Genomic DNA, 55,120 nt, shown 5'->3' with positions numbered 1-55,120 from the left:
TCTACACCGGCCAGCTGTTCGCCGGCCGCGCCTACGGGCCGATTGCCATCGGCGGCGCGCCCTTCATGTTCCGCGACTACGATCACTGGGACAAGTATCGCAATTCCGACCTGTTCAAGGAACTGGCAGAGGGCTACCGTGAGGCCAGCGGCAATCACGTCGTCGCCACCACCTATTACGGCCAGCGGCACGTCACCTCGAACAAGCCGATCCTGAAACCCGAGGACATGGCCGGCATGAAGATCCGGGTGCCGAACGCACCGCTCTACATGATGTTCCCCAAGGCCGTCGGCGCCAACCCGACCCCGATCGCCTTCGCCGAGGTCTATCTCGCCCTTCAGCAGGGCACGGTCGACGGGCAGGAAAATCCCCTGCCGACGATCCAGGCGAAGAAGTTCTACGAGGTTCAGTCGGACATCAACCTGACGGCCCACATCAACGATGCGCTGTTGACGATCGTCGGCGGCCCGACCTGGGACCAGATGGAGGAAGCCGACCGGACCGCCCTCACCGAGGTGCTGACGGAAACCGCCGAATGCGCCACCTCGCAGGTCCGCGAGAAGGAAGCCGAGCTCGCGGCATGGTTCAAGGAGCAGGGCGTGACCGTCAACGAGGTCGATGTCACGCCGTTCCGCGAAGCCACGATGAAGCTTCACAATGGCGAGGACGCGACCTGGGAGCAGGAGACCTACGACAGGCTCCAGGCCATCAAGTAAATCCTGACAGTCAGGCAACACTGCCGGGCGGCCCCCGTGGTCGCCCGGTCTTCGTGTGATTTCCGGAGACCCCCATGGCCGCCATGCCCCCTGAGGACGACCCGAGCCCGGCCGTGCGCGCAGAAGCGCCGAGCCCGCTCACAGACCAGCCGATCGACCTGTCGGACATCCGCTGGAGCGACGGGCTCATCCTTTTCGTCTTCTGGCTGCTGGCCTTCGTCGTCTTCCTGCAGTTCTTCACGCGCTACGTGCTCAACGATTCCCTCGGCTGGACCGAGGAGATCGCACGGTTTCTGCTGATCGCCGTCACCTTCATCGGCTCGATCATGGCGGCGCGCAAGCAAAGTCACATCGCCGTCGAACTGATCTACCGCTATCTGCCGCGGCCGGTCCGCTTCGCGCTCCAGATCTTCGTCGATTGCGTCAGCCTCGCCTTCTATGTCGCGATGGGCTGGTTCTGCACGCAGCTCGCCCAGCGGACCCAGCAGATGATGGTCTCGATCGACGTGCCGAAGTCGCTTGTCTATTGGGGTGTTTCCATCTGCTTCGGCTTCATGGCGATCTATGCTCTCTTGGCGCTGATGGGCCACCTCAAGACCGGCACCAGCCGACTGATCGACCCGGAGCGCTTTGCTCCGACGACATCAGGCCTTTGACGCCGGTGCCCGGCGCGCGCGCCCTCCCCGTCCTTTCCGCGACCGCGACCGGCCTCACCCGCCGGCTGTGGATCACTCGCCTCGAAACCGGTCCGTCCCGATGCTGCTGATCTCGCTCTTCGTTCTCGTGCTCGTCCTGATCATCCTCGGCGTGCCGGTGGCTATCGCGCTCGCCGGTTCGTCGGCGGTGTTCATCCTGATCGAGGGCCGGGTCCCCGATGTGGTGGTCATCCACCGCATGATCAACGGCGTCGATTCCTTTCCGCTGCTCGCCATCCCCTTCTTCATCCTTGCCGGCAATCTGATGAACACCGCCGGCATCACCGAGCGGATCTTCGATTTCGCCAAGGCGATCTTCGGCTGGATGCGCGGCGGCCTCGGTCACGTCAATGTCGGCGCCTCGGTGATTTTCGCCGGCATGTCGGGCGCGGCCGTCGCCGACGCCGGCGGCCTCGGCGCGATCGAGATCAAGGCCATGCGCGATGCCAATTACGATCCCGGCTTCGCCGTCGGCATCACCGCCGCCTCCTCGACCATCGGGCCGATCATCCCGCCGTCGCTGCCGATGGTCATCTATGGCGTCGTCGCCGGCGCCTCGATCGGCCAGCTCTTCGCCGCCGGCTTCGTGCCCGGCCTGCTGATGGCCGTGTCCTTGATGGTCATGATCGCCCTCTATGCCCGCTGGCGGAAGTATCCGATCGACCAGCCTTTCCGGTTCGCGATCCTGGGCTCCACCTTCAAGCGCGCCTTCCTGTCGCTGCTGACCCCATTGATCATCGTCGGCGGCATCCTGTCGGGTGCCTTCACGCCGACGGAAGCCGCGATCGCCGCCTGTGCCTGGGCGTTGATCCTCGGCCTGTTCGTGTATCGCACGCTGACGCTGAAGCGATTCCTGCGGGTCTCCTTCGACACGATCGAGACGACGTCGGTGGTCCTGTTCATCGTCGCCGCGGCGTCTATCTTCGCCTGGATTCTCACATCCAACCGCGCGCCGGAGCAGTTCGCCGCGCTCATCCTGACCATCTCCGACAATCCCTGGATCGTGCTGCTTCTCATCAACCTGATCCTGCTGGTCGTGGGCTGTTTCCTGGAGACGGTGGCGGCGATCACCATCCTGACCCCGGTGCTGTTGCCGATCGCCATCAAGATGGGCATCGACCCGGTGCATTTCGGTGTGATCATGGTGCTCAATCTGATGATCGGCTTGCTGACGCCACCGATCGGCATGGTTCTCTATGTTCTTTCAAGGGTGTCCGGCGTTCCGTTCGAGCGTTGCGTGACCGCGACCGCACCCTTCCTCATACCGCTGTTCGCCGTCCTGCTTCTGATCACCTTCGTGCCGGCTCTGACCATGTGGCTGCCGACGCTGATCTATCGCTGAGGACGCGAAACGCCGGCCCTTCGCGTCCCCAGACGGCGCGGACGGTGTCGATGAAGGCCTGGGCGATGTCGCTGGTGCGCCGATTCTTCGGCGAAAGCAGCTCGAACGTGCAGACATAGCCGATCTCGCTCGGGCGGATGGCGCGCAGCTCGCCCGCCCCGACCTCCTGGCGGACATAGTGGTCCGGCAACAGGCCGATGTAACGGCCGGAGCGGATCAGGATCAGCTGCGGCTCGATCTGATACACCGTCGCCTCCACCCGCCAGTCGATCTGGCGCAGTGAGTCCTCGTCGCGCCAATAGCCCCGATGCACGAAAGGCAGAGCGGCGAGCCGCGCATCGGTCAGTTCGGCGTCGGACGTGCTGAAGGCGGGATGGCTTCGGCTGCAATAGAGGCTGTGCCGTTCCTCGTAGAGGCGATCATATTCGATCCCCTCGATGCGGTTGCGATAGCTGCCGATGGCGCAGTGATAGAGCCCATCCGCCACCTTCTGCTGCATGTCCTGTGGCCGCTCCTGGACGAGCACCAGCTTCACCTGGGGGGCGATCTGACCGAATTCGGCGACCACCTCGGCCAACCGATTGGCCGGGTCGCTGGCGATGGCGTCGAGGATTCCGATCCGCAGTTCACCCTTCAGTTCGCCCCGGACCGAAGCGACGTCGGCGGTGAAATCCTGCAGGGCCTTTTCCAGTTGGCGCGCCGATTCATAAGTCGCGCGTCCCTTTTCCGTCAGCCGGAAACCGCCCCTGCCGCGTTGGCACAGAGTGAAGCCGAGCCGCTGTTCGAGCGCCGTCATGTGATTGCTGATCGTCGACTGACTGATGTTGAGCTCGGTCTCGGCCGCGGCGAAACCGCCATTGCGCACGACCGCGTCGAAGACGGTCAAAAGTCGCAGGTCACTCCCAGAAACACGCATCGCCACCCGTCTCACATTGATGTTTGCCAATGTCAGGATTGATAGTGCGGTATGTCATGGCGCGTCCAGCCCCCCTCAAATGCCCGGGGAGAAGGCGGAGAGCCATAGTGAGCAAACTGTGGGCAAACTCGGGAGGGTTCAACGCTGGCTGAGAACGAAGGCGGCAGACCCACGCCACGCCGCAACCCGCTGCTAGCCGCCGTGACGGCACCGCCGATCGCGCGGGCCGGCCGCTGGATCGAATCCTATGACGGCGCCCACGGCGCCATGATCGATTGCAGCCAGGCGGTTCCAGACCACGCGCCACCAGCCGAATTCGCCGAACGCCTCGCCGTGACAGCAGCCTCTCAGGAGGCGGCCCGCTACGGCGACATTCTCGGCGACCAGGCATTGCGCGCGGCCTATGCCTCCCATGTTTCCAGCCTCTACCGCAGTGAGATCGCCGCATCACGCGTTGCCATCACCGCCGGCTGCAACCAGGCGTTTTTCGCCGCGATGCTGGGCGTCGCCCAAGCCGGCGACGCCGTGGTCCTGCCGGCGCCCTGGTACTTCAATCACAAGATGACGCTGGAGATGCTCGGCATCGAGGCGCGCGTGCTGCCGTTGCAAGCGGAAACCGGCTTCCTGCCGGTGCCGAGTGACGTGGAGGCGCTGATCGACGACCGCTGCCGGGCTCTCGTTCTCGTTTCCCCCAACAACCCGACCGGTGCCGTCTATCCGCCTGACCTCCTTGCCGAGTTGCTGGACGTGTGCGTCCGCCGCAGCCTCACCCTCGTGCTCGACGAGACTTATCGCGATTTCCTGGCCCCGGAGAGCGGCGCGCCGCATCGCCTGTTCGGCAGCGCCGCCGCGCGCGAGCATCTGGTCAGCCTCTATTCCTTCTCCAAATCCTACGCGATCCCCGGCCATCGCGTAGGGGCGATGATCGCCGGATCCGGGTTCATCGCGCAGATGGAGAAGGTCATTGACTGCGTGCAGATCTGCGCGCCGCGGCCGACGCAGGCCGCCCTGCCCTGGGCGATCCCCGCGCTCGCCGACTGGCGGGGCGACAACCGCCACGAGATCGCGAAACGCGCCGGTGTTTTCCGGGAGGAGACCGGCCGCCTCGATGGCTGGGCGCTCCAACAGATCGGCGCCTATTTCGCCTATGTCCGCCATCCCTGGCGCGGTCTGTCGGCTGAAGCGGTCGCCGAGGCGCTGATGCGCGATCTGGGCGTGCTGGTGCTGCCGGGCAGCTTCTTCGGCCCAAGCCAGGAAGACCATCTGCGGATCGCCTTCGCCAATGTCCCCGTGGACCGGATCCGCGAACTGGCGCGCCGGCTGGCGCTCGGCCTCGCCGGCGGCTTTCGGGCGGACGACCAACCCCATGCGACGAGGACAGCCCATGGATAGCGACAAACTCGACGCGCTGCGCCAGCGCTTTGCCGGCGACAACGAACGAACGATCCACGACGCCGGCTTCGCGGCTGTCGCGGCCAAGCTGTTCGACCCGAAAGGCACGCGCGTCGCGCCCTATGCCGGCCTGCCGACGCTGCTCGACATGCCGTTCCGCGCCGTCGACTGGTCGGCGCCGGATCTCGCCAACCTCGACGTCGCTCTGATCGGCGTGCCGATGGATCTCGGCGTCACCAACCGCAATGGCAGCCGCTTCGGCCCACGGGCCATGCGGGCGATGGAACGCGTTGGCCCCTACAATCACGTCCTCAAGACGATGCCGGGCGCCGACCTCAAGGTCGCCGACATCGGCGACGTGCCCTTCCGCAGCCGCTTCGATCTCGCCACATCGCACGAAGACATCGAGAAGACGATCGCCGCGATCGTCTCCGCCGGCGTCACGCCGCTCTCTGTCGGCGGCGATCATTCGATCACCCTGCCGATCCTGCGTGCCGTAGGCCGGGACCGTCCTGTCGGCATGATCCATGTCGACGCCCATTGCGACACGTCGGGGCCGTTCGACGGCTGCAAGTTCCACCATGGCGGGCCGTTCCGGCAAGCCGTCCTCGACGGCGTACTCGACCCCGAGCGCTGCATCCAGATCGGCATCAGGGGCTCGTCGGAATATCTGTGGGAGTTCTCCTTTGAATCCGGCATGACCGTCATCCACGCCGAGGAAATTCCGGCGATGGGCATCGACGCCGTGATCGCCAAGGCGCGCGCGGTCGCCGGCGACGGGCCGGTCTATGTTTCTTTCGACATTGACAGCCTCGACCCGGCCTTCGCGCCGGGAACCGGAACGCCGGAGATCGGCGGACTGACCACCCGCGAGGCGCAGGCGATCCTGCGCGGCCTCGCCGGGATCGACATGGTCGGCGGCGACGTGGTCGAGGTCGCGCCGCAATATGACGCGACGACGAACACCGCCCATGCCGGGGCGCAGATGCTGTTCGAGCTTCTGAGCCTGGTGCCCTTCACGCCTGGCCGCCGTTGACGGCCGCCGCCTCATGACCACTGACAGAACCAACCAAGGAGACTGGAAATGACGACGCGAACCCCGTTCCTCATCAACCGTCGCACGCTCCTCGCCGGAGCGACGATGGCCGGCGCGAGCCTGGCCATGCCCTCCATTCTGAGGGCGCAGGATAAGTCTTTGAAGATCGGCGTTTACGGCGGTTACTTCAAGGATTCTTTCGACAACAACATCTTCCCGGCCTTCACCGAGGCGTCAGGGATCGCCGTCGAAAGCGTCGCCGAACCGACCGGCGAGGCCTGGCTGGTCCAGCTCGAACAGGCCGCCCGCGCCGGCGCCGCTCCCGCCGACGTCTCGATGATGTCGCAGGTCGCCATGCGCAAGGGGCTATCGACCGAGCTCTGGGCGCCGCTCGATACGAGCAGGATCGCCAATTCCGGCGACGTGCTGCCGCCTTTCATCGTCGAATATCCCGACGGCCGGGTGGCGGGCATCGGCGCTGTGGCCTGGTACATCACCCTCGTCACCAACACCGACACCTATCCGGACGCGCCGGAGAGCTGGCAGGCGTTCTGGGACCCGGCCAACAAGGAAAAGCTCGGGCTGCTCGCGCTGGTCTCCAACTCGTTCCTGCTGGAAGTGACGGCGAAGACCTTCTTCGGCGGCACCGACATCCTCGACACCGAGGAGGGCATTCTCAAGGTCATGGACAAGCTCGCCGAGCTGAAGCCCAACGTCCAGCTCTGGTACCGCGACGAGGCGCAGTTCGAGCAGGCGCTGAAGTCGGGCGAAATCCCGATGGGCCAGTATTATCACGACGTCACCGGCCTTGCCGCCGCCGACGGTTTCCCGGTGCGCTCGACCTTCCCGAAGGAAGGCGGCATCTCGGATTCGGGCTGCTGGGCGGTGACCAAGGCTTCGGAGAAGCTCGATCTCGCCCATGAATTCATCGACTACATGACGCAGCCTGAAATCCAGGCGCTGCTCGCCCGCAAGGTCGGCACCGCCCCGGTGATCAAGCGCGCGTCGCTCGACCTCACCGACGAGGAGTTCGCGGCGGTCTCGTCCGAGATCGACCCGATCGTGCCGCGCTACGATCTCTATGTCGACAAGGCCGACTGGCTGAACCAGAAATGGACTGAGCTGATCGTCGGCTGAGCCCCGCCCTCGCGAAATCGGCCGGTCGTCCTTGCGATGACCGGCCTTAATTACCGGACACAAGCGATGAGCGGTCTCGAACTCGTCAACGTCACCAAGCGCTACGGTTCCGTCGTCGCGGTCGACGACGCCGTGCTGAACGTGCCGGCCGGCAGCTTCGTCTGTCTGCTCGGCCCGTCCGGCTGCGGCAAGACCACGCTGATGCGGATCGTCGCCGGGCTGGAAACGCCAAGCGCCGGCGACGTGCGCTTCGATGGCGCAGCGATCGGCGACCGTCCGGTGCACAAGCGCGACTTCGGGATGGTGTTCCAGTCGCTGGCGCTGTTTCCGCATCTGACCGTCGGCGAGAACATTGCCTATCCCCTCAAGATCCGCCGCCGGGGCAAGGCGGAACGCGAGGCGCGGGTCGCCGAACTGCTCGACATGGTGCGGCTTCCCGGCGTCGCCGACCGCGCGGTGTCGCAGCTTTCCGGCGGCCAGCGCCAGCGGGTGGCGATCGCCCGCGCGCTCGCGGTTTCGCCGAAGCTGTTCCTCCTCGACGAGCCCTTGTCGGCGCTCGACGCCAAGCTGCGCGAGGCGATGCAGGTGGAACTGCGCCAGCTTCAGCAACGCCTCGGCGTTACCACCATCGTCGTCACCCACGACCAGCGCGAGGCGATGACCATGGCCGACAAGATCGTCGTCATGAAGGGCGGACGCATCCTGCAGATGGACCGGCCGATCGACATCTATCGCCGGCCGGTCGACCCCTTCGTCGCCGACTTCCTCGGTCAGACCAATCTTTTGACCGCATCGCTCGATGGCGGGGCGGTCCATGTCGCCGGCGCACCGATTCCAGGCCTCGCGCTGCCGGCAGGGCGGCGCACGGCCGAAATCTCCCTGCGGCCCGAAGACGTGTCGGTGCGGCCGGAAGGCGAGGCACCGATCGCGGCGAGCGTCGAGTTCATCCGCGACATGGGCTCGGCGGTCGAGGTTTATCTCGACACAGCCGCCGGCCGCATCATCGCCCAAAGGCCGGCAGGCAGCGGTGGGCTCGCCGTCGGCGACAAGGTCTCACTCGGGCTCGATCCGGAAACCATCGTCGTCTTTCCCGACGGCGAGCACCGATGAGCGCGCCGGCCACCGCGGGCCAGCGTTCGGGCGGCCAACTGCCGCTCGTTTTTCCGGCGCTGATGCTGTTCGCTTTCTTCGTCGTGCCGTTCGGGCTGATGATCGCGGTGTCGTTCTTCGAGCGGGTGCAGGGCGGCTTCTACGTACCGATCTTCACCACCGCGAACTATGCCCGCTTCCTCAGCCTGTTCTTCGGTGAGGTGCTGCTGTTCTCGCTCGCCCTGTCGGCTGCCGTCTCGGCCATCTGCCTGACCGTCGGCGCGCCGTTCACCTATCTTCTCACGAGACTGTCGCGGCGGGCGCAGGTGCCGTGGTTGGTCGCGATGCTTGCCGTCCTGTCGCTGTCGGAGGTGATCATCGGCTTTGCCTGGTCGACGCTCTTGAGCCGTACCGCCGGCATCTCCAACCTTTTCGCGGCGATCGGGCTGATGGATGGCCCCGATTCCTGGAGCCCGAGTTTCGGCGCCGTCCTCGCCGGCATGGTCTATCAGGCGCTGCCCTATGCGGTGCTCGTGCTCTACCCGTCCTTCTCCCGTCTCGACCCGTCGCTGGCGGAAGCCGCGCGCACCCTCGGCGCCTCGCCGGTCCGCTCGTTCCTGACCGTCATCCTGCCGGCAATGCGCACGACGCTGATCGCCACCTTCATCATCGTCTTCGTCTTCGCCCTCGGCGCTTATCTCTTGCCGCAACTGCTCGGCCGGCCGCAGCACTGGACGCTGTCGGTGCTGATCACCGATCAGGCGATCTACCAGTCGAACATGCCCTTCGCGGCGGCAATGGCGGTCTTCCTCGTCATCGCCAGCCTGTTGCTCGTGCTGTTGACGACCGTGCTCGGCCACAAGGGGAAACCAGCATGAGCGAGCGGTTTTTTACCCGGTTCTTCCTCTTCCTCGTCGCGCTGTTCCTCGCCGGCCCGCTGGTCGTCATCGCCGGGGTCTCGGTCAACGAAAAGCGCAGCCTGACCTTTCCGCCCGAAGGCTTTTCGCTGGATTGGTACGCCCAGATCTTCACCGATGGTGACTGGCGCAGCGCCCTGACGACATCGGTCCTGATTGCCCTCGGCGCGGCGACGCTCTCCGTCCTCATCGCCCTGCCGATCGCCTATGCGCTGTGGAAACGCGTCAGCCTCGTCGGCCGGCTGATCCAGACCCTCGGCATCTCGCCCTTCGTGCTGCCGCCGGTGATCACCGCGCTGGGCGCGTTGAGCTTCTGGGCGACGGTCGGGTCCTACGGCGCCTGGTACAGCGTCGTCATCTCGCACGCGATCTTCTTCACCAGCCTGCCGCTGGTGACGCTGTCGCTCGGCTTTTCGACCATCGACCGGGAGGTGACCGAGGCGGCGCGGACCATGGGCGCCGACGAGCGCATCATCCTGTCGACGATCGTCTTGCCGATGATCGCCCCCTACATCGTCTCCGGCTTCGCCTTCGCCTTCGTGCTGTCGCTGAACGAATATATCGTCGCCTACATGACGGTGGGCTTCACCTTCGAGACGGTGCCGATCAAGATCTTCAACGCGCTGCGCTACGGCTACACGCCGACCATGGCCAGCGTCTCGATCCTGTTCGTCGGGGTCGCCGTGGTCGTCTTCGGCCTCGTCGCGCGCTTCGGCGATCTGCCGCGGCTGCTCGGCGCCTGGAGCGCGGGCGACGAGACATGAGGGTCGCTGCGTTCCAGCTTTCCGCCAGCGGCGAGGCCTCTTCCGCCCGACTCGCGGCGATCGAAGCCCATGTCGCCGAGGCGAAACAAGCGGGCGCAACGCTCGCGGTGTTTCCTGAACTCGCCCTGCCCGGCTACGGCGCCGGCGAAGCGATCAAGGACGAGGCGCGGGCGCGTGGCGACGACGATTTGGCGGCCCTCGCCCGTCTTGCCGCCCAGAGCGATGTCGCCATCGTCTCCGGCATCGCACTCCAACGCGACGGCGCGATCGTCAACGCCGCGGTACTTTTGCGTCCCGGCGAGGAACCGGTCGTCTACGCCAAGCGCCAGCTTTACGGCGCTTACGAAAAGACGCTGTTTCGCGCCGGCGATATCCCTCCCCCCATCGTCGACATCGGCGGGATGAAGGCCGGCCTGCTGGTCTGTTTCGACGTCGAGTTTCCCGAACATGTCCGCGATCTCGCCAGGCGCGGCGCCGAGATCGTGCTGGTGCCGACGGCACTGCCGAGGAGCCCGGCGGCACACTTCATCGCCCGCAACGTGATCCCGGTGCGAGCCTTCGAAAACCAGGTCTTCGTGGTCTATGCGGATTGGTGCGGCGCGGACGAGCGCTTTACCTATCAGGGCCTGTCCTCGATCGCCGCGCCCGACGGCAGCCGCCTCGCCGAGGCCGGCGAGAACGAGCCGGCGAGGCTGATCGCCGACATCGATCCCGGCGCCTTCACGGCTAGCAAGGAGCAGAATCCCTATCTCGACGAGCTGCGGGCGGTTTGAGGCGACTGGTTGCCGAACTGCCTACCAGGCGCAGATTTTCGTATTCGTCTCGGCGTTCGCCCAGCAGGCGGGATCGTCCCGCTCCCGCACATAGGTTCCGGCGAGCGGAATGTTGCGAGTGCCGAGATTGACGAAGCCGGAGGCGTAGCCGGGGCTGTCGACCAGGAGGATGTAGGTGACCGCCGGTCCTTCGATGGTGAAGCTGCCGGCCGAATCCGTCATCTTAAAATCGCAGCCGAAATAACCGTCGTCAGTGGCGAAGCACTTCGCCGGCTTGGCCTCGGCGCCCGTCGCGAAAACGACGAGGGCGAGCCCCGCAAGGCCGCCCGCCCTCTTCCATGCCTTGGTCGACACCATGATCGCCTCCCAGCGAACCGGCCACCTCATGTGGCCGTATCGTTGAGAGATTAGCACGGCACCGGTGCCGCAGGGAGAGGCCGGCAAGCAGATGCGCGCCTCCCGCGACGGCCGAAACCGGCCGCCTTGCCCTTTCCCGCGCCCTACCGCGTCAGGCGCTTGTAGGTCGGCCGCTTCGGGTTGACCGATTCCGGGCCGAGGCGGCGGATCTTGTCCTGCTCGTAATCCTCGAAATTGCCCTCGAACCACTCAACGTGGCTGTCGCCCTCGAAGGCCAGGATGTGCGTCGCCAGCCGGTCGAGGAACATGCGATCATGGCTGATCACCACGGCGCAGCCGGCATATTCCTCCAGCGCGTCCTCGAGCGCCGTGAGGGTCTCGGTGTCGAGATCGTTTGTCGGCTCGTCGAGCAGGATGACGTTGGCGCCGGATTTGAGCATCTTGGCGAGATGCACCCGGTTGCGCTGGCCGCCCGAGAGCGTCCCGACCTTCTGCTGCTGGTCGCCGCCCTTGAAGTTGAAGTTGCCGACATAGGCCCGGCTGTTCATCTCGTATTTGCCGAGCTTCATGATGTCGACGCCGCCCGACACCTCTTCCCAGACCGTCTTGTTGGGGGCGAGATCGTCGCGGCTCTGGTCGACATAGCCAAGATCCACCGTCTCGCCGACCTCGATCTTGCCGCTGTCGGGCTCTTCCTGGCCAGTGATCATCTTGAACAGGGTCGACTTGCCGGCGCCGTTCGGCCCGATGATTCCGACGATGCCGCCGGCCGGCAGCTTGAACGAAAGGTTTTCGATCAGCACCCGGTCGCCGTAGCTCTTGGTCAGGTTCTCGACCTCGATGACCCGGTTGCCGAGCCGCTCGCCGGTCGGGATGACGATCTTGCCGTCCGCCGGCTTGCGGTTTTCGGCGATCTCGACCAGCTCGTTATAGGCCTTGATCCGCGCCTTGGACTTCGACTGGCGGGCCTTGGCTCCCTGCTGGATCCATTCGCGCTCGCGGGTCAGCGCGCGCATGCGCGCGTCGTCCTCCCGGCCCTCCTGCTTCATCCGCTTGGCCTTCTTTTCCAGATAGACCGAATAGTTGCCCTCGTAAGGCATGCCGCGACCGCGATCGAGCTCGAGAATCCAGCCGGTGACGTTGTCGAGGAAGTAGCGGTCGTGGGTGACCATCAACACCGAGCCCTCGTATTCGCGCAGGTGCTTTTCCAGCCACAGGATGGTCTCGGCGTCGAGATGGTTGGTCGGCTCGTCGAGCAACAGGATGTCGGGCTTCGACAACAGCAGTTGGCAGAGCGCCACCCGGCGCTTCTCGCCGCCGGACAGCGGCGCGATCTCAGCGTCGGCCGGCGGACAGCGCAGCGCGTCCATCGCCATCTCGACCTGCGACTCCAGGTCCCACAGATTCTGGGCGTCGATCAGATCCTGGAGCTTCGCCCCCTCCTCCGCCGTCTCCTCGGAGTAGTTCATCATCAGTTCGTTGTAGCGATCGAGGATCGCCTGCTTTTCGGCGACGCCCTGCATGACGTTCTCGAAGACGGTCTTGGTCTCGTCGAGATGCGGCTCCTGCGGCAGATAGCCGACCTTGGCGCCTTCGGCCGCCCAGGCCTCGCCGGTGAACTCCTTGTCCTCGCCGGCCATGATTTTCAGAAGCGTCGATTTACCCGAACCATTCGGACCGAGAATGCCGATCTTGGCGTCGGGGTAGAAGGAAAGGTGGATGTTCTCCAGGACCTTCTTGTTGCCGTAGGCCTTGGTAAGTCCGGACATGTGATAGATGAACTGGCGTGCCATGGCGCGCTGCCGCTCCGTATGATGAGGGGAATGAGAAGTTGCGCCGTACCTAAGCCATCCCGCGCCTCGGGGCAACGGGCTGGGGCGGCCATCCGAGAGACGCCGGGTGAAACTGAGACACACCGTTCGCATGCCGACTTGGCCCTTCTTGACCAGCCGCGCTCGGTCTGGAGCGAGGACATCGCGATCAAGACATGGGCGGAAAATCTCTGACGGTTGAGCCAGGCATCATGTCTTAAATGTCGCGTCTCCGGTGGACTGTCGCTTCAGCCGTTCCGGCATCCTCCCCCCTGCGGCGCGCCGACCGAGGCCCCCAGCGGACGAGCCGAAGGAGTCGCCCGTCGATGGCCGCGAGGCCCACCCCGATCAGCCCCATGCCGAGGAAATGACGCGGGGCGAGGCGCTCGCCCAGCACCAGCCAACCCAGAAGGATGGCGCTGACCGGAATCAGGAATGTGACCAGCAGCAGATTGGTCGCGCCCGCCGTCGCCAGAATGCGAAAATAAAGAACATAGGCGAGTGCCGTCGACAGGGCCGCGATGCTAAGGATCGCGCCGACGGTCGGCAAGCTCGGCATCGCCAACGTCCAGGGCCGGTCCACGACGAGCGCCAGCGGCAGCAACAGGAGCGTCGACGCCGTCACCTGTCCGGTGGCCGTCGCCAGCGGCGCGACGCCCATGCGCTTGAACCGCCGGCCGAAGATGCCGGCCAGCGCATAGGAGAACGCCGCCGCCAGACAGGCCAATTGCGCTACAACCCCGAGGCCGAGACCTTCCAGCGCCGCCGGCCCGATCATCATCGCGACGCCGCCGAGACCGGCGACGACACCGGCCAATCGCTTGCCGGTCAGTTTCTCGTCATCGGTCAGGACATGCGCGACGAGGACGGTGAACAGCGGGGTGGTGGCGTTGAGGATGGCCGCGAGGCCCGACGCGATCTGGGTCTGGCCCCAGACGAACAGGCTGAACGGCACGGCGTTGTTGATCAGGCCCATGACCAAGAAGGCGGCCCAGACGCGCCGCTCCCTCGGCATCCTGACGCCGAGCAGCCGAAGCGCGGCGAACAGGATCACGCTGGCGAGGCCCACCCGCAGCACGACGATGGTGAAGGGCGGCAGCTCCTTCACCGCGACCTCGGTGAAGAAGAAGGAGCCGCCCCACAGCACAGAGAGGGTGAGCAACATGCCCCATTCGCCAAGGGTCATCGCGCAGCTGATCGTCGCGGCGGGCAACGAGCTGTCGGTCTGGCGGCGCATGGGCGAATCGGCTCCCGAGTGTCGAACCGGACCCTATGGAGACTTGCCGACGACCACGACCCGATTTCCGGACAGTCCCGCTATTGCCAGCCCGCCGCGTCGACGACGCCGCCGCGACAGCCGCCGCCTGCTGGATTCGCGGCGCGGATCAGATCGCCGAGATCGGTTTGCGGCGTGATCGTTCCGGCCAGATTGATACGCAGCTCCGCGATCAGCTGGCGCCCGCCGTCGCGGGCGCAGTCGATCAGCACGCGCTGTCCGGCGCCGTGCCCGAAGGCCTTGTCGAAGCCAGCGCGGATGACCGGCGCGTCGAGCTGCTGACCGAGGCTGTCGACGAATAGCCGTCGGACGGGCGATGCGTTGAGCTTGCCGATCAGCGCCACCGCATCGGCGAAATACTCCTCCGCGTCCGCCCCGTAGCAGCTGCCGTGCTTGACCCATTGGTGCCGGTCGAGAATCGCCTCGGCCCCCGGCATGACCGCATCGAGCGCCCGCCGCGTAGCGCGACTCAATTGCGGCTCCGGCAACGCGCTCCAGTCGCCGGCCCGATCCGCCGACACGATCTCGGCGGCGACGCCACAATACTCGTTGCCACGGGGCTGCGGCCAGAGCCCGTGCAGCACGAAGCCGCCATCCTCACCGCCGTTCCGGCAGTCCCTTGCTCTCGGCTTGGTCTCGCAAAACGCAGCGTGCCAACTGGCCGCGAGCACAGTGGCGCCTGAACCGGAACGCTGGTCGCCGGATGGCGGCGTTTCCCGATCATCTCTTCGGCCCTCGGCCCATCCCTGGCCCAACGCCTTCGCCAACGCCTCGGCGCCCCGTCTCGACGCGGCATCGCTTGTCGAATCCTCACCCGCTGCGGCCGAGACGCCGTCGGCCTCCACCCGGCCACAGCCGACGGCGACCCAGCGGCGCGGCGGCTCGGCATCTGGAATCACGACATAATAATGCGTCGCCGCCTCGGCGTTGCGGCCGACCAGCACATATTCGACGCCCGGCTCCGTCGCGATGCCGCCGGGGTTGGTCTGTTTGCGAATTGATTGCAGCGCCGGACAGCGCGCCTCGGCGACGAAGCGGCCGGTCATCGGCACCTGTGCGAATGCGGATGGGGCGACGAGCAGGAGCGCGGCAAGCAGGCAAAAGCGTTTCATGCGGTCATTCGATACGTCAGAGCGACGACGCGGGAAAGGCCGCCCGCCAGATGCGGCAACGGGCTGACCGCGCCAAGGGGACCGCCTCAGGGGGTTTGGGCCGGTGCCTCTTCGCGCTATACCGATTCGCGGCGAGCTTGAAAACACGGCACGCGGCTTGCGATCCCGCTGGCGGCCACGAACGAGGACGGGGGTGTTGTTCGATCTGCGAGAAACCATAGACAGCCGCTCCGGCGCGGCGGTTCACGTCTACAGCCGCAAGGCACAGGGACACGCGCGCGGCATCGTGCTGGTCCATCACGGCCTTGCCGAACATGCCGGCCGGTATGGCCGCCTCGCCGCCGAGCTTGCCGCCCTCGGTTTCCACGTCTTCGCTCATGACCATCGCGGCCACGGCTCGACCAGCGCCTCCGACGCGCCGTTCCGCCGCTTTGCCCGCCGCCACGGCGCCGACAAGGTGCTCACCGACTGCCGGGCGATTCATACCCATGCGCTCGGCCGTTATCCCGGCCTGCCCGTGGTGGTCTTCGGTCATTCGATGGGCGGGTTGATCGCCCTGAACTACGCGGAAAGCCACGGCCGGGACCTCGCCGGCGCCGCGGTATGGAACGCCAATTTCCAGACCGGGCTGCAGGAACGCGTCGGCCGGCTGGCGCTCAAGGCTGAAAAGGCGTTGAAGGGCTCCGACGTGCCGAGCGCGCTGTTGCAGCGCGCCACCTTCGAGGCCTGGGGCAAGGCGATCGAGCCGCGCCGCACGATGTTCGACTGGCTCTCGCACGATGACGCCGAGGTCGATGCCTATATCGCCGACCCGCTCTGCGGCTTCTCGCCGACCTTGTCGATGATGGAGGATGTGATGACGCTGATTTTCCAGGGCGGTTCGCAGGCCGGGCTCGACATGCTACCGCCCGCGCTGCCGATCCACTTCCTCGGCGGCACTGCCGATCCGGTGACTGACAAGGGTGAAGCGATCCACTGGTTGGCGGGCCAACTGCGCCTTGCCGGCGCGCGCGACGTGACGGTCGCGATCATCGACGGCGCGCGGCACGAAACGCTGCACGAGTTGCCGCCCTATCGCGAGCCAGCCATCGCGAGCCTCACCGCTTGGCTCCAGCGGATCGTCCCGGCGAATTAGGCGTTGACCACTTGCGGCCCACAAGCCCCGTCAAAGCGCCGGGATCGGCCGCACACCTTGCGCATCGTTCAAGATCGGAGTCAGTGAGGTCGGCATGGAGCAGTTCTTCGATCCAGAGATGCTCGGCGAAGCCACCCGGCAGGCCGGTCGGCTGATCGCCGCGGCTTTGTTCAGCGGCGTGATCGGCTTCGAGCGCGAAAGCAAGGACCACCCGGCCGGCTTGCGGACCCATATGCTGGTCGGCATTGGCGCCTGCCTTTTCACGCTGCTGATGACGCTGCTGATCGGGCGCTTCGACAGCGACGACGTGCGGGCCGACCCTGTGCGTGTGGTCGAGGCGATCACCAGCGGCGTCGCGTTTCTCGCGGCCGGCGTTATCATCCAGGCGCGCGGTCGCGTACATGGACTGACCACGGGTGCCTCGCTCTGGCTGGCCGGCGCCGTCGGGCTCGGTGCCGGGCTCGGCGAATATCTTCTGTCATTCATCGCCGTGGTGCTGACGCTTGTGGTGCTGCGCGTGATCAAGGCGTTCGAGTAAGGGCGGCGCCGGTCGGCAGCGGACGCATGGCTCCATGGCTGGATGAGCGGCCTGCTCCTTCGGGCCGCTTGGCACGGCCCTGCAATCGCCGGCATGATACGGCTGCCATGCACGGGAGGCATGGCTGACATGCCGAAACATCTATGGCTTTGCATACGATTACGACTATTTGAGGTCTAGGTCGCGGGCGGGCGAAACCTCCTCCCTTCGTTCCGCTTCGACTGTTTCCTCCCAGGATTTTCCAATGGAAGATCCTTCTTTCAGCCGGGTTCTCGCGAGCCCGGCTTTTTTCTTTCGCAGTCGGTGCCCGCAAGCGGAAACGGGCCCCTCCGCCCGGAACCGCGCGCCCAGGACTTTAGCGCTCCGTTTCGCCTTCAGCCGTCGAGGCTGGCACAAAACCGCTGGATGCGCGAACAGGCCTCTTCGAGCAGCGCGTCCGAGGTCGCGTAGGAAATCCGGAAATTCGGCCCGAGCCCGAACGCCGAACCCTGCACCACCGCGACGCCTTCAGCCTCCAGCAGTTCGGAGACGAAATCCTCGTCGCTCGCGATCACCTTGCCGGCGCCGGTCTTCCTGCCGATCAGCCCGGCGCAGGACGGGTAGACGTAGAAGGCGCCCTCCGGCGAGGGACATTCGATGCCGCTCGCCTGGTTCAGCATCGAGACGACGAGATCGCGACGGCCCTCGAAGATGGCGCGGTTCGTGGCAATGAAATCCTGTGGGCCATCCAGCGCCTCGAGCGCCGCCCATTGGGCGATGGAGCAGGCGCCCGAGGTCTGCTGACCCTGGATCATGTCCATCGCCTTGATCAGTTGCACCGGCCCGCCGGCATAGCCGATGCGCCAGCCGGTCATCGCATAGGCCTTGGAGACGCCGTTGATGGTCAGCGTGCGATCGTAAAGACCGGGTTCGACTTCCGCCGGCGTGGTGAAGGTGAAGTCGCCATAGACGAGATGCTCGTACATGTCGTCGGTCATCACCCAGACATGCGGATGACGCATCAACACGTCGGTCAGCGCCTTCAACTCGCCGCGCGTATAGGCCGCGCCCGACGGGTTCGACGGCGAGTTGAACAGGAACCATTTGGTCTGCGGCGTGATGGCCTTTTCGAGCGCGTCCGGCGTCAGCTTGAAGTTCGTCTCGATGCCGGCCTCGACGAAGACGGAGGTGCCGCCGCAGATCGCCACCATCTCCGGATAGCTCACCCAGTACGGCGCCGGGATGATCACCTCGTCGCCAGGATTCAGCGTCGCCATGAAGGCGTTGAACAGGATCTGCTTGCCGCCGGTGCCGACGATGGTCTGCTCCGGCTTGTAGTCGAGATTGTTCTCGCGCTTGAACTTCTTCGAGATCGCCTGGCGCAGTTCCGGAATGCCGGAAATCGGCGTGTATTTGGTCTCGCCGCGGTTGATCGCCTCGATCGCCGCGCGCTTGATGTTGTCGGGCGTGTCGAAGTCCGGCTCCCCTGCCCCCAATCCGATGACATCGCGGCCGGCCGCTTTCAACTCGCGCGCCTTCTGGGAGACGGCGATGGTGGCGGACGGCTTGACGCGATCGAGGGCGGCGGCGAGGAAAGCCATGGAAAAGGACTCCGGTCAGAACGTCGGAAAGGCTCCCGCAGGAGCGCGCGGACCCTAGTCCCAGACGTTTTGCATCGCAAGCCGGGATGCAAACCGCCACGTGCGGCCGGGCGTCCGTCCTGCCGCCGGCGTCTTTCGCCCCTGCCAGCCTCAGCGTTCGATCAGAATCTCGAAGCCGCCGAAGATCACGCGTTTGCCGTCGAACGGCATCGGGTTGGTCTCCGGGCTGAGGCGCGGATCCTCCATCAGCTTCGGCATCGCCTCGTTGCGGACCTCCTTGGAGGGCCAGAGTATCCAGGAAAAGATCACGGATTCGTCCGGCTTGCGCTGAACCGCCATGGAGAACGACGTCACCTTTCCCTCCGGCACGTCATCGCCCCAGCATTCCACGACCTTGAGCGCACCGTACTCCTTGAAGACCACCGCCGCGTCCTCGGCGTGTTTGCGGAACTTCTCCCGATTGGCGGTCGGAACGGCCGCCACGAATCCATCGACATAGGTCATTGCTTCCTCCTTCAGCCGGAATCACTGCTCTTCGCCCGGCCGCGCCGACCATCGGCGCGGCGCCTTCCTCATCGCCCGTCATAGGCCTCCTGCAAGGCACGGACGTCGATCTTCACCATCTGCATCATCGCTTCCATGACGCGGCGCGCCTTGTCCGGATCGTCGTCCCGCAACATTCGCGGCAAGACCTCCGGCACGATCTGCCAGGACAGGCCGAATTTGTCCCTGAGCCAGCCGCATTGGACCGGCGCGCCCCGTCGGCGGTCAACGCCGCCCAGTAGTGGTCGACTTCCGCCTGGTCCTCGCAGCTGACCGACAAGGAGATCGCGTCGTTGAAAGGCTCCCGCGGCCCGCCATTCAGCGCCTGAAACGACTGGCCGGCAAGGATGAAATCCACGAGGACCACCGAGCCTGCCTCGCCGCCGGGCCAGTCGACGCCCGAGCGCATGAGCCGGTCGATCCGCGAGCCGGGAAACACCAAAGGTAGAACGCGGCGGCCGTCACCGCCTGCCCGTCAAACCAGAGGCAACTGGAAATCTTCTGCATCCTGGTCATTGCGGCGTTCTCCTGTTCTGCCGTTCTGGTTCCGCTGCTAGCAAGCGAGCTTGGCCATCGCCGCCTCGATGCTGCACTATCGCGGCTGGCGGTAGTCGCGCGGCGAAGGACGAATTCATGATCACCATTCACGGGATGCAGGACTCCGGCAATTGCTACAAGCCGCGGCTGCTGATGGCGCTGCTCGGAAAACCGTTCCGCCACGTCGAGGTCAGTTCCCTCGACGGCTCGACACAGCAACCGGGCTTCCTTGCCCTCAATCCCATCGCCAAGGTGCCGGTGCTGGAACTAGAGGATGGCCGGACGCTGCCGGAATCCGATGCCATTCTCTGGTACCTCGGCGAAAACAGCCGCTTCGTTCCGAGCGACCCGTTCGAGCGCGCGACAATGCTGTCCTGGATGTTCTTCGAGCAATACAGTCACGAGCCCACCGTCGCTGTGCGGCGCTCGCTGCTGGTTTATCCGGAAATGGCGGAGGTCGCTACGCCGGAGCGGCTGGCGGCTACGCTCGCAGGCGGCAACAAGGCGCTTGCCGTCATGGAAGCGACCCTGTCCCGCGCCGATTGGCTCGTCGGCGACGCTCCCAGCCTGGCCGATATCGCGCTCTATGCCTATACTCATGTGGCGGACCAGGGCGGCTTCGATCTCGCGATCTATCCGGGCATCGGCGGCTGGCTCAAGCGCGTCGAGGCCCTGCCGGGCTACCGGCCGCTCGACTGGCTGCCGGCGGATTGATCCCGATCGCCCGCCGCCCTCTCGGCTTCGATCTCGCGTGCCGGCCGCGGCGGCTCGCCATCCACCGGCTTCGGCCAGCCCTCGCGCTGGCGGCCACGCACACCGTCGAGCTCTTCCGTCTGATCGTGAAACAACAGCACCTGGGTGTCGAACGGCATGTCGATCCCGGCCTTGTCGAGCGATGCCTTGATCGCCTCCAGCGCCGCCGCCTGGGTTTGAACCACGTCGGTGCGCACCGAGTTCGTCCACCAGCGCACGCGCAGATTCACCGTCGATGACGCCAGATCTGAGACCAGCACCTCGGATTTCGGCTCGCTCTCGACACCCGGCGTGTCGGCGAGCGCGGCGAGGATCGCCGCGCGCGCCGTCGCGACATTGTCGCCATAGCCGATGCCGACATCGTATTGCGAACGACGCAGCCTGTGCGCCGTATTGACGGTCACCGCGTTGGAATAGACATCGGAATTGGGAATGATCACCCGGCGACGGTCATAGGTGGTGATGATCGTCGCGCGCGTCTCGATCCAGTCCACCGTGCCCTCATAGCCGTTGACGATGATCTGGTCGCCCACCTGAAACGGCTGGCGCAGCAACAGGAGCAACCCAGCCAGCCAGTTCTGCAAGATGTCTTTGAAGGCAAATCCGATGGCGACCGACCCGATTCCGAGGCCGGCAAGAAGATCGCCGGGCCGTACGGAAGGAAGAATGATGGTCAGCGCAAACAGGATGCCAAGAACGATGAAGACCCATTTGAGGAACGAGCCGAGGACCTCGCCGAGATTGGCCCGGCCCCGTCGGCGCGCCCATGAGCGGAAAACCCGGCCAGCGATCCAGCCGATGAGGATGAACAGGGCAATTACCAGGAACGCGGCGAGGAAATTGGGGATCAGCCGCTGAAAGCCGAGAATCCAGCCCTCGACCTTGCCGAGCATGACGTCAGGATCGAGGCTGATCGGCTCGGCCACCGTGAGAAGGTCTTCCTCAGGCGACGCAGCTCTTTCGCCGGCCGGCGCTTCCTGCTGGGCATAGGCTTTGCGCATCGCTGCGTCCTTTGGCGCCGCCTCTCACTGAACAAGCGGCCGCCGGGCATCAGGCGACCGCTTCACACAGGCTTTCTCGGCCCTTATTTCGGCGCCGCGATCACACCGCAGGCGACCCGGTCGCCGGCATCGCCGGATGGCTGCGAGATGTAGTCGTCGGCGCCGCCATGGACGATCAGCGCCGAACCGTCCGCGTCGGCAAGCGGCGCCTCGCCGCCGTCGATCGTCACCATCGCGTTGAATACCTCGACCTTGGCAGTGCCTCCGGTGACGGTGAAATTCGGCATGTCGCCGGCATGGGGGCCGTTCCCGGACAGATAGCCATGCTCGGTATTGCCGGGATTGTAATGGCCGCCGGCCGAACTGAAGTCGCCCTCGCAGGTGCCGGTTTCATGGATGTGGAAACCGTGCTGACCGTCTTCGAGGCCCGAGAAATCCCCATTCAAGAGCACGCCGAGCGGCGTCGAGGTGATCTCCACAGTACCGCGCGACGCGCCGTCCGGGCCTTTCATCTCGATGGTCGTCGGAGCTGGTGAGGTGCCGGCGGAGTCCTGGGCCAGGGCCGGCGCCGCGAGCAGCGCGGCGGCAATGGTCGTGGTTATAAGGCGCATGGTACATCTCCCTGGAGTTATGGTCGGCGACGCCAAGGACCGATCGCGAGCGCGGTCGGGTACGAGACGGTCCGTTCGAACCGCAACGGACGCGCCCCGCGATCGTTCCCGCGTCAAAATCGCCGCTCTCTGCTTGCGGCCTCGTTCAAAGCCGCCCTGAAAGCCCGCACCGTGAAATTTCCGCTTCGCATCGTCCTCATTCTACTTGCCCTGTTCGCGCTTGCGATCGGCGGCGGGTTGCTCGCCGGACCGGAGCGCCTCTGGCGATCTGTCGGCGGCCCGGCCGACCAGGGCGCTGTCGGCTTTTCCGATCTCTCCCGCAGCCTCGCCCCGAATGACGCCCTCGCCTGTTTCCCGGGCGCCTGCAATGGCGCGACCGACATGGCCCTGCCGCTTTACCAGGACGCACCCGCCGCACTGCTCGACCGTCTCGACGCGTTCGTCCTCGCCGATCGCAACGTCACCCGCGTCGATGACGGCGCCCGGCCGGACTATCGCCGCTATGTCGCCCGCACCCCGGTCTTGCGGTTTCCCGACACGGTCGATGCCGAGGCCATTGCCGGCGACGGCGGCACACAGCTGCGGCTCTATTCCCGCTCGCTTCTCGGCCACAGCGATTTCGGCGCCAATGCCGCGCGGCTGAAAGTCTGGGCGGGGTGGTTGCGACGGGACTGAGCGCCGGCCGGAGCTACCGGTACTCTCTCCGCCTCGCCGCGCCCTTGCGTTCGCTTTCTCCAGACGCTAGCCCGGCCGGACCGCAAACTGACCCGCCCTGCCGATGTCCCGCCTCAACGCCAACCTCCTCCTGCTGCTCGCCGGTGCCGTCTGGGGCATGGGCTTCGTCGCCCAGTCGACGGCGATGGAAGATGTCGGCCCGTGGACCTTTGTCGCGGCGAAATTCGCGCTCGCCACCCTGTCGGTCCTGCCCTTCGCGCTGCGGGAATCCGCCCGCGCCGGATCCCCGCTTCCAAGGGGTGCGCCAGCCGGCTTCGTCGCCATCGGCGTCATGCTGTTCATCGCCTCGATCCTCCAGCAGATCGGCATCGTCACCACCTCGGTCACCAATGCCGGCTTTCTGACCGGGCTTTACGTCGTCTTCACGCCGTTCCTCGCCCTCGTGATCTTGCGCAACCGCGCCCATTGGGTGGTCTGGCCCTCGGCGCTGGCCGCCTTCACAGGCATCGTGCTGCTCGGCGGGGGCAGCGTTTCGGCGCTGAAGTCCGGCGATGTCCTGATGATCGTCTGCGCCGTCTTCTGGGCCCTGCAGATCCTCCTCGTCGGGATCTTCGCCGGTCCCAGCGGGCGCCCCTACACGCTGTCGGCGGCGCAGTTCGCCGTGACGACGGCGCTCGCCGCCCTCGGCGCACTGATCCTGGAGGCTCCGTCCCTTGCCTCGCTCTTCGCCGCCTGGCCCGAAATCTTCTATGGCGGCGTGTTCTCTTCGGGTCTGGCCTTCACGCTGCAGACCATCGGCCAGCGCCACACGACGGCACCCCAGGCGGCGATCTTCCTGTCGTCCGAAGCCCTGTTCGCCGCGCTGTTCGGTGTCGTCCTTCTCGGCGAACGGATCGCCGCGATCGGGCTGGTCGGCTGCGCGCTGATCTTCGCGGCGATGCTCGCCGTCGAACTGGTCCCGCTCTATCGCCCCGCGCCCGCGGCGCGCGAGCCGGTCTGACCCGACTGCCAAACCCGCCGGCATCTGCTATGCCAGGCGGACGCAATCAGGGGAGACGATGATGGACGCAAGCGACGTGATTCCAAAAGGTGATCTCACCGTCCGCATTCCGGCCATGCCCGCCGACGCCAACGCCAATGGCGACATCTTCGGCGGCTGGGTGATGTCGCAGATGGATCTCGCCGCCGGAATCCGCGGCGCGGAACGGGCGCGGGGCCGGGTGGCCACCATCGCCGTCAACGCGCTGACCTTCAAGCGGCCGGTGAAGATCGGCGACACGCTCTGCGTCTATTCCTCGATCGAGAAGATCGGCCGCACCTCGATCCCGCTGGCGATCGAAGCCTGGACCAAGGCCCGCGCGTCGAACGCGCGGACGAAAGTCACCGAAGGCACATTCGTCATGGTGGCGATCGACGAGGCCGGGCGGCCGGTGGCGATCCCGGCGGAGACACTGGCTGAGTGAGACGGTCGTTCCGGCCGTCCTCACCCGGGGCTTGGCGCGGCGCCGGAGCATGGCGGCCGTCGCAGCGGTTTGTCTCAATCCTGCGGAAAGTCCGTCGCTTCGCCGGTCGCGCGCCGCGCTTCGATCTCCGCCAGCCGCGCCTTCAGCCGCTCGGTGACCTGTTCGACGCCCCAGGCGCCGAGGACGAGATGGCGTGGCGGCGCGGCGTGCTCGGTCAGCGCGATCATCGCCTCCGCCGCGCGTGCCGCTGATGCCCTCCCTGCGCTGGGGCATTCCGCCAGCCCCACGAGCCTGCCGATCGGCGGCCGCTCGGCGTCGCCTTCGTTCGCGTCACGGCGAATGCTTTCTTGTGGCCCAGATCTGGAGGGTCATGATGCCGGGGCCCCGGCGATGCGTGCCGCGTCCGTCTCAAGCTTCTCGGCCAGCCGCCTGCGGGAGCGGGCCCATGCCCGGCTGAAGGGCGTCTCGCCCCGCTCTGCCCGTTCCGCCGCCTGGCGCAGGCCGTCCGGCAAACCGGCTGGCACGCGCATCGACGCCTCTTTCCCCATCATCCTTCTCATCGCGTCCTCCGACGCCGGTATCGGCGTATACGCCGCCCCGGGCAGCCGGATCGCGAGTTCATGGATATGCGAATATCCGGTCAACAGCAGAAACCGCTGTCCGCCCTGCCGTTCCATCGCCGCCAGTGTGTTGCCGAACATGCGATCCTCACGTTCCACATGATGGTCGCACCACTCGTCGATGCCGCAGATCGGTATGCCATGATCGACCGCCAGATAGGCACAATAGGCCATGTCGGCCGGCCCATCCGCCAGCCAGCCGCGCGCGAGATAGTCCTCCCGCATTTCCAGCAGAAGACAGTCCGGCTTAAAGCCGTCGATCAGCCCCGTGAGATCCGAAATGGGAAACTGGCGGGAGGTGAAATGCGCGCTGTGAATCGTCCCGGCCATGCACAGAAGCCTGTCGGCGGCAGGATTGCGAAAGTGCCGGACATGACGAAATTTCGCCTTTGCCGGCCACAGACTGAAGGCGAGCAGCGATCCGATTTCATGGATGATTGGACTGAACGCGATCCCCATCGGCGCTTTTCGGTTTGAAATAGATATCGTGCTTGCGGCCGTTCGATGCGACATAGGTCACTTCGTGCGAACCGCGAGGAAAATCCGATGCCGTTACCGCGAGGGTGGTCTCGATCTGCGGCAGTGTCGCCAGCACGGTGGAAAATTCCGGACGCAGCCAGCACCGATCGGCCGAAACGACGTTGAGGTTCACCTTCCAGGACGGTGGCCCCGGCAGATTGCCGGCATCGATATAGAAATGGGCTTCTCCGCGCCATTTCGCATCCACCGCCTGCCGCAGAAATCCCATGGCCGCGCTCTCGCGTGCGTGCAGGAATGCCGCGATCGCCTCTACCGACGTTTGCGGCACCCGGAAATATATCTTGGCATGCGCCTCGCCGCCGTCGTCGACGTTCCAGCCGATCATGCTTGGCCAGGCATCGGCAAAGTGGTCCATGAGCGCCTTGGCGGCGGTCAGCGTCGCAGGCGTCAGGGTCGCTCCCAGAACACCGACCGTCGCGGCGGACAAGGTCTCGTAATAGGCCCAGGGATTGAGATAGATTTTCAGCTGCCTGCCGGACGCGCCGACCCCGGCGCCGATCCAGCGGGTGAAATTCCCCTGGAAGGCCGGTCGCCGGTCCAGACCATCGACCATCCGGCCGAGTTCGCGAAAAGCCGTCGGCAAAGGCATGAAGTCCTGCAGTGCCGGGCCGGACTGGGCGACCGACTGTGTCGCCGCGAGATCGTGGATGAAACGGACGGCGCCGACCTGTCCGTCGGCGAGACTCACCGACCACTCGAACGGCAGATGATCATGGGTGATGCCGGACTGCCCGTTCGCCCGGCCGCATGTCTCGCGGGCGTAGGAGCGATGGACATGATCGAACAGCGCGGTCAGCGCCGCCATGTCGGCATCGGCTTTCATTGCACCGCGTGGGCGGGTTCGACACTTGGCCGCCGCAGGCAGGCATGGCAGGCATCGCATTCGAACACCCGGGAATGCGCGACGCGTTGCCGCTTCAAATCCTCCACCCAGGCGCTCCGCCGGGAAAGCAATCGGGGCAGGTCGTCTTCACGCAGGCTTCCAATGGCGTTTTTCACCTCCGCGACACCGGCGGTCTGGCAGCAGAGCGCGACCGATCCGTCCCAATCCACAAAAAGGCTATGCCCTGCGAGATACCCGCACGGGGCGGCATCACGCTGTTCGCCACGGCCGATGATCGCATCGCCGAGCGAAATATGGAACGGTCGCCCCCGCTCCCTGTTCTGTTGCACCCACTGCTTGATCTCATGCAGCCGGCGCGACTGCATGCCGATCCCGGCTTTGCCGGTATCGACGGTCTGGATCAGAGGGACGAAATGGATCCGTTCCGCGCCCGAGCGATCGCGCAGGGCGTCGTACATCTCAGCGTCGAGCGACATCTGGTCCGTCATCGTGAATTGCGCGTAGGTGCTGATTCCAAGGCCGGAGAGCAACCGCGTCGTCGTCATCACCCGGTCGAAGGTTCCGGCCCCCCGGATCGCGTCATGCGCGGGCGCCGTGACGCCGTCGAAGCTCAACGTCACATGATGCGGAATATGCCGGCTGCAGGCTTCCAGCAGCGGGTCGAGCAAGGTGCCGTTGGTCGTGATCGAATAGGCCAGCGACAGCGCCGCGCATTCCTCCACGACATCGTTGAGGTAGGGGTAGAGGGTCGGCTCCCCGCCCGAGAAAGAGACCCCGACGACGCCGAGGCGCCGGGCCTCGGCGAGCAACTCCTTGCAGAGCGCCGGATCGATATCCCGGTTGAAGTGCCGATGCTGCAGGCAATGGGCGCATTTCAGGTTGCAACGGGCCGTCAACAGCACGCCCAGATGCCTGATCATGGCACGGCGGCGGCGCGTGGCGGGTTGGCCATGACGACCGCCTTCATCCGCGGCTCCAGCGTGTCCCAGTCGGGCTGCTCGCCGGGTGCGACATGGTCGTTGAGCCACTCCGCGATCAGGCACATGTAGTTTGTCGGATAATATCCCGTCTTGCCGGGCAGCGGACAGGGATTGCAGGACAAGCCGTTGAATTCACAGCGATTGCAGGGAATCTGGTGCTTGTAGAGCACGGCGTTTTCGGGTTTCTGCACCGTTTCGTGGAAGCCGTTGAAGCGCTCGCTCGCCGTCAGGCTGTCGAGCGCGCCATCCTTGATGTTGACCCGTTCGAACCGGGTATCGACGTTCTGCGAGGCCGCGAGCTGACAGGGGCTGATGTCGCCGTCGGGACCGACATGGACGTTGTCGTGGACAGCCGGGCAGCCGAAGGGCATCGGCGCCAGTTTCTCGGCCGCGTATTTGCGATGGAATTGGTAGACCTTCGGCTTGGCGGGAACATCGATCTGAATGTCGGGATAGTCGATGACGCAGTCCAGAAGGGTCACCAGCGCGCGAAACTGCGCGACATTGTCGGCCGCCAGCCTCTCGTAGTTCTGCAGGGCATCGCCCGTCGCCGACAGATTGGTGACCTTCAGGCCGCCCGCGCCGATCCGGCGACACAGATCGACCATGTCCCTGGCCCTGTCGGCCCATGCCGAGGTGATGACCGCCTGGATCTGGATCAGCGGGTACTCGCGGTTCCGTTCTTTTTTGGCGGCCGCGAGTTTTCCGACGAAGGAGCAGGTCTTGGCGAAGGTACCGGCGCCTCGCATCAACTCGTGTGACCAGACGTCGGGACCGTCCAGGCTGACGACGACCTTGCGAACGCCCGTTTCGAATATTTTGTCGATATACTTTTGATCTTGCCGAATTCCGTTCGTATTGAACGAAATGTTGAGCCCGGCCTCGGCGGAAACCTCCAGGATGGTGAGGAAGTCCTTTCGAATCGTCGGCTCGCCGCCGAGATAATGTACCGACTCCACCCCGCGCGCCGCAGCCTCCCTGATGCTGGCGAGAAATTCTTCCGTCGACAGGTCGCGGATGGTGTCGTCGCGCAGACTCTCGCCCACGCAGCAGTGCGCGCACGCCAGATTGCACTTCGAATTGACGTCCCATCGAAGCAGTTTCGGAACCGTCGACCGGCGATAGGCTTCCATTCTGGATTGGCTGGGCATGGTCCTCTCCACGCTTTAACGATGGCGTTCCACCGATGGGTCCGAACCGATGGGCCCGAACCGATGGGCTTGAGAAGCGGACGATAATGATAACGTTCCGCCACAGGCATTCTGGTCGACCGACGGTGTGGCGCACCGGCAACGACCCTCCTGCCCCTTCCGAACGACCCCCCTGCCCCTCCCGATTGAAGTGACCTGAGATCGCTCCGCCCTCGATCGCCCCGGCCTTATCGTCCGAACAGGTGCGACCGCCCGGACCGGATGGCCAATGGCGCGAAAAGGCCGATCGATCGGTTTTCAAGCTCGCCGTTCGCCGAAGGCAGGCAGGCGACCCTGTTGCCAGTTGCCTGCGGCCTGTCTCGGCGCGTATGGGTCCTGGCCAGATTCGCGGACCGTCGGACTATCGTCCGACCAGCCCGAAGCGTCGCGACGCCGTCGCCACTCTGCGCGACGCAGCCCTGCGCTTGGCTCGCCCTGGCGAACCGGGAGACGAAACCGCGTCCCTATCCTCGTCCGCGCTCTCGCCCCGGCCACCACAATCTCGCGCGGCCAGGGCCTATCGTGTGACAGGACGGATTTGTTCGAGGCGCGCGCCCTAGCAGTTCACACCGCCGCAGCCGGCACCCCAGGCCTCGGCCGGCCCGCCGCCGTCCGGCATATCCTTCAGCTTCGCCACCTTGGCGTCGATATCCAGCATGAGCGCAATGGCGTCGTCTTTCACGCCCATGGACGACAGCATCTCTTTCTTCTGAGAATCATCCAACTCACGCACGCTACTGAAATCTTTAGGGATCTTCATGTCTCTCGTAATCTTGAAACCAGGCATCTGACATCTCCTTGTTTCGTTGGGCAGAAGGATAGTGCGACCGAGCGAACGTTTAGTCAATGCAAAGCTGCCGCCGCCCCCGTATTGCCTTACGTCAGATCGCGCGCAAGCGGCGGCCGATACGACTGCAGCCCCTGCGTCATGGAAGCGCGAAAAGGCGCCTTTACTTGCGGTGCGGCCGTCCTGAGCCCGCATTCCGGAGCACTGCCGGGATGCGTCGCCCGACGCGCTGACGACGGGTTAGCGGCACCATCCGTGCGGCGTCTTGACGCATAAGCGGCGGCACTCTTCCCTCTGCCGGATGCACCGGCCGGCTCGGCGTCCCCTGTCGCTTGCGGATATCGTCGAATCCCGCCCGCGACGACGCACGACGGCGAGGTCGAGCGCCGCCACCCGATACGGGATTGTTAAGCGGGGGAGCCGCTCGGGAACGCCCTCCTTGCCCGCGCGTTGGGTCGAGGATGACCCGACCAACCCGATTCGCCTCTATCCGGCAGCTTCTCCTTGCGATCCTCCTGACCGTCCCGGCTGCCGTCTCCGCCCAGACAATCCAGGCTCCGATACGGACGGAGACCGTGAGCACCTTCGCGCCAACTCTGCGCGTCGGCATCACCGAAAGTCCGCCCTTCGCCATGATCGCGTCGGATGGTGCCTGGACGGGCATCGGCGTCGACCTCTGGCGCATGATTGCGGAAGCGGAAGGCTACAACTACGAGTGGGTTGCCCTGGAAGCGAACGCGGGCGAGGCGGTTGCCCGCGGCGTGGTCGACCTCGCGTTGCCGGTCACGGCGACTGCCGATGCGGAAGCCACGATCGACTTTACCATCCCCTATTATACCGCGACGCTCGGTGCGGCCGGGGCTGGAGGCATCGATGTCCTCGGCATTGCCAAGACGTTTCTGTCCTGGACGTTCCTGCGCATCGTCCTGATTGTCAGCGCCATCCTGCTTGTGGTCGGAGCGCTGATGTGGCTGATCGAGCGGCGCGCCAACCCGGCGCAGTTTGGCACCGAGGACGAGGATACCGGCCGGCCGCGACGCTGGCTGCGCGGCATCGGCAGCGGCTTCTGGTGGTCGGGCGTAACCATGACCACGATCGGCTATGGCGACAAGGCGCCGGTCACCACGCTCGGCCGGGGCGTCGCGATGATCTGGATGCTGGTCGCCATGGCGCTGACCTCCAGCCTCACCGCCTCGATCGTCGGCGCGACCAACCTTTCCCGCCTTACCCAATTGCAGATTCCCGGCGATCTTCGCGACATGCGGCTGGGGGCCCTGCCGGACAGCGCGGCGGCAGGCTATCTTGAATCCGAAGGGCTCGCCTTCACCGACTATGACAGCGTCGAGGCCGCGATGAGGGCGGTCGAGGATGACCGGATCGACGCCGTGGTCGCCAATCTGCCGCTATTGCAACATGCCAACGGCGCGACGGGCGCCAGTCTCATGGTCTCTCCCTCGCGGGCCGAACCCGGCCTTGTCAGCTTCGCGCTGCCGGAGGGCTCGGAACTTCGGGAGCCGCTGAACGCGGCGATCCTGCGTCTGACCACCGGCAGTGGCTGGACCGACCTCATCGAGCGCTACGCGCCGGCGGGTCGCCGCTAGGGCCGAGACCTGAATCATCATAGCTTCGATGCGCTGAGAGGAAATTCATGCTGCGGACGCTCGTCAAGGATTATTTCTACATCCACCTCGGCATCGGCCTTGTCGGCAATCTCCTGTTCGTCCTCGGTTCGATCCTGTTCTTCAAGACGTTCGAAGCCTGGTATACCGTCGCTGTCTGGCTGTTCGTCGCAGGCTCGTCGGGCATGTTTCTCGGCTCGCTCGGACAGTTGTTCAAGACCATCTACGAAGCCGAGGAAAGACAGCGCGGCTGATCCCGACCGGCTCTTGCCCGTCCCTTCCATATTTTCCCTATTTGCACACGCCGCGCCGCCGGTTCTTGGCATCGAGATGCAGATGGTCGGCATGGGCGCGGTTATAGCCCGGACCGAGCACCGTGCCGAAATAGCGGCAGGCCGAGTGCCGCACACTCTTCTGGAATCCCTTCTGGCGGAACGAGAAGAAGCCCTTCTTCTCGACGTCGAAGGTGCTGCCGTCGGCGAATTTGAAGCCGCGCACGTCGAGGGCGTTGCCGCTGGCATGCTCGCTGATCGTGCGCGAGCCGGCGATGCGCGAGCAGCGATAGGAAGATGCGTTGAGCACGGCGGTCGGCCGGGTCCACAGCCGCCAGCGCGCCGCCGGCTTGACCTCGTCCTCGACCCATTTCGAAATGCGCGCCGCCGCTTGGCAGTTCAGCGTCGCCGCCGGCTGCATCCGCACGCCCCTGGCGATCTCCAGCACCTTGACCGGATAGGAAATGCCGCAGCCCGCGCCCTTGCCGACCGACGCCACGTCGACGAATTTGACGCCCATCTGGCGCAGGGCCTTGCGGCACATCGCCTCCGATCGCGGCAACGCAGTGTAGCCGCTCGGCGTCTCCTGTTCGAGGCGCCCGCGCCCGGGTACTGCGTCGGGCCGTCGCGCGGGTTGCGGCTGGCCGCCGAGCGCAGCCACGATGCCCCGATGCGGTATCAATTGCGGCGAAGTAGCCTCGCGGGACGCCGTCTGCGGTGGCGGGATCGCCCCCGGCGTGACGCGCTTGAGGCCTTGCCAGGGATCTTCGACGGGTTCGGCCGCCCCAAAGCGCGCGGGATCGGTATCGACCTCGGACGGTGCGTCGAGCGGCGGCGGCGGGCCTGCATGGGCGCCGGCCGCGCCGGGCGCGATGGATGCGGCGCCGGCCGCGCGGGGCGCGCTTCGCCCCAGGAGATCGTCGAGCAGCGCCCGGTCGTCGGCGGGTTGCGTCGTCCGAGCGGGCACCGGCGATAGCGGCTGGAGATTCGGAGCATCCTGTCTGCCGACACCGCCGACGCTCGGCGTGTAGCCCTCGCCAACCGCCGGCATCCGGCCGCCCCAGACCATCGCGCCGTTGCCGCTCTGGGCCAATGACTCCGAGGAAAGGCTCGCCGCCGCGAAACAAACGGCGGCGAGCGCAGAAATGCGCCATCCGCTTTTACGCAATACCATGCGATGGCCTTTCGTCTGCCGCGGAACTCGAGCGGGACGACCAAAGACTACCGGGGTTTGGTAAGCGAAGGATGAACGGGACGCGGAAAATGTTGCTTTTCGACAGCCGCTATGGTCGGCCCGGCGACATATGCGGCACGGCGCCCCGGATCGGATGCAACGTCGCGCCGGCGGCAGGCGCGGATGCCGCCCCGGTGCACGAAAGCGCCGCCGCCAGCCAGCCGGCTGCCGCTTTGCGGGACCGCGACCCAAGTTCCATCGGCGCCCAACTCGCGCGAGCGTCTGGCGAGGTCGTGTCACTCCTGCGGATTGGCTCCATGGGGGCGCCGGAAACGATTTGGCCAGCCGGGAAACCGGCGACCTTCCGCGGATCGGTCGAATAGAGCAGGTCGTCCTTCATGCGCCGAAAGTCGCGCATCGGCGCTGAACCGGACATGAACGAGGCGACGAAAGGACGTACGCGACGCGGCAAGCCACGGCCGCCGCAGCCCGCGCCGCGATGAGGCGGGCTCGCCGACCAGCGAGGCCCGTCGGTTCCCGCGCTCGGCGGGCGCCCGCGAAAGTCGCTGCGCTTGCCGCAAGCTTCGGGCGTGCTGGAGTCACCGCTTGCCGATCTTCGCAGCAGCGATAGGAATTCGACGGCGCCGCAGCGACGACTGCTTGCTTATTTTTGTTGACAGCTACGGAAGCGTGCGGTTGTATCAAGTTGATACACTTTGATTGACGCAGCGGCCTGTCCTGTCTCTTGTCGGCACGATGATAAAAAAATCAGTTGATATCCGTAGGCTTTGATTTAATACTTATCCTGCGCAATATCAAAATGTCAGGAGGCGTGGAAAATGCGTATGTTTCTGATTACCGTTGCCGCTGCGGTCAGCACGCTGGCGTTGTCGGTTAGCGCCGACGCGAAAACGTTCACGCGGAAGGTCGTCGAAAGCAACGACAAGTGCTATTTGGTCGAATATATTCCATCGACCTACATCTATAACACGAAGGGAAAGAAAGTGAGCGGCGAAAGCCGCAGCTGGGTCGGGAACATCGCCGACGGCGCGGTGATCATCAAGCGCCGCAATCCGGCCGTCTACATCCAGACCCGCAAATTGCTCGAGCAGGATCATTACACGCTCGTCGCGCAGGGCTGCTGACGTTTCGGAGAGGAAGCCCCCGGGCCTCCTCTCCTTCCTTCTTTTCCTTTCGCGCGCATCGGTTGGAGATGAATGATGGCCATCGGGCTGCTGACTCTCATGGCGGGACTGGCGATACCCTTCGCATCCCCGGATATCGACGCCGATCCGCTGCCGATAACCGCGGAACTGAGCATCGTCTTCGAATTTGTCGAGAGCGAAGGCGGCTATGAGCTCAACGCCCTGGTTCGCGACCGGATGAGCGAGGAAATCCGGACGATACCGCTCGACAATTGCGCCACGATCGACATTGGCGTTGGCGACGAAACCATCCTCGGCGAACCGGTGGCATGCGACGACGAACGCTATTTCTTCGACTTGGTGGGTCGCCACGTCATCGTCAGCGGCATCAAACGCAATCATCCGCTAAGAGACGTCGAGCCGGGATACGTGATCCTCAACGGCGTTCCGTTGCTCGTCGAAGACGAGGAGCGCGTCGTCGAGCCAGCGCCATCGCCCGGCTTGCCATTTCCGTGATCCTGAACCGAAGGCTTCCGCTTCCCTCTCCAATCCGCTCAAGATCGGCAGGTGTGCGATGATCAGAACGCTTCTCAATCCAGCCGCATCTTCGGATGAACGGATTCGAGGCGCAACGCGCGGGCGGTCCTGCGGGACGGTCCTGTTGTTGGCCGCGCTTGTCCCGATCGTGGCTGCGTGCCAGCTTGCCAGACCGGGCGCCCAGGCTCGTCTGTCAGCGAGCAATGAGCGTGTCGCGGCGGTCCAGGCGCCGCCCGCCATTCCCTTCGGCTACGCCCTGCGCGCCCCCTCGCGGCGACCGACGACCGCCGTCAGCCTCCACTTCGAGTTGGTCGAGCAGAAGCACGGCTACGATCTGAATGCGGTCATCCTCGACCGCTCGACGGGCTCGCTGCGCACCGCGAAGATCCGGCGCTGCAACACCATCGACCTCGACTCCTTCGACGCGAGCAGCCGCAGTCTCTTCGCCACGCCTGTGCTCTGCGATGGAGGCTCCTATTCCTTCGATGTGCTCGGCGAGCGAATTGCCGTCGTCGGTCCCCGCCGCAACTACATTCTACAGGGTCTGCCGCTCGGGCACGTGATGCTCAACGGCGTGCCGGTGCTGGTCGAGCCGCGCGGCCATCGCCATCCCGCGCCCGTCTGGCGGGACAGGTCCGGTCGACAGATTCCCTTCACCATTCAATAATAGCGGCGGACGGGTTTTCCGTCCGCCTGCCTTCCCCTTATCCGGGGCCGAAGGGCAGTCGGAGACCGGAGGCGTACCCCGATCATAGTCGGGCGTTCGCTCACCACCCACATTCCCGCCTTTCGCCGCGCGCCCTCTGCCTCAGCCTGACCGCTCGATCGCGGGTCGGCATGGCGCCGCCCCCCCCCGTCCGGCCCGCGCGCTTGTGCGCCATCAGCCGGACGCCGCCACCCCGCGCGTCCAGGAGTCGCCAGGCTTCTTCGATCCGCCGAAGACCCGGCAGCCACCTGCGGCCGGCAGCGACCCTGGGCCCGGACCACCGCCTTAATCATGACTTATTTAGGGTTAAAGCGGCGCTTTGAATTGTCGCAATCCCGGATTATCAGTAGTAACCACCATATTCGAAATATCGAATCAATAGCGGCAAGGATTTGAATATTCGCACTTATTTTCCTGTTTCCGGCGTTGTCTATCGGTAAAATAAATTGCGTCGATACATACCCGGATCTATTTTCTCATGATTGACCGCCCCGCTATTGGTCTCGTGCTTGTGCTGACACTCACGGGATGCGCCGCCGTCCCGACACGGTGCTATGTCACGTTGACGGACGCGGGCGAGCCGAGCGCCGAGGCCTGCGAGACCGGATCGCATCTGCGGGTTCGGCCGATCACGCCCGAGAACGCAGCCTTTTACGCGCCACCCTATGTCCTCGCCGCCTTGGCGAATGAGGGCTTTGTGAGACTGCCGACGACCGACGTCGGCGATGAACCGTCGGCCGCGATGCAGCTGAGCGAACCGATCTTCGCGGTCGACAGCCGGATCGTCGTGGTCCCCCTCGACGACGGCCCGCCGCTCTTCTCGCTTTCCATCCCGGCCCTGTCGATCGAGCTGCGGCTGCCGCGCAACGAAGCCACCGCGCAGGCGCGCGCCCGACCGACGAGCTGAGACCGCTTCCAACATGCGGCCGCGGTCTCTATATGTTCCGCCATGGCCTCCCGACCCAAACCGACCCGCAAGCGCCCGTCAACCGACACCGCCGACGAGCCGCCCTTCGATCCCGGCGCGCCGGCGCGGCGCGGACCGCTGCGGGATTTCGCCGACGCCGCCGAGCCCGCACGGCCGGCCGGCTTCGCGGAAGCGCCGCAGGCGTCCTTCGAGGGCCTACCCGCCGGCCCCCTCTCCGGCTGGGCCGACGAGATCGCGCAGGCCGCCACCGTCGACGCCGAACGTAAGGCGGACGCCGACGTCGCGCCCGACGACAGGCGGGGAGCGCCGGCGGCGCGCCAGGGAACCGAAAAAACCGGCGGCGGGCGTGAAGCCCGCCCTGCGCGCGATGCCGAAGGCACGCAACAAGGCAAAGCCGCGAAGGCGCGCAGCGCCGACAGCGTGAGCCAGAACAAGACCGCGCGCGGCACCTCGATGGGCGCGACCCGCGATCCCAAGCAACGGGCTGCCGCCGGGCTCAATCCCGTCGCCGGCCTCGACGTCTCGCTGGAGGAGGCGCAATCGCTGCCCGAGGGCGGCGTCACCGCCACCGTCGACGCGCTGACCAAGCTGATCTCCGAGGGCAACCCGCTGCTCAAGAACGGCGAGATCTGGGTGCCCCACCGCCCGGCCCGGCCGGACAAGTCCGAGGGCGGCGTCAATTTCCGCATCGCCTCGGATTACGTGCCGAAGGGCGACCAGCCGACCGCCATCGCCGACCTCGTCTCCGGCATTTCCGAGCACGACCAGACCCAGGTGCTGCTCGGCGTCACCGGCTCCGGCAAGACGTTTACCGTCGCCAACGTCATCGAGAAGACCCAGCGCCCGGCCCTCATCCTCGCCCCCAACAAGACCCTGGCGGCCCAGCTCTACGGCGAGTTCAAGAACTTCTTTCCCGACAACGCGGTGGAGTATTTCGTCTCCTATTACGACTACTACCAGCCCGAGGCCTACGTGCCGCGCTCGGACACCTATATCGAGAAGGAATCCTCGATCAACGAGCAGATCGACCGGATGCGCCACGCCGCCACGAGAGCCCTGCTCGAACGCGACGACGTCATCATCGTCGCCTCGGTCTCCTGCATCTACGGTATCGGCTCGGTCGAGACCTATACGGCGATGACCTTCCAGATGGCGATCGGCGACCGGCTGGATCAACGCCAGCTCCTCGCCGACCTCGTCGCCCAGCAATACAAGCGCCGCGACATGGACTTTCAGCGCGGCTCGTTTCGCGTGCGCGGCGACACCATCGAGATCTTCCCCGCCCATCTGGAAGATCGCGCCTGGCGCATTTCGCTGTTCGGCGACGAGATCGAGACGATCCAGGAGTTCGACCCGCTCACCGGCCAGAAGACCGACGACCTGAAGAGCGTCAAGATCTACGCCAACTCCCACTATGTCACGCCGCGCCCGACCCTCAACCAGGCCGTCAAGTCGATCAAGGAAGAGCTGCGCCACCGCCTGGTCGAGCTGGAAAAGGCCGGCCGCCTCCTGGAGGCCCAGCGGCTGGAACAGCGCACCCGCTTCGACATCGAGATGATCGAGGCCACCGGTTCCTGCCCCGGCATCGAGAACTATTCGCGCTATCTCACCGGCCGCCAGCCCGGCCACCCGCCGCCGACCCTGTTCGAATACCTGCCGGACAACGCCCTGGTCTTCATCGACGAAAGCCACGTCACCGTGCCGCAGATCGGCGCCATGTATCGCGGCGATTTCCGCCGCAAGGCGACGCTGGCCGAATACGGTTTTCGCCTGCCGTCGTGCATGGACAACCGGCCGCTGCGCTTCGAGGAATGGAACGCCATGCGGCCGCAGACCGTCGCGGTCTCGGCCACCCCCGGTTCCTGGGAAATGGAGGAGGCCGGCGGCGTCTTCGCCGAGCAGGTGATCCGCCCCACCGGGCTGATCGACCCGCCGGTGGAGATCCGCCCGGCCCGCTCCCAGGTCGACGATCTGATCGGCGAAATCCGCGAGGTCGTCGCCAAAGGCTACCGGGTGCTGTGCACCGTCCTCACCAAGCGCATGGCCGAGGACCTCACCGAATATCTGCACGAGCAGGGCATTCGCGTGCGCTACATGCACTCCGACATCGACACGCTGGAGCGCATCGAGATCATCCGCGATCTGCGCCTCGGCGCCTTCGACGTGCTGGTCGGCATCAATCTGTTGCGCGAGGGCCTCGACATTCCCGAATGCGGGCTGGTCGCCATTCTCGACGCCGACAAGGAGGGGTTCCTCCGTTCCGAAACCTCGCTGATCCAGACCATCGGCCGCGCCGCCCGCAATATCGACGGCAAGGTCATCCTCTATGCCGACCGCACCACCGGCTCGATGGAGCGGGCGATCGCCGAGACCAATCGCCGCCGCGAAAAGCAGGAGGCCTACAACACCGAAAACGGCATCACGCCGGAATCGGTCAAGGCGCATATCGCCGACATTCTCGATTCCTATTACGAAAAGGACCATGTCCGCGTCGATGTCGGCCCCGGCGCGAAGGAAGGCGCCCTCGTCGGCAACAACCTCAAATCCCATCTCCAGCATCTGGAAAAGCAGATGCGCGACGCCGCCGCCGATCTCGACTTCGAAACCGCCGCGCGGCTTCGGGACGAGATCAAGCGGCTGCAGGCCAAGGAGCTGGAATTCGGCGGCGTGCCCGGCGACGGCGCTGAGGCGGAGGCTGCTTCTTCTCCCCTGGGGGGAGAAGGTCCCGGCAGGGGGATGAGGGGCGGCAAACGCGGCGCCTCGGATCGGGTCGACGCCGCCGACACCCTCGCCGCCGCCGTCGCCTTCGAGGAGGAGTCCATCTCCCCCGTCACCGGCCGCTCCAAATACGGCCGCAAGACCAAGCGCGACCGCGCGCCCGCCGGCGGCGAACGTTTTGGCCCACGCGGGGAACCCTTGAAGCCCCGCGGTGAAGGCTCCGCCCGCCGCCCGGCGCCGCTGGCGCGAAAGGGTTCAGAAAAGAACGCTGAGGCCGAAGCCGGCACGGCGCATTCTTCGCCCCAGAGGGGGTCCGAAGGACGGGCGAGGCCCGCGACTCGCCCCAGTGCCCCGGAGGGGCGGATGAGGGGCTCCGGCGAAGCCGGCCAATCCTACTTCCAGAAACCCTCGCTGGACGACATGGGCCCCGGCACCGACACGGCCGTGCCCGACCGCCCGTCGCTGTTCAGAAAGAACAGCCTCGACGAAATGACCGTCGGCCGCACCGAAAAGCCGGCCGGCAAACCCGTGCCGAAGAAACCCAGGCCGGACGCGACGGGCGCGGCCTCACCTTCTCCCCTCGGGGGAGAAGGGTCCGAAGGACGGGCGAGACAAGCGGCTCGCCCCGGAAACCCGGAGGGGCGGATGAGGGGGACCGAGCGTAGCGAATCCCCCGCCCCCATCCGCCGCGAGCGCATCGGCCGTGGCAGCTACGAGGACCCGGCCGACGAAAAACGCCGCAAGCGCCGGCCCGGCAAGACCGGACGGCCGGGGCGGTAGAAAGCAGAGGCTGCCTGCTTCAACCTCTTCGCCCACACCGCCTCAGAAAAGGGCGTCCCACCTCCCCACTTTCGTCATCCTCGGCCGCAGGCCGGGGATCCATGCCAAGCTAGTGCCGCCGCCAAACCGCCGCCGGTGACGCACACAGCCCCTCCGCTACCGAAGCGGACTCGACGCCCGTAGAGGCATGGATCCCCGCGCAAGCGCGAGGATGACGAAGCGGAGAAGTGCGCTCACCAACCACCGACGCCCGTGGTAGAAAAACCGTCCCGGCGCGCCTATCCTCATACCGAACCGGTATGGGAGTGATCATGACCCGGCTTGAACAGATCGAGGCCGACGTCTCCAACCTTTCCGGCGCGGATCTGAATTTAAAGGTTTACACACGTCTCGATTGACAAGTAGACCGTCAAAAAGCGAACGTTTGACCTATTTTGAATGACGCTCAATCGAAGCCGGTGATTTCGTGAATTCAGCAATAGCCGTAATATCAAATAGGAAATGCACACTCATTCCACGAATTCCAATCGTGATTGCCGACTTGATAAAGATTCAAGCTATTAGCGCTGAGGTTTATCATGTTCTTTCGGCTTACAATGAGTCGCGAGGAATATTTCTATCCGCGACCAACAAATGTTCGGTATTGAACAAGGAAAGCCGCTTATACGACGAGGCACTTATAAAAGAAATCCATCTAAGTTTATGTTTTGCTCTTAACTATTTTTCCGCATCTGGCGTGATGGCGTTCGATGACATATATCATATCGAAAAACGTCGAAAATTACGCGTGTCATCGTTGGATTCCACTCATCTCGAAGATCTTAGATCTCTATCGTCGATGGAATTTAAGATCAAGAACGGTACTAGTCCCGATCAGATTGAGAAGTTGTTTTTTGCGTGCTTTAATTCATTGAAGACAGATAAATCTTTTTATATCACTCTTAAAAGATTTATTCTTTCTAACTCGCGAGAGGAATATTTTAGCCGCGTAATAGACATGTCTATATGTCTCGAGTCTCTTTACAGCTTCGATTCTGAAATCTCGTTCCGGTTTTCATTATATAACTCATTGATATCGGATACCAGTCAAGAAAAAAGGAAGGAGGTTTTTAATACTATGAAATTACTATATAAAGAGCGAAGCAACATTGTTCATGGAAATTCGAAATCGATTCGGAGTCAAATTGACCCTCTTTGGGGAAATATCGTGGACATTGCAAAATATGCGATACTTTACAAATTGAACTTTTTGCAGTCGCATCAAAAAGACCAATGGGACTCTCATCTGAACGACTTGTCGTTTGGCGCACGGATCGAGAACTAAATTAAGATGGCTACATACGTTAAAAAATCAAATATTCTGCGAATTTTATCGATTCGCGAACAGGTACTAGGCGTTGATGTATTTCGGGGCTTTGCGCGCCTCTGTGATCTCTCGATGATTTCGAGGGCAGATATATATGATGCAAAGAAGAACCCCACTGGTACCCAGCGGGATCTCAGTCCCAAGCATGCTAGAGAAGCCTATTTTTACGTTAGGCAAGAAGAGAAGGCGTACTGGCCGGAAATATTTCTAAGTGCACGGGATAACTCTGTGTGGTCGTTTGCTCCAGCTAAGAACGAAAATCTTGGATACCTCGAAATTAACACAGATCTCACTTCTCAGACAGGTATATGGATCTCGCGAGTCGATGGCAATCATAGACTTCACTATGCTGATGGAAGCTTTGATGGCTACCCCGCCATCGAGAAAGTAGTATCATTCTCTCTTGCGGTCGACTTGACGCAAGAAGAAGAAATAAAGATATTTAGAGATATAAATAACAATCAAAGAAGAATGAATACGAGCCATTTGGCGAACATAAAGATGCGTCTTACGGACGATATGCAACTTGCAAATCGTGACCCTGCGCTATATCTGGCTAATCGCCTATCAAAAGATGAAGACAGCCCATTTTTTGATTTGGTGTATTATGGTGGGAAAAAGGATATTACAAAATTTATCCAATTAAATACGCTGAAATCGGGCGTGCAGTATATGTTTTCGCAACCGACCCGACTTTCGGCGATTGAAGACATAAATGCACAGGCAAAGATTGTAAAAAACTACTTTTCTGCATTGAAACGCATAGAGCCGCTAGCCTGGAAAGAACCAAAAAAGTACGTCATGCTTCGCGGCGCGGGTTTGTGGGGCATATGTTTTCTTGGCGCAGAAGTTATTGATCGCGCCCTCCGTAAAGGTCAATATAAAGTTGATGATTTTGTCCGAATATTGCGTTCCGGGAAAACATGGGACTGGAGCAATCGCGGGGATTTTACCGGGTTAAGCGGTCGATCTGGCGCGGTTCGCATAAGGGATTTAGTAGTCTCTGAATTTGCGGACGAGGAGTCGGTTTCTCTCAAGGACCTTATGAAGGAAATATCCGATGATTCTTAGACTTAAATACGGATTAATTGATTAGTCGCTCTACTTCAACGCGCCTTCCGCCTGAGGACAGAATCCTTGTGACAGCCCGAGGATGACCCGCTGGGCCGAATCTGCGAACATCTTCTCCGCCCGAAACGCGCTGCACGTCATACTCCCCAGCACCTCCCCCTCCCCAAAATTTTTCTCCCCACCCTTTTGACCTCCCGCACAATCCCCTGACCGCCGGCCCGCGGAACGGGCGCGAATGATCACCGGGATCGTTTGGGGGCCGGCGGTGCGGTGTCCGCGACGGGGCTTCTTCCGGAGAAGGCCCGGCCCGGACGGCCCTTTGCTCCGCCGGACCGTCCCCACTAATGAGGGGTCTGCGGATCGGTCCGCTTGAACGCCCCGCCAAGGGCGTGAAGAGCCGGCAGCGCACGCGAACCCATGAAAAGGCGGGGTTAGCGTGTCGAAGGGTCGCATGAACGCCGCGCGGGATGCCGGAGGCGGACCGTATGACGTAAAACAGTCGGAGGGTTCGCCTCCGGCGTCCCGCCGCTCGTCTCGTCCGAGACGAGACGGCTATCTGCCCCGCCCGTAAGCTCCTCGCGGAGCTCGTCGCTGGCGGGGACCGCGTTCCCGAGCCCGCCGCGAGGCGACGCTGAAGGAGGGGACGGAGACTTTGCCCCGCCCGTAAGTGGCAAGCCACTGGCGGGGACCACAGGGGCCCACCAGCGACGAGCTTCGCGAGGAGCTTAAGGGTGGGACAAAAATGCTCATCACCCGGCCGCTTTGCGGCGCGGGAATGCTTTCGCACGTCCGGAGGAACACGATGCCGAAAACCCCCGCCCCGCCGACCGACGAACCGCCGACGCGGGAAGAGATCGCCGCCAGCCGGGCGATGGTGGGCACGCATATAGATGTCGTCCGCCGCGCCCTGATCCGGGCCGGCTGGCGGCAGGGACCGCGCCGCCAGAATCTGCGCAGCGTCTGGCAGGCGATCGCGGCGGACCCGGCCGAGTGCCCGGGCGGCGACAGCGGGACGCCCAGCGACACCCGCATCCTCGCCGGCATCGCCCAGCGCATCACCCATGCCTGCCCCCGGTCCGAATGCCGCCGCGGCTTCACCTGCCGGCACGGCGCGCGTCCCGGCGACGCGGCGCGGCGCGACGACCCGCCCTGTTTCGCCGCCCTGCCCCAGGCGGCGCGGATTTCGCTGCATTTCGCGGTGGCGCGGCTGCAGGACCCGCGTCGCTTCCGTGATGCCCATATCAGCCGTCAGGAGGCGGCCTTGCTGCGCGCCGCGCAAGCCGCGCTGGACGATCAGGCGCCTTCCGAAGCCGAGGCCGCGCCGCCCGAGCCGGGCGGGCCGGACGCGTCAACCGAGCCGGACGGCATTGCGCCGCCGCCACGCCCGCCCATGCCGGAGCCGCGCATCGTCACGCTCGACTAGGCTCTCAGCGCGGCACCGCGCCGTCCATCATCTCGGCCTGGCGGCTCCAGCTGGCGCTCTTGACGCCGTCGGGGGTCTGGGCGCAGGCGCCCAGGGTCACGGCGAGAACGAGTACGGCGGGGAGGAATTTCATCGGGCGGGCCTTCATGGGATGAGTGCGGGACCACACTCTAGCGCCAACCCGGCGATTGCGTGGCGAAGCGTCTTTCCCGCGCCGCGGCCATGAAAAAAGCCGCCCCGCGTGGCGGGACGGCCTGTTGGCACAGATGTGGAAACGACGCCTTAGTTCGGGGTCTGGCCGGTAGCCGCATCGCCGGACATGTTGGAGTCCATCGCGCCGTCGGCCTTCATGCCGCCGGCATCCATCATCGCGCCGGCGCCGGCCGAGCTGTCCATCGACGCCATGGTCGCGGTGAACGGCATCACGACGGGCTTGCCGTCGGCCATGGTCGGCGTGTCGACGTCGGTCGAGCCCTCGCCGAAATCATAGGTGTCGTTGCCGTTGGTCTCGTCATGCAGCATGACCATGTATTCGGTGTCGGCGGCCAGATCCATGTCGGCCTCGACCGAAACGTCGGTGCTCTCGCCGGCCGGGATGGCCACATGGCCGATCGAGCCCGGAACCACCGGCGCGCCGTCCTTGACCTCGTGCAGGACCAGATAGCCGCCATTGGCGGACGAGACCTTGGCGAAGGTCGCGGTCTTGCCTTCGACCGTCACGCCGGCCGTGTCGATCATGTTCTCGGCGACAGCGGTGGAGCCTAGAGCGAGAAGCGTGGCGGCGGTCGTCATCAGAAGCTTGTTCATGGGGTATTCTCCAAATTCGGGGGTGGATCGCGATTCACCGCCGAAGCGATGCCGCGATTGGACCAACAACGGGCCGTTCGGCGGGAAGTTGCGTCCAGACCCATCGATCAAGTGGATGTGAGGGAAGGTCCGGCTGCGGCGGCATGTGCCGGCCGCGGCTTTGTCCCGCCGGGCGGATCGGTTAAAGGCGGTGCCGATCGCAACCAACGGCAAGGACGACCATGACCATCACCCTCGACAAGGCCCGCATCATCATCGCCGAGGCGCTCAAGACCGGCGCCGCCAATGGCTGCAAGCCGCTGACCGTCGCCGTGCTCGATGCCGGCGGCGCGCTGGTCGCGCTGGAGCGCTCCGACGGCTCGTCGCGGATGCGGCCCGACATCGCCATCGGCAAGGCCAACGGCGCCATCGCGCTCGGCATCGGCTCGCGGGCGATCTTCAAGCGGGCCGAGGAGCAGCCCTTTTTCGTCCAGGCGATGAACGCGCTGGCCAAGGGCTCCCTGGTGCCGGTGCCCGGCGGCGTGCTGGTCAAGGGCGAGAGCGGCGCGATCCTCGGCGCCGTCGGCATCACCGGCGACACCTCCGACAATGACGAGATCGCCGCGATCGCCGGTATCGAGGCCGCCGGGTTCCAGGCCGACGGCGGCTGACCGGGGTCCGCCAGCGAGCCGAAACCGAAGCTTAAGGGCGGGCAGACAACCGGCCCCCGCAGGGGGGGGGCGAGGTCGGGAAGTGAAACCTTCTCGCCCGCTTCACCGAAGCTTGTGTTGATCGGGCGCGTGTCGCTGGTCTTGATGGCGCGACGCCGCCTATTCGGCAAAAGACTGAGGAGATGACGATGCGAGGCAAGACTTCACTGACCCTGGCGGGGCTCGCCGCCGCCGCGCTGATGACCCTGACAGGCGCCCCTGGCCCGGTCGCCGCCCAGACGACCGCGACGGCGATCTTCGCCGGCGGCTGCTTCTGGTGCGTCGAGAGCGACTTCGACCATGTCGACGGCGTCGTCGAGACCACGTCGGGCTATATCGGCGGCACCAACCAGAACCCGACCTATGAGAACCATCCCGGCCACGTCGAGGCGGTGAAGATCACCTACGATCCCGCCAAGGTCTCCTACGACGAACTGCTCACCGTGTTCTGGCACTCGGTCGATCCGACCGACGCCGGCGGCCAGTTCTGCGATCGCGGCCATTCCTATACCACCGCGATCTTCGCCACGGATTCCGAGCAGATCGAAAAGGCCAAGGCTTCCAAGGCGGCGGTGACGAAGGACCTCGGCACGGTGGTGACGCCGATCAACACCGCCCCGACCTTCTGGCCGGCGGAAGGCTACCACCAGGATTACTACCAGAAGAATCCGCTGAAATATAAATACTATCGCTTCTCCTGCGGCCGCGACGCCACGGTTAGGCGGGTCTGGGGCGACAAGGCGTTCGAGGGCATCAAGGACGCGATGAGCTGAGGCGCGGCAGGGACGGCTCCGCGAAGGGAACCCGCCGCGCCGCCGGCAGTTGGACTCCAGACTTCGCACGGGAGACGATCATGATTTTCAAGCCCCTGGCGCCGCTCATCGGCGCCGCCCTCTTTCTCGCCCCGACCATGGCTCAGGCCGATGACGACTGGGTGACCAAGGAATCACCTCACTCGGTCGCCGATACCGTCGCGGCGCTGACTACGGCGATCGAACAGGCCGGCGCCAAGGTGGTCGCCACCCTCGACCATCAGGCCAACGCGAAATCCGCCGGGCTGGAGCTGCCGCCGACGACGGTGGTGATCTTCGGCAACCCGAAGCTTGGCACGCCGCTGATGCAGGAAAACCGCCGGATCGCGCTGGACCTGCCGCAGAAGATGCTGGTCTGGGACGAGGACGGCCAGACCATGGTCGGCTATCTTGAGCCAGAGGAACTCGCCGAGCGCTACGACATCGACGACGATGCCGAGCCGGTCGAGGCGATGGAAAAGGCGCTCGACAAGCTCTCGGACGCGGCAATCGCCGAATAGCACCGCCCGCCGGCCGCGCGGCTACGCGGCCGGATCAGCGGCAGCCAAATCAGCGGTTAAGCGGCTCGATCCAGATCTCGCCGGCCATGACGTTGGCCGGCTGCGAGAGCGCATAGAGCACGGCCCCGGCGATATCGTCCGGGGTCAGGGCATTCGGCTTGGGCTCGTCGAATAAGGGCGTGTCGACCATGCCGGGCTCGATCAGCGTCACCTTGACGCCCTTCTCGCGCATTTCCTCGCGCAGATTGTAGCCGTAGCCGGTGACCGCCCATTTGGTCGCGCCATAGACCGACCCGGGCAGCACCTTGCGGCCGGCCACCGAGCCCGTCAGCAGATAATGCCCCCTGGCCGCGACCACGGCGTCGTGGGTCGCCTTCACCGTGAACATCAGGCCGAGAACGTTGGTCAGCACCATCTCTCGCCAATTGTCCACGTCGCCGCCAGCAGTGCCGGTGCCCTTGGCGCCGAGCCCCGCATTGGCGAAGACGGCATCGAGCGAGCCGAAGCGCTCAAGCACGGCGGCCACCATCGCCTGTTGGGCGGAAAAATCCTGAACGTCGCAGGCCAGCGCCATCGCGTTGCCCTCGCCGAGTTCGGCGACCAGCCCGTCGAGTTTGGCCTTGGAGCGGGCGGTGAGCGCCACACGGTAGCCAGCCTCAACGGCGCGACGAGCGGTGGCCGCGCCGATGCCGGTCGAGGCGCCGGTGATGAGCATCGTCTTCATTGTGGTCTCCTTCAGCGAAATCGGGCGAACGCCTTCACCGGACGCCGTGGCACTGGCAGCGCCATGTGGATCGACGCCTCGTCAAGGAAAGCCCCGCCCCCACTTGCCGTACCGCCATCGCGTCCATGATCGCCCGTGGAAAACTCGTTTCGGATGGAACCGTTGGCGTCCGGCGCGATTATGCAGGCGACGGGTTTTCGGTGTCCGGGCGCGGTTCTGCGGCCCGGATATTCGCATAACCACCTACAGCTCTTGAAGGAGACGATCATGGCCAAGAAGGACAAGACCAGGCTGCACACGAGCAAGAACCCGCTGTCGGAAAACATCCGCGGTTCGATGGTGCAGCTGTTGCAGAAGCATCTCGGCACGGCGGTGGATCTGACCTACCAGACCAAGCAGGCCCACTGGAACGTCAAGGGCATGAACTTCATCGCCGTGCACAAGCTGTTCGACGAGTTGCACGAGGTGACGGAGGCCTATGTCGACGACATCGCCGAACGGCTGACCGGCCTCGGCGGACAGGCGCACGGTACGGTGCAGGCGGCGACGGAAAATTCCGTGCTCGCCCCCTACCCGCTCGATCTGGTGAAGTCCGAGGACCATCTGAAGCGGCTTGCCGACTCCTACGCCCATTGGAGCGACGAAGTGCAGAAGGGCATCGAGGAGGCGTCCGAGGCCGGCGACGCGCTGACCGAGGATCTGTTGACCGAGGTCGGCCGCGGACTCGACAAGTCGCTGTATTTCCTGGAAAGCCATTTTCAGGGGTGAGGCGTCCGCTGGCGCGCGCCGGACAAGAAAAAAGGCGGCCCGGAGGGTCGCCTTTTTCGTTGCGCCATAGGGTGTCGAGCGTCTCTTACGCGATCGTCTGGCCGGTCTTCTTCCAGTCGGCGAGGAAGGCGTCGAGGCCCTTGTCGGTGAGCGGATGCTTGACGAGGCCTTTCAGCGTCGCCGGCGGCACGGTGGCAACGTCCGCGCCGATCAGCGCCGCCTCGCGCACATGGTTCATGGTGCGCACCGAAGCCGCCAGGATCTCGGTGTCGAAGCCGTAATTGTCGTAGATCCGGCGGATGTCGGCGATCAGCGCCATGCCGTCGAGATTGATGTCGTCGAGCCGGCCGATGAAGGGCGAGATGAAGGTCGCCCCGGCCTTGGCGGCGAGCAGCGCCTGCACCGCCGAGAAGCACAGCGTCACATTGACCAGAAAACCCTCGCCGGTCAGCGCCTTGCAGGCCTTCAGGCCATCCAGCGTCAGCGGCACCTTGATGCAGACATTGTCGGCGATTTCAGCGAGGATCTTACCCTCGCGGATCATGGCGTCGGTCTCGGTGGCGGTGACTTCGGCCGAGACCGGGCCGTCGACGACGGCGCAGATCTCGGCGACCACCTCCTTCATCGGCCGGTTCGCCTTCATGATCAGCGAGGGGTTGGTGGTCACCCCGTCGAGTAGCCCGGTCGCCTGCAGTTCCTTAATCTCGGTGATGTCGGCGGTGTCGACGAAGAATTTCATGGCGCCCTCATTCAGTTCGGTTCGCGATCTGCCGCGTCTTTAGCAGGAATTTACGGGCGGGCGCTATATGGACGCTGGAATTGCGGTGTTCACCATATCGAAAACTTGCCTGTTTAGCCGAATTCGTAATGCCCACTGACGTGGCCGGTCGGGGAACGCCTCACTGATGTAATCCACCAAACCACGAAGCAGTGGTGAAAAAATGTGTTTTACTATAGCCGATGCGCGATAAATTCGCTAATTAACTCTGCCTTATTAGTTAAAATCAAATTCTAGCGCCTGCGAGGGCATATTGAGTAAGAACGCTCATTTCTCGGTCGATACCCGGCTGACGCGAATTCTGGGTGAAACCTATCGATCCAGCGAAGCTGCACTTAAGGAGTTGGTCGATAACGCTTGGGATGCCGACGCCGAGAACGTTTGGATCACACTGCCTGATCCGCTCACCCCGGACGCAATCGTCGTGCGAGATGACGGGGTGGGAATGACGACGCCCGAAATGCGGGGCGAATACCTCAATATCGCCAGCGATAAGCGCTCGCGAACAGGTGAACGCACGACGAGGTTCAATCGTAAGATTAAGGGGCGCAAGGGCATTGGAAAGTTTGCCGGACTGACGCTCGCGAACCGGATGGAGATTTCCACAGTTGCCCGTGGCTATCGCCGCACTCTCCTCATCGATAAGGGGGATTTAATCGAAAACCAAGGCGATCTGGAAGCGGTGCCTCTGCCGTTCAACGAGCAAGCTGTCCACGACGCCGTGACCGGAACGACGATAAAGTTGTCATATCTAGACAGCCGACTCAACTTCCCAACCTCTGATCGCCTCCGTGAAATTCTTATCTATGAATACGGACGCGAGGATAGCTTTAAGGTCTTCGTGAACGGACTTGCGCTGTCGATCCAAGATCTTCCGGGCTCCACAACTCACGCGAAGAGCGTGTTGCCCAACGTCGGCGACATAGATCTTAGTTTCACTATTGCCGAAGGCAAACGTTCTCCACGATCACCTGGAATTATTCTGAAAGTGAACGGCAAAGCCGTCGGGAGGCCCATTCTCTTCGGGCTCGATGAGGATGAAGAAATTCCCACAAAGCTGGCGCGACGGGTGTTCGGGGAGGTCGAACTCACCGGTGTCGAGGACTTCGTAACTGCCGATTGGGGTGGCATCCTAGAGAATAGTAAGGCGTATCAAGAAGCACAGACGTACATCAAAGGACAGGTCAAGGCGAGTCTACAGGAAACGCATGCCAGGGACCTGCATTTGCAAAAGGCACGCCTGCAAAAGCAGATCAATCGGCGGCTTCAAAAACTACCTGAATTTAGACGTCGATACGCTGAGGAAGCACTTAACAATATCCTCAAACGTTTCTATGGCGAAAGCCAAGAGCGAATTGCAACCATTGCCGATGTAGCTTTAGACGCGATGGAACACGATGCCTATTGGGCTGTACTCGAGCGGATCAACGCCTCAAGTCAAGGCGACGTTGGCTCTTTCGCTGAATCGCTCGAACAGTTCGGGCTACTGGAGCTCGCAACCATCGGCGTGCAGGCTACGCGCCGACGTCAGTTTCTTGATTACCTCGATCAGCTTGTTGAGAATCCCGCTACTCAGGAAAAACTGGCGCACAAGGCATTAGAAACGAACCTTTGGGTGCTCGGTCGCCAATATTCCACTATGGGATCGAACGCAACGCTCCGAAATATAATCGAAACCTACTGCGGCACTTCGTTTAAAGGCAGTCGCGCAAGCAAGCGTCCGGATTTGCTGCTGGCGCAGGATTACGGAGAGGCCTACCTGCTTATCGAGTTCAAACGCCCCTCTCACGACATAACGCGCGACGATATCGCCCAGGCTGAAAAGTACCGAGACGACCTTTCGCCACGCTTGCCCTCAACTCAGAGACTGGACATCATGATGCTGGGCAGAGGCAGGGTGCGGACCCTTGACGCCAACCACATGGCGCCTTCAATCACAATACATTCCTATGCTGGCATCATTTCATCGGCTCGTACGCAACTGGACTGGCTGATCAAAACTTTACGGGAGTCATGACATCCGATCGATCGTCGGATGACCGCACAAGACTTACGGAAAATAGCGCGGTGCTGGTGCGGGCCAAGGACAACCACGCCAAGCGCTTCTATCTGGCCTGCGCGGAGTTCATCGAATATCCGGCGGAGAGCCGCACGCTTTTCTTGCCGATCGACACGGTGATCGCGGCTTTCGGCTGAGTTCCGCTCCCGCCTCTTCTATTCCTTGAAGAGATCGGCGTGCGTGCCTGTGCGGGCCAGTTGGAGTTCGTCGCCGACAATCCGGTAGATCAGCAGCCAATCGGGCTCGATGTGCGCATCCCGGTAGCTTTGCCATTCGCCCCTGAGCGGATGATCGCGTTAGCGGGCGGGCAGTTGCTTGTTCGGCAAGCAAAAGGCTCAGCACCTGTCGCAGCTTGGAAAGGTCCTTGCCGCGTTTGCCCGCCTGCTTGACGTCGCGGCGGAACTGGCTTGAGCGGACCGGGGTCAGCACATCAGACGCCAAGGTCCTCGAACAGTTCGTCAGCGGAGGCGAAACGCTTGCCCTCGCCCTGTTCCAGCTCGGTCATGGCCTTGCGCGTGGTCGCGTTGGGCACCTTCACCTCGAAGGGAAACGCCTTGTCGGCGGCCACGCGCACCAAAAGCAGGCGGATCGCGTCGGAGACGGACAGGCCCATCGCGGCCAAGGCTTCCGTTGCCTCGGCCTTCGTCGCCGCATCAATTCGGGCTCGAACAACACTATCGGTCGCCATCTGACAATTCTCCCCGCGAACGACCACAATGTAGCTACGCTTCACCGCTATCGCAAGCGCCGCTGCTTTCGCGCCGCCCATCCGATTCCCGTAAACTCACTCAAACCTCGGCGATTCGCTTCGCCGGTGCGATCCGCCCTCCCCCGGAGCATCTTTTGTCCCAGACCGGCCAGCTCTTCGAAACGCGTGTCGTGCCGGTCCTCGTGCCGCTTCCGGCCGAGCGGCCCTATTCCTATGCCGTGCCTGACGGGATGGAGGTCGCGCCGGGGTCGATCGTGCAGGTGCCGCTCGGCCCCCGGCAGGTGGCGGGCGTCGTCTGGGACGGGGCCACCGACCGGGTCGACGCCAGGAAGCTCCGTCCGATCACCCGCGTCTTCGACTGCCCGCCGCTCGACGCCACCATGCGCCGCTTCGTCGACTGGGTCGCCGACTACACGCTGTCGCCGCCCGGGCTGGTGGTGCGCATGGCGCTCAGGGCGCCGGCGGCGTTCGACCCGGAAGCCTGGATCGAGGGGATCGAGGCGACGGGCGCCCTCCCCGACCGCATGACCGGGGCGCGCGAGCGGGTGCTTGCGGCCGCCAGCGAGGCGCCGGCCTGGTCGCGCTCGGGCCTCGCCCACGCCGCCGGGGTGACGCCGTCGGTGGTCGACGGGCTGATCAGGCAGGGCAGTTTTCGCGGTGTCCGCTTGCCGCCGCCGCCGGCGGTGGCCGCGCCAGACAAGGGCTATGGCCGGGCCGAACTCAACGCGGACCAGCGCGCGGGCGCCGACGCGCTTTCCGAGACGGTGGCGAAGGGCGGTTTTTCCACGACGCTGCTCGAGGGCGTCACCGGCTCGGGCAAGACGGAGGTCTATTTCGAGGCGGTGGCGCGCGCCCTCGACGCGGGCCGGCAGGTGCTGATCCTGTTGCCGGAGATCGCGCTGACCCAGAGCTTCATCGACCGGTTTCACGCCCGCTTCGGCGCGCCGCCGGCCGAATGGCACTCCGACGTCGCGCCGCGCCAGCGCGAAAAGATCTGGCGGCAGGTGGCGGAAGGAAGGGTGAAGGTGGTGGCCGGGGCGCGCTCGGCGCTGTTCCTGCCGTTCCAAAATCTCGGCCTGATCGTCGTCGACGAGGAGCACGACCCGGCCTACAAGCAGGAGGAGCGCACTTTCTATCATGCCCGCGACATGGCGGTGGTGCGCGGCTCGATCGGGAAATTCCCGGTGATCCTCGCCTCGGCGACGCCGTCGGTGGAAACGCGGGTCAACGCGGCGGCCGGGCGCTACGGCCATGTGCGGCTCGCCGGCCGCTTCGCCGAGGCGGCGATGCCGGACCTGTCGCTGATCGACATGCGCGCCGCGCCGCCACCGCGCGGGCGGTTTGTGTCGCCGGTGCTCGGCAAGGCCATCGCCGAGACCATCCAGCGCGGCGAACAGGCGCTGTTGTTCCTCAACCGGCGGGGCTATGCGCCGCTGACGCTCTGCCGGGTCTGCGGCCACCGCTTCCAGTGCCCGGACTGCTCGACCTGGCTGGTCGACCACCGGCTGCGCGGCCAGCTCCAGTGCCACCATTGCGGCTTCGCCGTGCCCCGGCCCGAGGCCTGCCCGGAATGCGGCACGCTCGACCACCTCGTCGCCTGCGGTCCGGGCGTGGAACGCATCGCCGAGGAGATGCTGACGGATTTTCCCGAGGCGCGGACGATCCTGCTCTCGTCGGACCTTCCAGGCGGCGCCAGGCGGCTGAGGCGCGAGCTCGACGCGATCGCCGACGGGGAGGCCGACATCGTCATCGGCACGCAGCTCGTCGCCAAGGGGCACCACTTTCCAATGATGACGCTGGTCGGCGCGATCGACGCCGATCTCGGCCTCGCCAATGGCGACCCGCGCGCCGCCGAGCGGACCTTCCAGCTTCTGCATCAGGTGACCGGCCGGGCTGGCCGCAGCGGCGGGCGTTCGAGCCGCGGCCTGATCCAGACCTTCCAGCCGGAGCACCCGGTGATGCAGGCGATCGCGTCCGGCGATGCCACCCGCTTCTACGAGCGCGAGATCGCCGAGCGGGAGCGCAGCGGCCTGCCGCCGTTCGGCCGGCTTGCCAGCGTCATCGTCTCGGCGAATACCCGCAAGGAAGCCGAGGAACATGCCCGCGCGCTCAGACGGGCGGCGGCCGAGGACGGCGACATCGAGGGTCTCGGCCCAGCCGAGGCGCCGGTGGCGGTGCTGCGGGGCCGGCACCGGTTCCGGCTGCTCGTTCACGCAACACGCCGCTCGCCGATCCAGGCGTTCCTGCGCGCCATGGTCGCCGCGGCCCCGCGCCCGCGCGGCTCGGTTCAGGTGCAGATCGACGTGGACCCGCAAAGCTTTCTGTGAGACATGCTCTGGCGAAGGGATGTGATGGGCGGGGGAGACGGTCGATGCAAGCGATCTTGAAGTATGTCCTGGCTGTATCGGCCATGAGTGTGCTCGCGAGTTTTTCGGTCATGGCTCAGGACAAGGCCAGCGAACCGTCGCTTCCGATCTCGCCCTTCGCCTCCACGACGCCGGGTCAGGCGCCGGCGGCTGTTGCCACCGCCGACACGCCGACCGACCGCGAATTGGGTCTGCTCGACTGGTCCCCCATCCCGACACGTTGTGCTTTCGTCGATCCCGACAGGACCATCGAGCCGAATGCGAAGACCGAGTTCGAACCGTTCGTTTTCCTGACGATGACCCAAAGCGGCGCCGGCACGACGGCCGGGCCGGAGCGCGGCTACGTGATGGCGAACGGCCTGGTGCGCGAACTCGAGAAGGGCAAGACCGCGCCCAACAAGGATGGCCACGTGGTCACCGTGTGGCGCTCGGCGGGCGAGCCGCGCATCAACGTCAACATCGTTCTCACCGAGGCGCGCCAGGAGAACGGGACCACCCGCTATTCAGGCCTGATGACCCTGTTCTGGGGCGACAAGAAGGAATCAGTTTCGATCAGCGGCCAATGCGAGGATTGACCCGCCGCGTCAGCGTTCTGACGGATCGATAGCCTTTCAGCCCGGGTATCTCCGCCGTCACCGCCGCCAGAGCGCGGCGCCTGTCCCGATGGTGAAAAGACGCGCTAACACATCGATAGAGCAGCAAAATGATCTAAGATCAGAGTTTCCTTTCGGGCCGCGAAGTCTCGCCCCCTGCCGCCTCGCGGCGAGCGGAACCCTTCGCCCCGAGGCCTGGTTTGCGCCACCGGCCACGCGCCCATAGGAACGCTCATTCCCATCCCTGCGCGGCCTGCCCACGCCCTCGCCACCTTTCCCTTCATGGAGCTTCGATGGATTTCGTGCTGCCCCAGACCAATGCCGACATACTGCCTTTTTCGGTAGCGGCCATGACCGTCCTGTTCGGCCTTATCGCTTTGTTCGCGCCCCGAATCACCTTGCGGGCGCTGCGGCTCGAAACCAGCCAGCGCCATCCCGAAGCCTTGTCCGAATCGCGCGCGACCATTGCCGGCTTCTGGCTCGGCGTCGGCATCGTGACGCTGCTTCTCTACAACCAGCCCTTCGTCCAGATGACGCTCGGCGCGGGTTGGCTGTTCACCGGTTTCGGCCGGCTGGTCTCGATCCTCTCGGACCGCGGGTCTACAGCCTATAATTGGCTGATGTTTTTTCTTGCCCTGGCGCTGGCAGCCGCCGCTCTCGCTCCCGTGTTCGGCCTGGTGGCGAATTAGCGCTCCGCGCCGACGGCAAATCGGCGCGGATAGGACGCCGCTTTGGCAAAAGCTGTCTCCCAAGCGTGTTGTCGCCGGGAAAACCCTATGCTAGACGGACCCAGTCTTCGGAAGGGCTTGCGCGGCCCGGTCGCGCGCCTTCCGTCATTCATCTAACGGCTTCAAGGATTTGGGGCGTTCTCGCTTCAGAGACGCATCGAATGCCTTGAACGAAACCCGAAAGAGAAACGGTCGTCCGTGGCACAATCATCCTCTCCCGTTTCGGGGGTCGCAGACCGCTACGCCCAATCGCTCTTCGATCTTGCCCGCGATGACGGCGCGATCGAGACGGTCGAATCCGAGCTCGCGGCGTTTCAGAAACTGATCGACGACAACGCCGATTTCCGCCGCCTCGTCGAAAGTCCGGTCTTCTCCTCGGACGATCAGATGAAGGCAATCGACGCCATCGTTGGCGAAGTGAAACCGAGCGAACTGACTGGCAACTTCCTGCGTGTCGTCGCGTCGAATCGCCGCCTCTTCGCATTGCCGGGCATCATCCGCGGCTTTCGCCAGTATGCGGCCGAGCATCGTGGCGAAGTCTCCGCGCAGGTGACCAGCGCCCACCAATTATCGGCCGCCCAGCGCAAGGAACTCGCCGAGGCTCTCGGCTCCTACGCCGGCAAGACCGTAACCATGACCGAGAGTGTCGATTCCACGATCCTCGGCGGGCTGATCGTCAAGATCGGATCGCGCCAGATCGACACCTCGCTTCGCACCA

At 64.5% G+C, this 55,120-nt stretch carries 57 protein-coding genes and 1 pseudogene (1 of these 58 cut by a window edge); 35 read left to right on the top strand and 23 right to left on the bottom strand.

Translation table 11 applies throughout. From position 1 onward, the window contains the following. From MJ956_RS08555 to MJ956_RS08545, 3 genes are all read left to right on the top strand, one after another. On the top strand, positions 1-716 hold the 3' portion of the coding sequence (locus MJ956_RS08555; protein WP_253964058.1) for a sialic acid TRAP transporter substrate-binding protein SiaP. Its footprint begins 262 nt before the window's first position; 716 of the gene's 978 nt are visible here — the last part of the coding sequence; the start codon falls outside the window, past its left edge; its stop codon occupies positions 714-716. Positions 717-790: 74 nt separating this feature from the next. After that, positions 791-1,372 (top strand): TRAP transporter small permease, encoded by a 582-nt coding sequence (locus MJ956_RS08550; RefSeq protein WP_253964057.1) that lies wholly within the window; start codon positions 791-793, stop codon positions 1,370-1,372. Between the two features lie 100 nt (positions 1,373-1,472). Then, complete coding sequence (locus MJ956_RS08545; RefSeq protein WP_253964056.1) at positions 1,473-2,753, top strand: TRAP transporter large permease; 1,281 nt, start codon at positions 1,473-1,475, stop codon at positions 2,751-2,753. Here MJ956_RS08545 and MJ956_RS08540 read toward each other — a convergent pair. Further along, positions 2,701-3,669: a LysR family transcriptional regulator gene (locus MJ956_RS08540; RefSeq protein ID WP_253964055.1), complete on the bottom strand. Its 969-nt coding sequence runs from the start codon at positions 3,667-3,669 to the stop codon at positions 2,701-2,703. The genes MJ956_RS08545 and MJ956_RS08540 overlap by 53 nt on opposite strands. 144 nt (positions 3,670-3,813) lie before the next feature. Between MJ956_RS08540 and MJ956_RS08535 the strand changes: the two genes are divergently transcribed. From MJ956_RS08535 to MJ956_RS08505, 7 genes are all read left to right on the top strand, one after another. After that, positions 3,814-5,061: an aminotransferase gene (locus MJ956_RS08535; RefSeq protein WP_256477788.1), complete on the top strand. Its 1,248-nt coding sequence runs from the start codon at positions 3,814-3,816 to the stop codon at positions 5,059-5,061. Then, positions 5,054-6,097, top strand: coding sequence for an agmatinase (speB, locus tag MJ956_RS08530; protein WP_253964053.1), 1,044 nt, complete (start codon positions 5,054-5,056; stop codon positions 6,095-6,097). Before MJ956_RS08535 ends, speB begins: the two co-directional genes overlap by 8 nt. Before the next feature lie 48 nt (positions 6,098-6,145). Continuing rightward, complete coding sequence (locus MJ956_RS08525; RefSeq protein WP_253964052.1) at positions 6,146-7,234, top strand: ABC transporter substrate-binding protein; 1,089 nt, start codon at positions 6,146-6,148, stop codon at positions 7,232-7,234. A gap of 66 nt (positions 7,235-7,300) precedes the next feature. After that, a complete protein-coding gene (locus MJ956_RS08520; RefSeq protein ID WP_253964051.1) occupies positions 7,301-8,344 on the top strand; it encodes an ABC transporter ATP-binding protein in 1,044 nt (347 codons plus the stop codon). Continuing rightward, positions 8,341-9,201, top strand: coding sequence for an ABC transporter permease (locus MJ956_RS08515; RefSeq protein WP_253964050.1), 861 nt, complete (start codon positions 8,341-8,343; stop codon positions 9,199-9,201). Before MJ956_RS08520 ends, MJ956_RS08515 begins: the two co-directional genes overlap by 4 nt. Next, complete coding sequence (locus tag MJ956_RS08510; protein WP_253964049.1) at positions 9,198-10,004, top strand: ABC transporter permease; 807 nt, start codon at positions 9,198-9,200, stop codon at positions 10,002-10,004. Before MJ956_RS08515 ends, MJ956_RS08510 begins: the two co-directional genes overlap by 4 nt. Next, positions 10,001-10,777 carry a nitrilase-related carbon-nitrogen hydrolase gene (locus tag MJ956_RS08505; protein WP_253964048.1) on the top strand — a complete coding sequence of 259 codons (777 nt, stop codon included), beginning with the start codon at positions 10,001-10,003 and terminating at the stop codon, positions 10,775-10,777. The genes MJ956_RS08510 and MJ956_RS08505 overlap by 4 nt, the downstream gene beginning before the upstream one ends. A 21-nt stretch (positions 10,778-10,798) precedes the next feature. Here the strand turns inward: MJ956_RS08505 and MJ956_RS08500 are convergent, their stop codons facing one another. From MJ956_RS08500 to MJ956_RS08485, 4 genes are all read right to left on the bottom strand, one after another. Further along, positions 10,799-11,164 carry a hypothetical protein gene (locus tag MJ956_RS08500; protein WP_253964047.1) on the bottom strand — a complete coding sequence of 122 codons (366 nt, stop codon included), beginning with the start codon at positions 11,162-11,164 and terminating at the stop codon, positions 10,799-10,801. A gap of 113 nt (positions 11,165-11,277) precedes the next feature. Then, complete coding sequence (gene ettA, locus MJ956_RS08495; protein WP_253964046.1) at positions 11,278-12,927, bottom strand: energy-dependent translational throttle protein EttA; 1,650 nt, start codon at positions 12,925-12,927, stop codon at positions 11,278-11,280. A 235-nt stretch (positions 12,928-13,162) separates the two neighbouring features. Further along, the gene (locus MJ956_RS08490) at positions 13,163-14,131 is read right to left on the bottom strand and encodes a DMT family transporter (RefSeq protein WP_253964073.1); all 969 of its coding nucleotides are present in this window, start codon (positions 14,129-14,131) and stop codon (positions 13,163-13,165) included. 131 nt (positions 14,132-14,262) lie between these two features. After that, positions 14,263-15,333, bottom strand: coding sequence for a ribonuclease T2 family protein (locus MJ956_RS08485; protein ID WP_253964045.1), 1,071 nt, complete (start codon positions 15,331-15,333; stop codon positions 14,263-14,265). A gap of 196 nt (positions 15,334-15,529) precedes the next feature. Between MJ956_RS08485 and MJ956_RS08480 the strand changes: the two genes are divergently transcribed. Continuing rightward, on the top strand, positions 15,530-16,468 hold the full coding sequence (locus MJ956_RS08480; RefSeq protein WP_253964044.1) for an alpha/beta fold hydrolase: 939 nt from the start codon (positions 15,530-15,532) through the stop codon (positions 16,466-16,468). Between the two features lie 94 nt (positions 16,469-16,562). After that, positions 16,563-17,006, top strand: a complete 444-nt coding sequence (locus tag MJ956_RS08475; protein WP_253964043.1) for an MgtC/SapB family protein — start codon at positions 16,563-16,565, stop codon at positions 17,004-17,006. Between the two features lie 374 nt (positions 17,007-17,380). On the opposite strand, the gene MJ956_RS08470 is transcribed toward MJ956_RS08475, so the two are convergent. The 3 genes and pseudogenes from MJ956_RS08470 to MJ956_RS08460 form a co-directional block, all read right to left on the bottom strand. Then, a complete protein-coding gene (locus MJ956_RS08470) occupies positions 17,381-18,586 on the bottom strand; it encodes a pyridoxal phosphate-dependent aminotransferase (protein ID WP_253964042.1) in 1,206 nt (401 codons plus the stop codon). A gap of 150 nt (positions 18,587-18,736) precedes the next feature. Then, positions 18,737-19,090, bottom strand: a complete 354-nt coding sequence (locus tag MJ956_RS08465) for a DUF1428 domain-containing protein (RefSeq protein ID WP_253964041.1) — start codon at positions 19,088-19,090, stop codon at positions 18,737-18,739. A gap of 68 nt (positions 19,091-19,158) precedes the next feature. After that, positions 19,159-19,636, bottom strand: a pseudogene (locus MJ956_RS08460) (VOC family protein). Between the two features lie 126 nt (positions 19,637-19,762). On the opposite strand from MJ956_RS08460, the gene MJ956_RS08455 reads away from it, so the two are divergent. Then, entirely contained in the window at positions 19,763-20,380 is a 618-nt protein-coding gene (locus MJ956_RS08455) for a glutathione S-transferase family protein (protein WP_253964040.1), read from the top strand. Here MJ956_RS08455 and MJ956_RS08450 read toward each other — a convergent pair. Together MJ956_RS08450 and MJ956_RS08445 are read right to left on the bottom strand one after the other, a co-directional pair. Further along, positions 20,347-21,420, bottom strand: a complete 1,074-nt coding sequence (locus MJ956_RS08450; RefSeq protein ID WP_253964039.1) for a mechanosensitive ion channel family protein — start codon at positions 21,418-21,420, stop codon at positions 20,347-20,349. The two genes, MJ956_RS08455 and MJ956_RS08450, sit on opposite strands and share 34 nt — an antisense overlap. Positions 21,421-21,503: 83 nt before the next feature. Then, positions 21,504-22,031, bottom strand: coding sequence for a superoxide dismutase family protein (locus MJ956_RS08445; protein WP_253964038.1), 528 nt, complete (start codon positions 22,029-22,031; stop codon positions 21,504-21,506). Between the two features lie 171 nt (positions 22,032-22,202). Here MJ956_RS08445 and MJ956_RS18900 point away from each other — a divergent pair, with 171 nt between their 5' ends. The 3 genes from MJ956_RS18900 to MJ956_RS08430 all read left to right on the top strand — a co-directional run bounded on the left by MJ956_RS18900 (position 22,203) and on the right by MJ956_RS08430 (position 24,169). After that, on the top strand, positions 22,203-22,706 hold the full coding sequence (locus MJ956_RS18900; RefSeq protein ID WP_253964037.1) for a DUF1499 domain-containing protein: 504 nt from the start codon (positions 22,203-22,205) through the stop codon (positions 22,704-22,706). Positions 22,707-22,809: 103 nt separating this feature from the next. Continuing rightward, a complete protein-coding gene (locus MJ956_RS08435) occupies positions 22,810-23,706 on the top strand; it encodes a DMT family transporter (protein ID WP_253964036.1) in 897 nt (298 codons plus the stop codon). A 58-nt stretch (positions 23,707-23,764) separates the two neighbouring features. Further along, positions 23,765-24,169, top strand: a complete 405-nt coding sequence (locus MJ956_RS08430) for an acyl-CoA thioesterase (protein ID WP_423724823.1) — start codon at positions 23,765-23,767, stop codon at positions 24,167-24,169. A 74-nt stretch (positions 24,170-24,243) separates the two neighbouring features. On the opposite strand, the gene MJ956_RS08425 is transcribed toward MJ956_RS08430, so the two are convergent. The 6 genes from MJ956_RS08425 to MJ956_RS08400 all read right to left on the bottom strand — a co-directional run bounded on the left by MJ956_RS08425 (position 24,244) and on the right by MJ956_RS08400 (position 29,130). After that, entirely contained in the window at positions 24,244-24,396 is a 153-nt protein-coding gene (locus MJ956_RS08425; protein ID WP_253964034.1) for a hypothetical protein, read from the bottom strand. Between the two features lie 141 nt (positions 24,397-24,537). Beyond that, positions 24,538-25,119 carry a hypothetical protein gene (locus MJ956_RS08420; RefSeq protein ID WP_253964033.1) on the bottom strand — a complete coding sequence of 194 codons (582 nt, stop codon included), beginning with the start codon at positions 25,117-25,119 and terminating at the stop codon, positions 24,538-24,540. A 97-nt stretch (positions 25,120-25,216) separates the two neighbouring features. Further along, entirely contained in the window at positions 25,217-26,152 is a 936-nt protein-coding gene (locus tag MJ956_RS08415; protein ID WP_253964032.1) for a hypothetical protein, read from the bottom strand. After that, positions 26,149-27,093, bottom strand: a complete 945-nt coding sequence (locus tag MJ956_RS08410) for a radical SAM protein (protein WP_253964031.1) — start codon at positions 27,091-27,093, stop codon at positions 26,149-26,151. The genes MJ956_RS08415 and MJ956_RS08410 overlap by 4 nt, the downstream gene beginning before the upstream one ends. Beyond that, positions 27,090-28,304, bottom strand: coding sequence for a radical SAM protein (locus MJ956_RS08405; protein ID WP_253964030.1), 1,215 nt, complete (start codon positions 28,302-28,304; stop codon positions 27,090-27,092). Before MJ956_RS08405 ends, MJ956_RS08410 begins: the two co-directional genes overlap by 4 nt. A 595-nt stretch (positions 28,305-28,899) precedes the next feature. Beyond that, the gene (locus MJ956_RS08400) at positions 28,900-29,130 is read right to left on the bottom strand and encodes a hypothetical protein (protein WP_253964029.1); all 231 of its coding nucleotides are present in this window, start codon (positions 29,128-29,130) and stop codon (positions 28,900-28,902) included. Positions 29,131-29,705: 575 nt separating this feature from the next. Between MJ956_RS08400 and MJ956_RS08395 the strand changes: the two genes are divergently transcribed. Continuing rightward, positions 29,706-30,731: a transporter substrate-binding domain-containing protein gene (locus tag MJ956_RS08395; RefSeq protein WP_253964028.1), complete on the top strand. Its 1,026-nt coding sequence runs from the start codon at positions 29,706-29,708 to the stop codon at positions 30,729-30,731. Between the two features lie 47 nt (positions 30,732-30,778). Then, on the top strand, positions 30,779-31,003 hold the full coding sequence (locus tag MJ956_RS08390) for a YrhK family protein (RefSeq protein WP_253964027.1): 225 nt from the start codon (positions 30,779-30,781) through the stop codon (positions 31,001-31,003). A gap of 37 nt (positions 31,004-31,040) precedes the next feature. Here the strand turns inward: MJ956_RS08390 and MJ956_RS08385 are convergent, their stop codons facing one another. After that, the gene (locus MJ956_RS08385) at positions 31,041-32,114 is read right to left on the bottom strand and encodes an extensin-like domain-containing protein (protein WP_253964026.1); all 1,074 of its coding nucleotides are present in this window, start codon (positions 32,112-32,114) and stop codon (positions 31,041-31,043) included. A gap of 920 nt (positions 32,115-33,034) precedes the next feature. Between MJ956_RS08385 and MJ956_RS08380 the strand changes: the two genes are divergently transcribed. The 7 genes from MJ956_RS08380 to MJ956_RS08350 all read left to right on the top strand — a co-directional run bounded on the left by MJ956_RS08380 (position 33,035) and on the right by MJ956_RS08350 (position 42,869). Continuing rightward, complete coding sequence (locus tag MJ956_RS08380; protein ID WP_253964025.1) at positions 33,035-33,340, top strand: hypothetical protein; 306 nt, start codon at positions 33,035-33,037, stop codon at positions 33,338-33,340. 75 nt (positions 33,341-33,415) lie between these two features. Next, positions 33,416-33,856, top strand: a complete 441-nt coding sequence (locus MJ956_RS08375) for a hypothetical protein (protein ID WP_253964024.1) — start codon at positions 33,416-33,418, stop codon at positions 33,854-33,856. Positions 33,857-34,001: 145 nt separating this feature from the next. Next, positions 34,002-34,544, top strand: a complete 543-nt coding sequence (locus tag MJ956_RS08370; RefSeq protein WP_253964023.1) for a hypothetical protein — start codon at positions 34,002-34,004, stop codon at positions 34,542-34,544. Positions 34,545-35,061: 517 nt separating this feature from the next. Continuing rightward, on the top strand, positions 35,062-35,490 hold the full coding sequence (locus MJ956_RS08365; RefSeq protein ID WP_253964022.1) for a hypothetical protein: 429 nt from the start codon (positions 35,062-35,064) through the stop codon (positions 35,488-35,490). Between the two features lie 42 nt (positions 35,491-35,532). After that, positions 35,533-39,009 (top strand): excinuclease ABC subunit UvrB, encoded by a 3,477-nt coding sequence (uvrB, locus tag MJ956_RS08360; protein ID WP_253964021.1) that lies wholly within the window; start codon positions 35,533-35,535, stop codon positions 39,007-39,009. Between the two features lie 1,330 nt (positions 39,010-40,339). Continuing rightward, positions 40,340-41,446 (top strand): DGQHR domain-containing protein, encoded by a 1,107-nt coding sequence (locus tag MJ956_RS08355; RefSeq protein WP_253964020.1) that lies wholly within the window; start codon positions 40,340-40,342, stop codon positions 41,444-41,446. A gap of 802 nt (positions 41,447-42,248) precedes the next feature. Then, complete coding sequence (locus MJ956_RS08350) at positions 42,249-42,869, top strand: hypothetical protein (RefSeq protein ID WP_253964019.1); 621 nt, start codon at positions 42,249-42,251, stop codon at positions 42,867-42,869. Positions 42,870-42,873: 4 nt separating this feature from the next. On the opposite strand, the gene MJ956_RS18770 is transcribed toward MJ956_RS08350, so the two are convergent. Together MJ956_RS18770 and MJ956_RS08345 are read right to left on the bottom strand one after the other, a co-directional pair. After that, the gene (locus MJ956_RS18770) at positions 42,874-43,002 is read right to left on the bottom strand and encodes a hypothetical protein (protein ID WP_256477784.1); all 129 of its coding nucleotides are present in this window, start codon (positions 43,000-43,002) and stop codon (positions 42,874-42,876) included. Between the two features lie 149 nt (positions 43,003-43,151). After that, positions 43,152-43,676, bottom strand: coding sequence for a DUF7282 domain-containing protein (locus MJ956_RS08345; RefSeq protein ID WP_253964018.1), 525 nt, complete (start codon positions 43,674-43,676; stop codon positions 43,152-43,154). A gap of 221 nt (positions 43,677-43,897) precedes the next feature. On the opposite strand from MJ956_RS08345, the gene MJ956_RS08340 reads away from it, so the two are divergent. The 3 genes from MJ956_RS08340 to MJ956_RS08330 all read left to right on the top strand — a co-directional run bounded on the left by MJ956_RS08340 (position 43,898) and on the right by MJ956_RS08330 (position 45,677). Next, positions 43,898-44,326, top strand: a complete 429-nt coding sequence (locus MJ956_RS08340; RefSeq protein WP_253964017.1) for a GlcG/HbpS family heme-binding protein — start codon at positions 43,898-43,900, stop codon at positions 44,324-44,326. 188 nt (positions 44,327-44,514) lie between these two features. Beyond that, positions 44,515-45,138, top strand: a complete 624-nt coding sequence (msrA, locus tag MJ956_RS08335; RefSeq protein WP_423724822.1) for a peptide-methionine (S)-S-oxide reductase MsrA — start codon at positions 44,515-44,517, stop codon at positions 45,136-45,138. 80 nt (positions 45,139-45,218) lie between these two features. Next, the gene (locus MJ956_RS08330) at positions 45,219-45,677 is read left to right on the top strand and encodes a DUF302 domain-containing protein (RefSeq protein ID WP_253964016.1); all 459 of its coding nucleotides are present in this window, start codon (positions 45,219-45,221) and stop codon (positions 45,675-45,677) included. A 49-nt stretch (positions 45,678-45,726) separates the two neighbouring features. Here the strand turns inward: MJ956_RS08330 and MJ956_RS08325 are convergent, their stop codons facing one another. Further along, positions 45,727-46,401, bottom strand: a complete 675-nt coding sequence (locus MJ956_RS08325) for an SDR family oxidoreductase (protein WP_253964015.1) — start codon at positions 46,399-46,401, stop codon at positions 45,727-45,729. Between the two features lie 267 nt (positions 46,402-46,668). Here MJ956_RS08325 and dps point away from each other — a divergent pair, with 267 nt between their 5' ends. After that, on the top strand, positions 46,669-47,169 hold the full coding sequence (gene dps, locus MJ956_RS08320; protein ID WP_253964014.1) for a DNA starvation/stationary phase protection protein Dps: 501 nt from the start codon (positions 46,669-46,671) through the stop codon (positions 47,167-47,169). Positions 47,170-47,254: 85 nt separating this feature from the next. Here the strand turns inward: dps and fsa are convergent, their stop codons facing one another. Beyond that, complete coding sequence (gene fsa / locus MJ956_RS08315; protein WP_253964013.1) at positions 47,255-47,908, bottom strand: fructose-6-phosphate aldolase; 654 nt, start codon at positions 47,906-47,908, stop codon at positions 47,255-47,257. A gap of 292 nt (positions 47,909-48,200) precedes the next feature. Here fsa and MJ956_RS08310 point away from each other — a divergent pair, with 292 nt between their 5' ends. Both MJ956_RS08310 and MJ956_RS08305 read left to right on the top strand, forming a co-directional pair. After that, complete coding sequence (locus MJ956_RS08310) at positions 48,201-49,964, top strand: ATP-binding protein (protein WP_253964012.1); 1,764 nt, start codon at positions 48,201-48,203, stop codon at positions 49,962-49,964. Beyond that, complete coding sequence (locus MJ956_RS08305; protein WP_341482708.1) at positions 49,961-50,143, top strand: hypothetical protein; 183 nt, start codon at positions 49,961-49,963, stop codon at positions 50,141-50,143. Before MJ956_RS08310 ends, MJ956_RS08305 begins: the two co-directional genes overlap by 4 nt. 18 nt (positions 50,144-50,161) lie before the next feature. Here the strand turns inward: MJ956_RS08305 and MJ956_RS18985 are convergent, their stop codons facing one another. Continuing rightward, entirely contained in the window at positions 50,162-50,254 is a 93-nt protein-coding gene (locus MJ956_RS18985; protein WP_423724825.1) for a type II toxin-antitoxin system YafQ family toxin, read from the bottom strand. A 182-nt stretch (positions 50,255-50,436) separates the two neighbouring features. Then, the gene (locus tag MJ956_RS08295) at positions 50,437-50,694 is read right to left on the bottom strand and encodes a type II toxin-antitoxin system RelB/DinJ family antitoxin (protein ID WP_253964011.1); all 258 of its coding nucleotides are present in this window, start codon (positions 50,692-50,694) and stop codon (positions 50,437-50,439) included. A gap of 155 nt (positions 50,695-50,849) precedes the next feature. Here MJ956_RS08295 and MJ956_RS08290 point away from each other — a divergent pair, with 155 nt between their 5' ends. The 4 genes from MJ956_RS08290 to MJ956_RS08275 form a co-directional block, all read left to right on the top strand. Then, the gene (locus MJ956_RS08290) at positions 50,850-53,042 is read left to right on the top strand and encodes a primosomal protein N' (RefSeq protein ID WP_253964010.1); all 2,193 of its coding nucleotides are present in this window, start codon (positions 50,850-50,852) and stop codon (positions 53,040-53,042) included. A gap of 44 nt (positions 53,043-53,086) precedes the next feature. Further along, the gene (locus tag MJ956_RS08285; protein ID WP_253964009.1) at positions 53,087-53,656 is read left to right on the top strand and encodes a hypothetical protein; all 570 of its coding nucleotides are present in this window, start codon (positions 53,087-53,089) and stop codon (positions 53,654-53,656) included. Between the two features lie 311 nt (positions 53,657-53,967). Continuing rightward, entirely contained in the window at positions 53,968-54,363 is a 396-nt protein-coding gene (locus MJ956_RS08280; protein WP_253964008.1) for an AGROH133_08824 family phage infection protein, read from the top strand. Between the two features lie 237 nt (positions 54,364-54,600). Then, a partial coding sequence (locus MJ956_RS08275; RefSeq protein WP_253964007.1) for a F0F1 ATP synthase subunit delta occupies positions 54,601-55,120 on the top strand: 520 nt, incomplete at its 3' end.

Origin of the sequence: Aurantimonas marianensis, from assembly GCF_024195285.1 — a bacterium.
Lineage (GTDB): Bacteria > Pseudomonadota > Alphaproteobacteria > Rhizobiales > Rhizobiaceae > Aurantimonas > Aurantimonas marianensis.
Note: the sequence above shows the minus strand (reverse complement) of the source record. Positions and strands in the feature narration are given on the sequence as shown.

What these genes read in the sequence shown, in the direction of transcription:
- MJ956_RS08550 (WP_253964057.1), top strand. Translation starts at nt 791, where the DNA reads ATGGCCGCCATGCCCCCTGAGGACGACCCGAGCCCGGCCGTGCGCGCA.
- MJ956_RS08545 (WP_253964056.1), top strand. Translation starts at nt 1,473, where the DNA reads ATGCTGCTGATCTCGCTCTTCGTTCTCGTGCTCGTCCTGATCATCCTC.
- MJ956_RS08540 (WP_253964055.1), bottom strand. Translation starts at nt 3,669, where the DNA reads ATGCGTGTTTCTGGGAGTGACCTGCGACTTTTGACCGTCTTCGACGCG.
- speB (WP_253964053.1), top strand. Translation starts at nt 5,054, where the DNA reads ATGGATAGCGACAAACTCGACGCGCTGCGCCAGCGCTTTGCCGGCGAC.
- MJ956_RS08525 (WP_253964052.1), top strand. Translation starts at nt 6,146, where the DNA reads ATGACGACGCGAACCCCGTTCCTCATCAACCGTCGCACGCTCCTCGCC.
- MJ956_RS08520 (WP_253964051.1), top strand. Translation starts at nt 7,301, where the DNA reads ATGAGCGGTCTCGAACTCGTCAACGTCACCAAGCGCTACGGTTCCGTC.
- MJ956_RS08515 (WP_253964050.1), top strand. Translation starts at nt 8,341, where the DNA reads ATGAGCGCGCCGGCCACCGCGGGCCAGCGTTCGGGCGGCCAACTGCCG.
- MJ956_RS08510 (WP_253964049.1), top strand. Translation starts at nt 9,198, where the DNA reads ATGAGCGAGCGGTTTTTTACCCGGTTCTTCCTCTTCCTCGTCGCGCTG.
- MJ956_RS08505 (WP_253964048.1), top strand. Translation starts at nt 10,001, where the DNA reads ATGAGGGTCGCTGCGTTCCAGCTTTCCGCCAGCGGCGAGGCCTCTTCC.
- MJ956_RS08500 (WP_253964047.1), bottom strand. Translation starts at nt 11,164, where the DNA reads ATGAGGTGGCCGGTTCGCTGGGAGGCGATCATGGTGTCGACCAAGGCA.
- ettA (WP_253964046.1), bottom strand. Translation starts at nt 12,927, where the DNA reads ATGGCACGCCAGTTCATCTATCACATGTCCGGACTTACCAAGGCCTAC.
- MJ956_RS08490 (WP_253964073.1), bottom strand. Translation starts at nt 14,131, where the DNA reads ATGACCCTTGGCGAATGGGGCATGTTGCTCACCCTCTCTGTGCTGTGG.
- MJ956_RS08485 (WP_253964045.1), bottom strand. Translation starts at nt 15,333, where the DNA reads ATGAAACGCTTTTGCCTGCTTGCCGCGCTCCTGCTCGTCGCCCCATCC.
- MJ956_RS08475 (WP_253964043.1), top strand. Translation starts at nt 16,563, where the DNA reads ATGGAGCAGTTCTTCGATCCAGAGATGCTCGGCGAAGCCACCCGGCAG.
- MJ956_RS08470 (WP_253964042.1), bottom strand. Translation starts at nt 18,586, where the DNA reads ATGGCTTTCCTCGCCGCCGCCCTCGATCGCGTCAAGCCGTCCGCCACC.
- MJ956_RS08465 (WP_253964041.1), bottom strand. Translation starts at nt 19,090, where the DNA reads ATGACCTATGTCGATGGATTCGTGGCGGCCGTTCCGACCGCCAATCGG.
- MJ956_RS08455 (WP_253964040.1), top strand. Translation starts at nt 19,763, where the DNA reads ATGATCACCATTCACGGGATGCAGGACTCCGGCAATTGCTACAAGCCG.
- MJ956_RS08450 (WP_253964039.1), bottom strand. Translation starts at nt 21,420, where the DNA reads ATGCGCAAAGCCTATGCCCAGCAGGAAGCGCCGGCCGGCGAAAGAGCT.
- MJ956_RS08445 (WP_253964038.1), bottom strand. Translation starts at nt 22,031, where the DNA reads ATGCGCCTTATAACCACGACCATTGCCGCCGCGCTGCTCGCGGCGCCG.
- MJ956_RS08435 (WP_253964036.1), top strand. Translation starts at nt 22,810, where the DNA reads ATGTCCCGCCTCAACGCCAACCTCCTCCTGCTGCTCGCCGGTGCCGTC.
- MJ956_RS08430 (WP_423724823.1), top strand. Translation starts at nt 23,765, where the DNA reads ATGATGGACGCAAGCGACGTGATTCCAAAAGGTGATCTCACCGTCCGC.
- MJ956_RS08425 (WP_253964034.1), bottom strand. Translation starts at nt 24,396, where the DNA reads ATGATCGCGCTGACCGAGCACGCCGCGCCGCCACGCCATCTCGTCCTC.
- MJ956_RS08420 (WP_253964033.1), bottom strand. Translation starts at nt 25,119, where the DNA reads ATGGCCGGGACGATTCACAGCGCGCATTTCACCTCCCGCCAGTTTCCC.
- MJ956_RS08415 (WP_253964032.1), bottom strand. Translation starts at nt 26,152, where the DNA reads ATGAAAGCCGATGCCGACATGGCGGCGCTGACCGCGCTGTTCGATCAT.
- MJ956_RS08410 (WP_253964031.1), bottom strand. Translation starts at nt 27,093, where the DNA reads ATGATCAGGCATCTGGGCGTGCTGTTGACGGCCCGTTGCAACCTGAAA.
- MJ956_RS08405 (WP_253964030.1), bottom strand. Translation starts at nt 28,304, where the DNA reads ATGCCCAGCCAATCCAGAATGGAAGCCTATCGCCGGTCGACGGTTCCG.
- MJ956_RS08400 (WP_253964029.1), bottom strand. Translation starts at nt 29,130, where the DNA reads ATGCCTGGTTTCAAGATTACGAGAGACATGAAGATCCCTAAAGATTTC.
- MJ956_RS08390 (WP_253964027.1), top strand. Translation starts at nt 30,779, where the DNA reads ATGCTGCGGACGCTCGTCAAGGATTATTTCTACATCCACCTCGGCATC.
- MJ956_RS08380 (WP_253964025.1), top strand. Translation starts at nt 33,035, where the DNA reads ATGCGTATGTTTCTGATTACCGTTGCCGCTGCGGTCAGCACGCTGGCG.
- MJ956_RS08375 (WP_253964024.1), top strand. Translation starts at nt 33,416, where the DNA reads ATGGCCATCGGGCTGCTGACTCTCATGGCGGGACTGGCGATACCCTTC.
- MJ956_RS08365 (WP_253964022.1), top strand. Translation starts at nt 35,062, where the DNA reads ATGATTGACCGCCCCGCTATTGGTCTCGTGCTTGTGCTGACACTCACG.
- uvrB (WP_253964021.1), top strand. Translation starts at nt 35,533, where the DNA reads ATGGCCTCCCGACCCAAACCGACCCGCAAGCGCCCGTCAACCGACACC.
- MJ956_RS08355 (WP_253964020.1), top strand. Translation starts at nt 40,340, where the DNA reads ATGGCTACATACGTTAAAAAATCAAATATTCTGCGAATTTTATCGATT.
- MJ956_RS08350 (WP_253964019.1), top strand. Translation starts at nt 42,249, where the DNA reads ATGCCGAAAACCCCCGCCCCGCCGACCGACGAACCGCCGACGCGGGAA.
- MJ956_RS18770 (WP_256477784.1), bottom strand. Translation starts at nt 43,002, where the DNA reads ATGAAATTCCTCCCCGCCGTACTCGTTCTCGCCGTGACCCTGGGCGCC.
- MJ956_RS08345 (WP_253964018.1), bottom strand. Translation starts at nt 43,676, where the DNA reads ATGAACAAGCTTCTGATGACGACCGCCGCCACGCTTCTCGCTCTAGGC.
- MJ956_RS08340 (WP_253964017.1), top strand. Translation starts at nt 43,898, where the DNA reads ATGACCATCACCCTCGACAAGGCCCGCATCATCATCGCCGAGGCGCTC.
- msrA (WP_423724822.1), top strand. Translation starts at nt 44,515, where the DNA reads ATGCGAGGCAAGACTTCACTGACCCTGGCGGGGCTCGCCGCCGCCGCG.
- MJ956_RS08330 (WP_253964016.1), top strand. Translation starts at nt 45,219, where the DNA reads ATGATTTTCAAGCCCCTGGCGCCGCTCATCGGCGCCGCCCTCTTTCTC.
- MJ956_RS08325 (WP_253964015.1), bottom strand. Translation starts at nt 46,401, where the DNA reads ATGAAGACGATGCTCATCACCGGCGCCTCGACCGGCATCGGCGCGGCC.
- dps (WP_253964014.1), top strand. Translation starts at nt 46,669, where the DNA reads ATGGCCAAGAAGGACAAGACCAGGCTGCACACGAGCAAGAACCCGCTG.
- fsa (WP_253964013.1), bottom strand. Translation starts at nt 47,908, where the DNA reads ATGAAATTCTTCGTCGACACCGCCGACATCACCGAGATTAAGGAACTG.
- MJ956_RS08305 (WP_341482708.1), top strand. Translation starts at nt 49,961, where the DNA reads ATGACATCCGATCGATCGTCGGATGACCGCACAAGACTTACGGAAAAT.
- MJ956_RS08295 (WP_253964011.1), bottom strand. Translation starts at nt 50,694, where the DNA reads ATGGCGACCGATAGTGTTGTTCGAGCCCGAATTGATGCGGCGACGAAG.
- MJ956_RS08285 (WP_253964009.1), top strand. Translation starts at nt 53,087, where the DNA reads ATGCAAGCGATCTTGAAGTATGTCCTGGCTGTATCGGCCATGAGTGTG.
- MJ956_RS08280 (WP_253964008.1), top strand. Translation starts at nt 53,968, where the DNA reads ATGGATTTCGTGCTGCCCCAGACCAATGCCGACATACTGCCTTTTTCG.